Annotated in this window: 62 protein-coding genes (1 of these 62 running past the window's edge); 37 read left to right on the top strand and 25 right to left on the bottom strand. The window is 33.4% G+C overall.

From position 1 onward, the window contains the following. Window positions 1–89, bottom strand: the start of a protein-coding gene (locus QZV68_RS02155) for an arsenic resistance protein (protein ID WP_296878154.1). It extends 877 nt beyond the left edge of the window; the window shows 89 of its 966 coding nt (coding positions 1–89); its start codon is at window positions 87–89; its stop codon lies beyond the left edge, outside the window. Between the two features lie 294 nt (window positions 90–383). Between QZV68_RS02155 and QZV68_RS02150 the strand changes: the two genes are divergently transcribed. The 17 genes from QZV68_RS02150 to QZV68_RS02070 are packed head-to-tail and all read left to right on the top strand — an operon-like array spanning window position 384 to window position 10,238. Further along, window positions 384–698 (top strand): monovalent cation/H+ antiporter subunit E, encoded by a 315-nt coding sequence (locus QZV68_RS02150; protein WP_296878152.1) that lies wholly within the window; start codon window positions 384–386, stop codon window positions 696–698. Window positions 699–734: 36 nt separating this feature from the next. Continuing rightward, on the top strand, window positions 735–1,001 hold the full coding sequence (locus QZV68_RS02145) for a hypothetical protein (RefSeq protein WP_296878150.1): 267 nt from the start codon (window positions 735–737) through the stop codon (window positions 999–1,001). Then, on the top strand, window positions 998–1,420 hold the full coding sequence (locus tag QZV68_RS02140) for a cation:proton antiporter (RefSeq protein WP_296878148.1): 423 nt from the start codon (window positions 998–1,000) through the stop codon (window positions 1,418–1,420). Before QZV68_RS02145 ends, QZV68_RS02140 begins: the two co-directional genes overlap by 4 nt. Beyond that, window positions 1,413–1,655, top strand: coding sequence for a DUF4040 domain-containing protein (locus tag QZV68_RS02135; RefSeq protein ID WP_296878146.1), 243 nt, complete (start codon window positions 1,413–1,415; stop codon window positions 1,653–1,655). The genes QZV68_RS02140 and QZV68_RS02135 overlap by 8 nt, the downstream gene beginning before the upstream one ends. Continuing rightward, window positions 1,655–2,041 carry a cation:proton antiporter subunit C gene (locus tag QZV68_RS02130; RefSeq protein WP_296878144.1) on the top strand — a complete coding sequence of 129 codons (387 nt, stop codon included), beginning with the start codon at window positions 1,655–1,657 and terminating at the stop codon, window positions 2,039–2,041. The genes QZV68_RS02135 and QZV68_RS02130 overlap by 1 nt, the downstream gene beginning before the upstream one ends. Continuing rightward, a complete protein-coding gene (gene ehbF, locus QZV68_RS02125) occupies window positions 2,034–3,488 on the top strand; it encodes an energy conserving hydrogenase EhbF (protein ID WP_296878142.1) in 1,455 nt (484 codons plus the stop codon). Before QZV68_RS02130 ends, ehbF begins: the two co-directional genes overlap by 8 nt. Beyond that, a complete protein-coding gene (locus QZV68_RS02120) occupies window positions 3,485–3,820 on the top strand; it encodes a hydrogenase (RefSeq protein WP_296878140.1) in 336 nt (111 codons plus the stop codon). Before ehbF ends, QZV68_RS02120 begins: the two co-directional genes overlap by 4 nt. Next, a complete protein-coding gene (gene mbhE, locus QZV68_RS02115) occupies window positions 3,813–4,094 on the top strand; it encodes a hydrogen gas-evolving membrane-bound hydrogenase subunit E (protein ID WP_296878138.1) in 282 nt (93 codons plus the stop codon). Before QZV68_RS02120 ends, mbhE begins: the two co-directional genes overlap by 8 nt. After that, the gene (locus QZV68_RS02110; RefSeq protein ID WP_296878136.1) at window positions 4,091–4,567 is read left to right on the top strand and encodes an MnhB domain-containing protein; all 477 of its coding nucleotides are present in this window, start codon (window positions 4,091–4,093) and stop codon (window positions 4,565–4,567) included. Before mbhE ends, QZV68_RS02110 begins: the two co-directional genes overlap by 4 nt. Continuing rightward, window positions 4,567–4,812 (top strand): energy-converting hydrogenase B subunit J, encoded by a 246-nt coding sequence (locus QZV68_RS02105; RefSeq protein WP_296878134.1) that lies wholly within the window; start codon window positions 4,567–4,569, stop codon window positions 4,810–4,812. Before QZV68_RS02110 ends, QZV68_RS02105 begins: the two co-directional genes overlap by 1 nt. Window positions 4,813–4,824: 12 nt before the next feature. Next, window positions 4,825–6,231, top strand: coding sequence for a 4Fe-4S binding protein (locus QZV68_RS02100; RefSeq protein ID WP_296878132.1), 1,407 nt, complete (start codon window positions 4,825–4,827; stop codon window positions 6,229–6,231). Further along, window positions 6,232–6,723: a 4Fe-4S binding protein gene (locus QZV68_RS02095; protein WP_296878130.1), complete on the top strand. Its 492-nt coding sequence runs from the start codon at window positions 6,232–6,234 to the stop codon at window positions 6,721–6,723. It abuts the gene before it with no gap. Beyond that, window positions 6,724–7,170 carry an NADH-quinone oxidoreductase subunit B family protein gene (locus QZV68_RS02090; RefSeq protein ID WP_296878128.1) on the top strand — a complete coding sequence of 149 codons (447 nt, stop codon included), beginning with the start codon at window positions 6,724–6,726 and terminating at the stop codon, window positions 7,168–7,170. A 12-nt stretch (window positions 7,171–7,182) separates the two neighbouring features. Then, window positions 7,183–8,310 carry a nickel-dependent hydrogenase large subunit gene (locus tag QZV68_RS02085; RefSeq protein ID WP_296878126.1) on the top strand — a complete coding sequence of 376 codons (1,128 nt, stop codon included), beginning with the start codon at window positions 7,183–7,185 and terminating at the stop codon, window positions 8,308–8,310. Window positions 8,311–8,313: 3 nt separating this feature from the next. Continuing rightward, window positions 8,314–9,312, top strand: coding sequence for a respiratory chain complex I subunit 1 family protein (locus QZV68_RS02080; protein WP_296878124.1), 999 nt, complete (start codon window positions 8,314–8,316; stop codon window positions 9,310–9,312). Between the two features lie 10 nt (window positions 9,313–9,322). Further along, window positions 9,323–9,586 carry an energy-converting hydrogenase B subunit P gene (locus QZV68_RS02075; protein ID WP_296878122.1) on the top strand — a complete coding sequence of 88 codons (264 nt, stop codon included), beginning with the start codon at window positions 9,323–9,325 and terminating at the stop codon, window positions 9,584–9,586. Further along, window positions 9,579–10,238 (top strand): DUF5612 domain-containing protein, encoded by a 660-nt coding sequence (locus QZV68_RS02070; protein WP_296878120.1) that lies wholly within the window; start codon window positions 9,579–9,581, stop codon window positions 10,236–10,238. Before QZV68_RS02075 ends, QZV68_RS02070 begins: the two co-directional genes overlap by 8 nt. 59 nt (window positions 10,239–10,297) lie before the next feature. Here QZV68_RS02070 and cas4 read toward each other — a convergent pair whose 3' ends face one another. From cas4 to QZV68_RS02055, 3 genes are all read right to left on the bottom strand, one after another. Further along, complete coding sequence (cas4, locus tag QZV68_RS02065) at window positions 10,298–11,089, bottom strand: CRISPR-associated protein Cas4 (RefSeq protein WP_296878118.1); 792 nt, start codon at window positions 11,087–11,089, stop codon at window positions 10,298–10,300. 135 nt (window positions 11,090–11,224) lie between these two features. Continuing rightward, window positions 11,225–12,703 carry a sodium-dependent transporter gene (locus tag QZV68_RS02060; protein WP_296878116.1) on the bottom strand — a complete coding sequence of 493 codons (1,479 nt, stop codon included), beginning with the start codon at window positions 12,701–12,703 and terminating at the stop codon, window positions 11,225–11,227. 298 nt (window positions 12,704–13,001) lie between these two features. Then, window positions 13,002–14,075, bottom strand: coding sequence for a DNA polymerase subunit beta (locus QZV68_RS02055; RefSeq protein WP_296878115.1), 1,074 nt, complete (start codon window positions 14,073–14,075; stop codon window positions 13,002–13,004). 175 nt (window positions 14,076–14,250) lie between these two features. On the opposite strand from QZV68_RS02055, the gene QZV68_RS02050 reads away from it, so the two are divergent. From QZV68_RS02050 to QZV68_RS02005, 10 genes are all read left to right on the top strand, one after another. Next, window positions 14,251–14,844 (top strand): DUF366 family protein, encoded by a 594-nt coding sequence (locus QZV68_RS02050; protein ID WP_296878113.1) that lies wholly within the window; start codon window positions 14,251–14,253, stop codon window positions 14,842–14,844. Beyond that, window positions 14,841–15,359, top strand: coding sequence for a 6-pyruvoyl tetrahydropterin synthase family protein (locus QZV68_RS02045; protein WP_296878111.1), 519 nt, complete (start codon window positions 14,841–14,843; stop codon window positions 15,357–15,359). The genes QZV68_RS02050 and QZV68_RS02045 overlap by 4 nt, the downstream gene beginning before the upstream one ends. Continuing rightward, complete coding sequence (locus QZV68_RS02040) at window positions 15,356–16,054, top strand: 7-carboxy-7-deazaguanine synthase QueE (protein ID WP_296878108.1); 699 nt, start codon at window positions 15,356–15,358, stop codon at window positions 16,052–16,054. The genes QZV68_RS02045 and QZV68_RS02040 overlap by 4 nt, the downstream gene beginning before the upstream one ends. 63 nt (window positions 16,055–16,117) lie before the next feature. Continuing rightward, entirely contained in the window at window positions 16,118–17,053 is a 936-nt protein-coding gene (locus QZV68_RS02035) for a CBS domain-containing protein (RefSeq protein ID WP_296878106.1), read from the top strand. Window positions 17,054–17,075: 22 nt separating this feature from the next. Continuing rightward, on the top strand, window positions 17,076–17,876 hold the full coding sequence (locus tag QZV68_RS02030) for a CBS domain-containing protein (RefSeq protein ID WP_296878104.1): 801 nt from the start codon (window positions 17,076–17,078) through the stop codon (window positions 17,874–17,876). A gap of 34 nt (window positions 17,877–17,910) precedes the next feature. Further along, window positions 17,911–18,714, top strand: a complete 804-nt coding sequence (gene pheA, locus QZV68_RS02025) for a prephenate dehydratase (protein WP_296878158.1) — start codon at window positions 17,911–17,913, stop codon at window positions 18,712–18,714. 62 nt (window positions 18,715–18,776) lie between these two features. Continuing rightward, entirely contained in the window at window positions 18,777–19,502 is a 726-nt protein-coding gene (locus tag QZV68_RS02020; protein ID WP_296878102.1) for an endoglucanase, read from the top strand. Window positions 19,503–19,522: 20 nt separating this feature from the next. After that, the gene (locus QZV68_RS02015; RefSeq protein ID WP_296878100.1) at window positions 19,523–20,062 is read left to right on the top strand and encodes a PsbP-related protein; all 540 of its coding nucleotides are present in this window, start codon (window positions 19,523–19,525) and stop codon (window positions 20,060–20,062) included. A gap of 22 nt (window positions 20,063–20,084) precedes the next feature. Continuing rightward, window positions 20,085–20,597 (top strand): flavoprotein, encoded by a 513-nt coding sequence (locus tag QZV68_RS02010; protein ID WP_296878098.1) that lies wholly within the window; start codon window positions 20,085–20,087, stop codon window positions 20,595–20,597. Between the two features lie 31 nt (window positions 20,598–20,628). Continuing rightward, entirely contained in the window at window positions 20,629–21,243 is a 615-nt protein-coding gene (locus tag QZV68_RS02005) for a phosphopantothenoylcysteine decarboxylase (RefSeq protein WP_296878096.1), read from the top strand. 1,270 nt (window positions 21,244–22,513) lie between these two features. On the opposite strand, the gene QZV68_RS02000 is transcribed toward QZV68_RS02005, so the two are convergent. Both QZV68_RS02000 and QZV68_RS01995 read right to left on the bottom strand, forming a co-directional pair. Beyond that, window positions 22,514–23,155 (bottom strand): fibrillarin-like rRNA/tRNA 2'-O-methyltransferase, encoded by a 642-nt coding sequence (locus tag QZV68_RS02000; RefSeq protein ID WP_296878094.1) that lies wholly within the window; start codon window positions 23,153–23,155, stop codon window positions 22,514–22,516. A 3-nt stretch (window positions 23,156–23,158) separates the two neighbouring features. Continuing rightward, on the bottom strand, window positions 23,159–24,310 hold the full coding sequence (locus tag QZV68_RS01995) for an NOP5/NOP56 family protein (RefSeq protein ID WP_296878092.1): 1,152 nt from the start codon (window positions 24,308–24,310) through the stop codon (window positions 23,159–23,161). Window positions 24,311–24,423: 113 nt separating this feature from the next. Here QZV68_RS01995 and QZV68_RS01990 point away from each other — a divergent pair, with 113 nt between their 5' ends. Genes QZV68_RS01990 through QZV68_RS01970 form a run of 5 tightly spaced genes read left to right on the top strand, consistent with a single transcriptional unit; the run spans window position 24,424 to window position 29,527 of the window. Continuing rightward, on the top strand, window positions 24,424–24,963 hold the full coding sequence (locus QZV68_RS01990) for a glycosyl transferase (RefSeq protein WP_296878090.1): 540 nt from the start codon (window positions 24,424–24,426) through the stop codon (window positions 24,961–24,963). A 24-nt stretch (window positions 24,964–24,987) separates the two neighbouring features. Beyond that, window positions 24,988–25,899 carry a dihydroorotate dehydrogenase gene (locus tag QZV68_RS01985; protein ID WP_296878088.1) on the top strand — a complete coding sequence of 304 codons (912 nt, stop codon included), beginning with the start codon at window positions 24,988–24,990 and terminating at the stop codon, window positions 25,897–25,899. Between the two features lie 2 nt (window positions 25,900–25,901). Then, on the top strand, window positions 25,902–26,702 hold the full coding sequence (locus tag QZV68_RS01980) for a dihydroorotate dehydrogenase electron transfer subunit (RefSeq protein WP_296878086.1): 801 nt from the start codon (window positions 25,902–25,904) through the stop codon (window positions 26,700–26,702). A 14-nt stretch (window positions 26,703–26,716) separates the two neighbouring features. Next, the gene (locus QZV68_RS01975) at window positions 26,717–27,739 is read left to right on the top strand and encodes an AI-2E family transporter (RefSeq protein ID WP_296878084.1); all 1,023 of its coding nucleotides are present in this window, start codon (window positions 26,717–26,719) and stop codon (window positions 27,737–27,739) included. Further along, window positions 27,740–29,527 (top strand): DNA-directed DNA polymerase, encoded by a 1,788-nt coding sequence (locus QZV68_RS01970; protein WP_296878082.1) that lies wholly within the window; start codon window positions 27,740–27,742, stop codon window positions 29,525–29,527. It abuts the gene before it with no gap. Between the two features lie 24 nt (window positions 29,528–29,551). On the opposite strand, the gene QZV68_RS01965 is transcribed toward QZV68_RS01970, so the two are convergent. The 7 genes from QZV68_RS01965 to psmB all read right to left on the bottom strand — a co-directional run bounded on the left by QZV68_RS01965 (window position 29,552) and on the right by psmB (window position 41,933). Further along, on the bottom strand, window positions 29,552–32,338 hold the full coding sequence (locus QZV68_RS01965; protein ID WP_296878080.1) for a hypothetical protein: 2,787 nt from the start codon (window positions 32,336–32,338) through the stop codon (window positions 29,552–29,554). 225 nt (window positions 32,339–32,563) lie between these two features. Then, complete coding sequence (locus QZV68_RS01960; RefSeq protein ID WP_296878077.1) at window positions 32,564–34,600, bottom strand: right-handed parallel beta-helix repeat-containing protein; 2,037 nt, start codon at window positions 34,598–34,600, stop codon at window positions 32,564–32,566. A 42-nt stretch (window positions 34,601–34,642) separates the two neighbouring features. Beyond that, complete coding sequence (locus QZV68_RS01955) at window positions 34,643–36,721, bottom strand: hypothetical protein (RefSeq protein WP_296878075.1); 2,079 nt, start codon at window positions 36,719–36,721, stop codon at window positions 34,643–34,645. Between the two features lie 362 nt (window positions 36,722–37,083). Beyond that, a complete protein-coding gene (gene comC, locus QZV68_RS01950; protein ID WP_296878074.1) occupies window positions 37,084–38,112 on the bottom strand; it encodes an L-sulfolactate dehydrogenase in 1,029 nt (342 codons plus the stop codon). 26 nt (window positions 38,113–38,138) lie between these two features. Further along, complete coding sequence (gene purM, locus QZV68_RS01945; protein ID WP_296878072.1) at window positions 38,139–39,158, bottom strand: phosphoribosylformylglycinamidine cyclo-ligase; 1,020 nt, start codon at window positions 39,156–39,158, stop codon at window positions 38,139–38,141. Between the two features lie 116 nt (window positions 39,159–39,274). Further along, window positions 39,275–41,188 (bottom strand): beta-CASP ribonuclease aCPSF1, encoded by a 1,914-nt coding sequence (locus QZV68_RS01940; RefSeq protein ID WP_296878069.1) that lies wholly within the window; start codon window positions 41,186–41,188, stop codon window positions 39,275–39,277. A gap of 130 nt (window positions 41,189–41,318) precedes the next feature. Beyond that, entirely contained in the window at window positions 41,319–41,933 is a 615-nt protein-coding gene (gene psmB / locus QZV68_RS01935) for an archaeal proteasome endopeptidase complex subunit beta (RefSeq protein WP_296878067.1), read from the bottom strand. Between the two features lie 189 nt (window positions 41,934–42,122). On the opposite strand from psmB, the gene QZV68_RS01930 reads away from it, so the two are divergent. After that, entirely contained in the window at window positions 42,123–42,860 is a 738-nt protein-coding gene (locus tag QZV68_RS01930; protein ID WP_296878065.1) for a class I SAM-dependent methyltransferase family protein, read from the top strand. On the opposite strand, the gene cofG is transcribed toward QZV68_RS01930, so the two are convergent. The 5 genes from cofG to QZV68_RS01905 form a co-directional block, all read right to left on the bottom strand. Further along, window positions 42,847–43,935, bottom strand: coding sequence for a 7,8-didemethyl-8-hydroxy-5-deazariboflavin synthase subunit CofG (cofG, locus tag QZV68_RS01925; RefSeq protein ID WP_296878063.1), 1,089 nt, complete (start codon window positions 43,933–43,935; stop codon window positions 42,847–42,849). The two genes, QZV68_RS01930 and cofG, sit on opposite strands and share 14 nt — an antisense overlap. 2 nt (window positions 43,936–43,937) lie before the next feature. After that, a complete protein-coding gene (locus QZV68_RS01920; RefSeq protein ID WP_296878062.1) occupies window positions 43,938–44,378 on the bottom strand; it encodes a DUF2120 family protein in 441 nt (146 codons plus the stop codon). Between the two features lie 11 nt (window positions 44,379–44,389). After that, window positions 44,390–45,331, bottom strand: a complete 942-nt coding sequence (gene mptA / locus QZV68_RS01915; RefSeq protein ID WP_296878060.1) for a GTP cyclohydrolase MptA — start codon at window positions 45,329–45,331, stop codon at window positions 44,390–44,392. 226 nt (window positions 45,332–45,557) lie between these two features. Then, complete coding sequence (locus tag QZV68_RS01910) at window positions 45,558–46,034, bottom strand: Lrp/AsnC family transcriptional regulator (RefSeq protein WP_296804408.1); 477 nt, start codon at window positions 46,032–46,034, stop codon at window positions 45,558–45,560. A gap of 231 nt (window positions 46,035–46,265) precedes the next feature. Continuing rightward, window positions 46,266–47,429 (bottom strand): tRNA (guanine(10)-N(2))-dimethyltransferase, encoded by a 1,164-nt coding sequence (locus QZV68_RS01905; protein ID WP_296878058.1) that lies wholly within the window; start codon window positions 47,427–47,429, stop codon window positions 46,266–46,268. 107 nt (window positions 47,430–47,536) lie between these two features. On the opposite strand from QZV68_RS01905, the gene QZV68_RS01900 reads away from it, so the two are divergent. Then, on the top strand, window positions 47,537–48,640 hold the full coding sequence (locus QZV68_RS01900) for a DegT/DnrJ/EryC1/StrS aminotransferase family protein (protein ID WP_296878056.1): 1,104 nt from the start codon (window positions 47,537–47,539) through the stop codon (window positions 48,638–48,640). Between the two features lie 20 nt (window positions 48,641–48,660). Here QZV68_RS01900 and QZV68_RS01895 read toward each other — a convergent pair whose 3' ends face one another. Continuing rightward, window positions 48,661–48,966, bottom strand: a complete 306-nt coding sequence (locus QZV68_RS01895) for an MTH1187 family thiamine-binding protein (protein ID WP_296878054.1) — start codon at window positions 48,964–48,966, stop codon at window positions 48,661–48,663. Window positions 48,967–49,017: 51 nt separating this feature from the next. Here QZV68_RS01895 and QZV68_RS01890 point away from each other — a divergent pair, with 51 nt between their 5' ends. Next, on the top strand, window positions 49,018–49,893 hold the full coding sequence (locus QZV68_RS01890) for a TIGR00269 family protein (RefSeq protein ID WP_296878052.1): 876 nt from the start codon (window positions 49,018–49,020) through the stop codon (window positions 49,891–49,893). Here the strand turns inward: QZV68_RS01890 and QZV68_RS01885 are convergent. The 5 genes from QZV68_RS01885 to comB form a co-directional block, all read right to left on the bottom strand. Next, complete coding sequence (locus QZV68_RS01885) at window positions 49,852–50,796, bottom strand: calcium/sodium antiporter (RefSeq protein ID WP_296878050.1); 945 nt, start codon at window positions 50,794–50,796, stop codon at window positions 49,852–49,854. The two genes, QZV68_RS01890 and QZV68_RS01885, sit on opposite strands and share 42 nt — an antisense overlap. Window positions 50,797–50,798: 2 nt before the next feature. Beyond that, window positions 50,799–52,121, bottom strand: a complete 1,323-nt coding sequence (locus QZV68_RS01880; RefSeq protein WP_296878048.1) for a hemolysin family protein — start codon at window positions 52,119–52,121, stop codon at window positions 50,799–50,801. 23 nt (window positions 52,122–52,144) lie between these two features. Continuing rightward, complete coding sequence (locus tag QZV68_RS01875) at window positions 52,145–52,357, bottom strand: DUF1922 domain-containing protein (protein WP_296878046.1); 213 nt, start codon at window positions 52,355–52,357, stop codon at window positions 52,145–52,147. A gap of 63 nt (window positions 52,358–52,420) precedes the next feature. Next, window positions 52,421–53,593: a TraB/GumN family protein gene (locus QZV68_RS01870; RefSeq protein ID WP_296878044.1), complete on the bottom strand. Its 1,173-nt coding sequence runs from the start codon at window positions 53,591–53,593 to the stop codon at window positions 52,421–52,423. A gap of 67 nt (window positions 53,594–53,660) precedes the next feature. Beyond that, the gene (gene comB / locus QZV68_RS01865; RefSeq protein ID WP_296878042.1) at window positions 53,661–54,350 is read right to left on the bottom strand and encodes a 2-phosphosulfolactate phosphatase; all 690 of its coding nucleotides are present in this window, start codon (window positions 54,348–54,350) and stop codon (window positions 53,661–53,663) included. Between the two features lie 37 nt (window positions 54,351–54,387). Here comB and QZV68_RS01860 point away from each other — a divergent pair, with 37 nt between their 5' ends. After that, the gene (locus QZV68_RS01860) at window positions 54,388–54,906 is read left to right on the top strand and encodes a hypothetical protein (protein ID WP_296878040.1); all 519 of its coding nucleotides are present in this window, start codon (window positions 54,388–54,390) and stop codon (window positions 54,904–54,906) included. A gap of 60 nt (window positions 54,907–54,966) precedes the next feature. Then, on the top strand, window positions 54,967–55,890 hold the full coding sequence (locus tag QZV68_RS01855; protein WP_296878037.1) for a methanogenesis marker 7 protein: 924 nt from the start codon (window positions 54,967–54,969) through the stop codon (window positions 55,888–55,890). Between the two features lie 10 nt (window positions 55,891–55,900). On the opposite strand, the gene mmp10 is transcribed toward QZV68_RS01855, so the two are convergent. Then, a complete protein-coding gene (mmp10, locus tag QZV68_RS01850; RefSeq protein WP_296878035.1) occupies window positions 55,901–57,148 on the bottom strand; it encodes a methyl coenzyme M reductase-arginine methyltransferase Mmp10 in 1,248 nt (415 codons plus the stop codon). Between the last annotated feature and the right edge of the window lie 523 nt (window positions 57,149–57,671).

Genomic DNA, 57,671 nt, shown 5'->3' with positions numbered 1-57,671 from the left:
GCTGTGATTGCTTTGAAGTTTGAGAACAGCAGTCCGATAATCACTGCAGAAAATATTATTGCAGGTTCCAATTTTTCTATTAGTTTCATGTCCACACCATTTTTTAGGTATAACTAAATCTATTGTTAATATTATTTAATTATTATTAAAAAAATAGTTGTTCACTATTTTATGGCTATAAATTTTTGATAACAGTATATATTCCGTAAAATGATTATATTCGTTTATCTATTTTTTATATAACTATTGATATAATTAATACAGATTTCAATCTGTTTTTTTAAAAAAGCATACATTTATAATAAATAATCATGATAAATAATAATGTATCAATTGTCAATGTTATTGACTTTTAATCATAATAATGAAATGGAGCTTGTTTAATGTTTTTGACTAGAATTGGTTATGGAATTATTTATTTCTTAGACCTTATTTACGAGATTCTTAAATCAACAATTGATGTTGCGTTTAAGGGAGTATTAGGAAGAAATATTGATCCTGTAATTGTTGATATTGAAACGGTACTTGAAAGGCCGGTTTCACAAACAATTTTGGCTAATAGTATTTCTTTAACTCCAGGTACTTTGTCTGTTGATTTAGACACTGAAAATAACATTATCAAAGTAGCTGCTATTTCTCCAAGAAGTAAAGAGGATATTATTCCTTTTGAAAAGTATATAAAGAAAATGTTGGAATAAGTTTTCTTTTTATTAATTAAAATCGAGTGAGATAGTATGGATATATTGATTATTTCAAAATTTATTGTGGTTATTGCATTAATTATAATGATGCTGGCTGCTTTAAGAGCAAGTGCATATAAATCCACATCAATGGGGCTTTTAGGAAGTTCTATAGTTGTTAATGCTTTCGCTGTTGCTTTGCTCATTTGTGGGGAGATATACAATCTTGCTTTTTATAGAGATATATCATTAGCTTTAATATTCTTTGGTTTTGTAGGTACAATTGCTTTTGCTGTTGTTTTGGGAGGTGATGATGAATGATAGAGTATGTTCAATCAATCCTTCTTATCATATCGGCGGTAATAATTATCATTTCTGCAATTGGACTGGTAAGTTTAGGTAAAAACACAAAGAATAAAGTTTATGCGAGAATCCACATTGTAGGTTTATTTGATGTTGCATGTATCATTGCTATGATTGCTTTAGGTCAGTTTTTACTTGCTGGAATTTACTTTATTTTAGCACCATTCACAGCACATGCAATAGCTAATGCTTATTGGAAAAAAGAAGATAGAGAAAATAATTTGGAATTACAAAATGTTGTAGAAGATGTAGGTGAAGACCATCCGTTTTTACATCCTAAAGAAAAGATGCAAGCTTTGGAAAGTGAAAATTCAGAAAAACTCAAAGCTGACGAAAGGTTTTCAGTAACTACATTGGAAATTGATGAAGGTGAGTAAGATGTTAGAATTAGTATTATGTATTATAATGGTTTTAAGTGCAATTCTTGCTCTTATTCAAAAAGATTTATTGAAAACAGCAATTTTGACTGGATTTTCTGGAGGGGCTATGGCAGTTCTTTTCCAAGTGCTTCTGGCTCCGGATGTTGCTTTAACACAGGCTATTGTTGGCGCAGCAATCATTCCAGTATTCATTGCTTTGGCTGTTAAAAAAACTCAAAGGGAGGATAGCTAATGGCACAGACACAGCTTATTATATTGATGACATCTGCTGCATTGATAATAATTGGATTTTACTCTGCAATTTTTGTCGACAATATTATAAAAAAGATCATTGGTATTAGTTTTATTGAAGAGGGCGTTAATCTGTTCATTGTTGCTATTGGTTATAAGGCAGGAGGTATTGTGCCTATTTTGATGCCGGATATGAACACTACCTGGTTCGCATCAAATGCTGCTTATCCATTGCCTTTTGGACTGGTACTTACCAGTATTGTAATCGGAGCAAGTACTTTGGCAGTCATGCTAGCTTTAGTAATGGTCATCTATAAAAAATACGGTACTTTATCAACTAAGGTAATGTTAGCCGACACATCAAAACAGGAGGAATACAATGAATGAATTAATTCCACTTATGGTTATTGTTCCATTGATGGCTGCATTGCTTATTAGTGCATTTTCAAGGTTTAATACTGTAACTAAGATTTTTGCATTGGTCGTTGCAATATGTCTTCCAATCATACCATTGGCATCTAATTATGGCCTTCATTACTTTGGGGGTTATGAGCCGATTTTGGACAATGTGACAAATGCGGTTTACCATCCTGCGATTACCTATTCATTTACATTCTTGCAGCAGGTATTCATCGCTATGGTTGGCCTTTTAACATTCCTTGTAGTATTTATTTATTTAACCAAATACAGGAAAGTTTCAGGACCTTATTTATTCCTGCTGTTCTTAGGTACAGCCGCAGTAACTGCAATGCTTTTGACTGATGATATTTTCCACATGTTTGTGTTCTTTGAAATCTTGGCTCTTGCACAGGTTGGTATTGTCGCAGCTTCATCAATTAATTACAGTTATGAAATGGCTTTAAAATATATGATTTTGGGGTCCATAGGATCTCCTATGATGCTTTTAGGAATTGGATTCCTATTGGCTATGACAGGTACTGTAAATGTCACAGATATTGCCGCTGCTGTTCACAATGGTTTAATTAATGTTACTTCTCCAGTATTCTTGATGTCACTCGCATTAATATTCTTTGGTTGGTTATACGCTTCAGGTTTACCACCGTTCCATACCATCAAGTCTGGAATCTATTCAAAAGCGGAACCTCACGGTGCAGCATTACTTCAATCATTTACAGTCATTTCAATGATTTCAATCGTCTTGATTATGTTTAGAATTTATTCAACACTTCCAATATTTGAAGTTCTCATAGTATTCTTCTCTATCTTGGCTATGATATTGGGCGTATCCATGGCACTCACCCAAACAGACTTCAGAAGGATGATTGGATTTTTAGCTGTTGGAGAGTTAGGTTTTATTGGTTTAGGTATTGGTCTTGGAACTCAGTTTTCAATAACTGCTGGTCTTTTCCAGGCATTAAATGAAATAATGATTACTGCATTGCTGTTCATAGGATTTGGCGCTATAGTCAATGCAACTAATGAAGTGGATACAAGAAAACTCGGAGGGCTTTTGGCATACCATCCGAAAGTAAGTCTGATGCTTTTAATAGGCGGTCTGGCAATGGCTGGAGTTCCTCCATTAAGCGGATTCCAATCAAAATTAATGCTTGTTCAGGCATCTTTAAGTTGCGGATTCCCTGAAATATCCATTTTGGCGATTATGGTGAGTATAGCTACATTTGTGGTATTTGTAAAAACATATTACTCAATGTTCTTAAAGCCAAAACCTAATGATTTGGAAGTAGAAAACAAGGAAGTTCCACGTGCAATGATTTTTGCAATGGGAATATTGTTAATAATAATTATCTTACTCGGTATATTCCCAGATATTGTTATAAACGGAATTTCTAACTTTGTAGGAGGAATATTATGAAACTGTATGATCAAATTTTCAATGTTGTAAAGCAATTCAGAAAATTGTTTTCACCTGGTCCTGTAACTAATGCAGACGTTTCAGGTAGCATAACTGCAGAAATTTTCCTTATCGTTTCATTAGTGCTATCTGCAATATTGTTAAGGCATGTAAATATGTTGCTTGCAGGAATAGTTACATTTATTTTGGCCATTGTGTTGATTTCAAATATTCCGCTCATTCCTAAATTCAAATTAGAACAGGAAGACTCACTTGAAAAAATGTTGTTCTATGCTATTATAACAATTTCAATTCTTGTAGCATTCTTATACTGGGGTGGTAATCTTGTCTGATAAGACTACAGTTCGTAATTTACTTGCAGCCGTATTGACTGCAATATTTTCAGTAACATTGGCTGATGCCATATTTCATATAAGTAACATCATTAATCCTGGTGTAAGTAATATTTACAATGCATTGGGAACTCAAATCGCTCCAAACATGGTCACTGTTGTGATTTTTGATTTCAGGGCATATGATACATTAGGTGAATCAATTATATTATTAACTGCCGGTTTGGTGGTATTGCTTATATTCGGTAGAGGATTATTGGGGGATAAACGATGAGTCAAGGTAGCGTAATTTTAAAACTTATATCTTTACCAATTTCAATCTTATTGATTTGTTTAGGTATTATGACTATCCTTGGAGGACATATAACTCCTGGTGGAGGTTTCCAGGGAGGTGCAATGATAGCCAGTGGAATCATATTGTCTATACTTGTTTATGGATTGGGTAATTCTCCATTGGAATTGTCCCATACCTATATTGAAGTTCTTGAATCTGTCGGAGCATTGGGCTTTGTCATATTCGGTTTAATCGGTTTGTTCGTTGGCGGATTTTATCTTTACAATGTAGGTACTGATGTGCTCAACATAGTTCCTGCAGCTATCCAAAATGTTTTCCACTATCCTGATGTTACTAATGCAGGTATCATTCCGTACCTCAATATATTCGTTGGTTTAAAAGTATTTGTAGGATTATCCTCAATTGTCATAGCATTTGCAGGATTTAAGAAGATTGCGGAGGAGAGTGAATAATGTTAAGTCTTGGACCAATTATATTCGGATTGATATTGGGTGTCATTATCGGTTCTCAAATTAAGATTATTGATGATACTCATTTCACTCTTGGCGCATTTGTAGTAATTATTATTGCAGGTATTATTGTAGCTTGGCAAGTTGGCAATTTTCCGTTTTACACAGACTTGCCCTTGTCAACAGGATTTTTATCTGCTTTAATTGGGATTTTTGTAGGCAAACTACTATTTGCAAGGAGTAAATAAGGGGTTTTTATAATGTTTTTGTCAACTAATACATGTGATGGAAAAAGAGATTGTATTAAGAAATGCCCTACAAAAGCCATTAAATATGTCAATGGAAAAGCATTCAGCTGTCTTACCTGCGGAATATGTCATAAAAACTGTCCGAACGGAGCAATATTCCAGAATATCTATGGTGGATATGTTGTAGATAGGGCTAAATGTAACGGCTGTGGAATGTGCATGTACAACTGCCCTACAAATAACATCACTATTGAAGATGGAATCGTTTATGGTATCTGCTCACGTTGTGGAGTTTGTAGCGAAGTTTGTCCAAATCGTGTCGATGGATTTGAAGTTGAAAAGGACAAACAAATTAATTTGATTAAATCATTTAATATTTTAAATCCTCCATGGGATGATATTCCTCACAAGCAGTCAAATAAGGCTGCTGAAGTTTCAAGGACATATGTTGGAACTGATGTGGATAAGTGTATCCTGTGTGGCAGATGTCGGGAATACTGTCCGACAAGTGCAATTAGAGTATCCATTGATAGAGATGAAGGAATTTGTAGTGAATGTAGGCTTTGTGCTGATGTATGTCCAAACGGATCAATGAATAAGTTGCAGATGGTTAATAGGGGATCATGTACACTTTGTCTGAACTGTATGAAGGCATGTCCTCATGGTGCAATTTCTGTCGATAACTTTAAAATCATTGTAAATAAACTTAATCAAAAACCATCAGGTTCTATCGTGTCATGTCTTAACTGCGGTTTATGTGCAGATTTATGTGAAAACGGATCATTGGTAAAGGATAATGGCAAATTAAGATATGATCCAACTTCAGATACTGAAGATGTGGCTCATGAGATGGCTATCAGGTCATGCCCTATCAACACATTGCATGAGGATGAGGAGATGTTCATCTATGATGAGTATGATGATAAGGAATTGCCTGCCTTATCCGGTTTCTGCGTATCCTGTGGAAAATGTGTCCAGGTTTGTGATGAAACTAACGCTCGTCAATTCATGACTCATACATGGGATGGTAAAGTGTCTGATGATTGTATTTCATGTGGAATATGCTGTGAAGTATGTCAGGAAGATGCGATTACCTTAAACAGAGGGTCAATTTCTGTTGATTTGGACAAATGTATTTTATGCGAAAACTGTGCTGTCCATTGTCCTGTTGATGCCATTCCTAAAACTACATTGTATAAGAATGAGATTAAGGACGGATTCAATTTCATTGAACAGCAATTATGCATGCATTGCGGGCTATGTCATAAAATCTGTTCATATGATGCTATTGATGAGATTGATGGTCAATTTGTTGTTAATGAAGATAACTGTACATATTGTGGAGCATGTAAGAATTCATGTCCTGCAAAGGCATTTTTATTTGAAAGAAATTTTAAAGATTCAATAGAGGGTATTTAAATGAGCAATTTACTTAAAATAGCTTTAGAAGGAGCTTTTACTAACTTTAAAAGAATCTTTTTTGCAGCCGATAGGGTTACTGATATGGAATTGAGAAGACAGATATCCACCCTTTCAGTCGAAGTTGATGACAGAGTCGATGAATCAGCTTGTATTGGGTGCGGTGGTTGTGCTAATGTCTGCCCAACAGGCGCAATTGAGATGAAAGGATTGGCAAGTCCTAAAAAATTAACTGATAACTGGATTAAAAGTGAAGTACCTGAAATTAATCTTGAAAAATGTGTTGTATGTTACTATTGTCATGATTTTTGCCCAATATTCTCACTTTACGGTCAGAAAGGAACAATACATCCAAGCTGTGTTGGTGACCAGAAAGTGGACCTTGACGATTGTCTAAATCAACCGTTTAAAATTTCAGATGATAAACTCAAAGTTATTTCACAATATTTATCAGATAATACTGTATTAAGAAATAGGGAGGAAGGTGATTAGATGGGAATTAAATCATTTTCAAGAGCAAGAGCAATACACGTCATGTTGGTTTATACTGGCGGATGTAATGGATGCGACATTGAAATTGTTAATTCAATTTTATCACCAAGATTTGATGCTGAACAATACAATGTGTATTTAACATGGAATCCTCGTGAAGCTGATGTTCTGGTTGTCACAGGACCTGTTACATATCATAACAGAAAACCATTGGAGGCAATATATGAAGCTATTCCTAATCCTAAATTGGTTGTGGCTGCAGGAAGTTGCGCTTTGATGGGGGGAGTGTATAAAAATTGTTCTGCTGACATCCCGTCAGAGGAAATCGAAGGACCTGTTGAAAATATCATACCGGTCAATGCAAAAATTCCGGGTTGTGCCGTAAGGCCTCAAGATGTTTTGGCAGGAGTTGTATCATTATTACCTATATTATTAGATGCGGATTAGAGAGGGGATCAAATGGATGAAAAAGTACCGAGAAGCAAAATAATTGAAACTGAAATTCCAATGGGTACAGTTCACCCTGCTGCATTGGAGCCATATAGGGTAAGGTTTTTTGTAGAGGATGAGATAGTTCAAGAAGCTGAAATCACTATTGGTGTTAATCATAGGGGAATAGAAAGAATCATGGAAGGACTTCCTGTTGAAAAAGCCAATTCACTTACTGAAAAAATTTGTGGGATCTGTTCAAATTCACATATATGGAATTCATGCAGAACTGCTGAAATAGGATTAGGCATTGAAATTCCTGAAAGAGCTATGTACATTCGTGTTATTATGGGTGAACTTGAACGTTTGCATTCACACTTCTTGTATTTGGCGCATGGTTGTGAAGTATTGTCTCATGAAACATTTTCAATGAGAGTATTCTATTTAAGGGAAATCGTAATGGAACTGCTTGCCATGATTGGGGGAAACAGAGTTCAGTACGGTTGTTCCGTTTTAGGTGGAGTAAGGCCTAGATGTGATTTGGATGAAGCCAAGCTGTTAAGACTTAAAGAGGATATGGATAAAGTAGAAGAGGGTTTGACAGATTTTGCAAATAGATTCACTTCCGATTCTATTGTAATGTCAAGGATTTCTGGCATAGGTGTTCTTCCTCAAAAACAGGCCATAAAATTGGCAGTAACTGGACCAACTTTAAGGGCAACCGGCGTTGCAAGGGATTTGAGAACAACAATGTTTGAATATGATGACTTTGACTATAATGTCGTAACCCAACCTGATGGGGACGTCAAGTCTAATCTGCTGATGAGGGCTCTTGAATCATTTGAATCCATCAAGATTATTCGTCAGGCAATTGCCAATATTCCTGAAGGAAAAGTAATCAACAGGGATTGGGAAATGTTTGACACAGATATTATTGAAAGTTATATTGAAGTTCCAAGAGGAACATTGTATCATTCTTATGCTCTCGAAAGTGGTAGAGTAAGGCACTCTATTATCAGAACACCTTCAATGTCTAACATTGGTGCTATGCAGTATGCATGCATCGGAGACCAGCTTACTGATGCACAACTCTGTATTGTACAATGCGACCCATGTTTCACATGTTCTGACAGGGCAATTGAGGTTATTAGGAGATAGATTATGTTTGAAAATACTGTTATTTATTCAATTCTTGCAGTAATTATTACAGTGCTTGTTTGTTTTGTAATTTCAACATTGCTTCCGGGAATTGAAAGAAAATATATTCATGCAAGAATTCAACAAAGAATCGGGCCGATAGTAATTTCTCCGGGAATAATGGCTCCAATCAAATTCATGTTTAAAGAAAATGTTGAAGTTTCATCTCCTGTTTCAGGATTGTATAAATCATTACCGATAATCTGTTTTATTGTAGTTTTATGCATTCTTGTTGCATTAACTCCTCAGGCATACCAGATTCCTGCTCTTTCAAGCCTGGTGGCTATTGTTGGATTTTTAAAAGTCGAAGAGATATGTTACGTATTGATGGGGGCATTGTCTAAATCTGTAATGTCTGTCAATATGCCGTTTCCGGATTTAATAAAAGGTGCGACCCACTTGAATGCCAACAGATCATTTATTGAAGATATAAGTGCCAGAAGATCATTAAGAATGATTACTTATGGTTCTTTTCCATTATACTTGGCTTTGTTTGCTCCGATAACTGCGGCAGGCAGTATTTTCCTGTCTGATATTGTGGCATACCAACAGGCAAACGGACCATTTTTATTTACATTATCCGGAGCAATTGCAGCTATTGTATTCTTCATAGGATATATGATAATATTGAATGAATATCCGTTCTCAATCATTAAGGCAAAAAGCGATGTTATTGAAGGACCTTACATGGAATATGCATCTAAATACAGGGCTGTTGTTTATTTAACTAGAGGATTTTTCATGTTTGTCCTTGGTGCAATATTTTCAGTATTGTTTATTGGAGTGCCTCCGACAATTCTTTCATGGGGAATTCTAATTAATGTTGCTGTGGCATTGATATTTGTATTCATGATGGGAATCTTTTCTGCATTCAGCCCAGTATTTACAAACAGGCAATTATTGCCTACAATTTTGGGAGCAACATTGCTTGGAATATTGGCTATTGTGCTTGGATTATTATGAGGTGATTATTTTGAAGTTTGTTATGAGACCATATCATATGGTAAGTCTTGGAGGATACATCGTTGAATGGGATTTTCCATATAGGAATGTCATCGTTGTAAATAAAACCTCTGAATCAATCAAGATTGAAATACCGGTTTTTCATGAGGAATGGATTGCTGAACATAAGAATTTGGGTCTTGATGTTATTCCGGTAACTGATAAAGACAATTTTTTAAGCTTATGGAAAAGAGCGCATGCTGAATTAGATAAAATTAGGCCAAAAAATGAATGATTATACATTAACAATTCAATCATACGAAAAAAAAGGAGTTTTGGATGATATTACTGATGTTATCACTTCTCATGGTGCTAATATTAGTTATGTTCATCTTTTTGTTGAAAAAAATAATATGGGTTCCATTAATTTGGAATTGGAGCATGTTGAAGATATTGATTATTTGCTTAATGATTTGAATAAGATTCGTGAAATCAAGTCTGTAGAATTGCATGGTTCCCAGTTGGATATCTATGGTAAGCGTATAATTATTGTTGGTGGTGGAGCGCAGGTATCTCAAGTGGCAAATGGTGCAATCACAGAGGCAGATAGGCACAATATACGTGGAGAGCGTATCAGTATAGATACCATTCCTTTAGTCGGTGAAAAAAACTTGGCAGAAGCTATTGAAGCTATTTCAAGGTTGCCTCGTGTTAATGCATTGGTCTTGGCAGGTTCACTTATGGGTGGCGAAATTACTGAAGCGGTTAAAAATGTTAAAGAAAAAAGTAATTTGATTGTAATTTCCCTTAACATGCCGGGCAGCGTTACTGAACATGCCGATTTAATCATTACAGACCCTATTCAAGCAGGTGTACTTGCAGTAATGGCAGTTGCCGACACTGCAGTGTTTGACATTAAAAGACTAGGGGCCAATATAAAATTTTAATTTTTCATGCTTATGGACATATAGGGGAGTTTTTTTTTTTAAACTCCCTCTTTTTTAGATTATTTGATGCAATAATTTTCATATTGGCATTTGTTACATTTTTTAGGATTTATCTTAACGTTTGGAAGCTTTTTATTTTCAATTATCTCTTTTATTTCTCTTATCACTTCAAATAATCCCTTTCTTAGATTGACATCCATCACTACAGGTCTTCTTTCATTGATTTTTTCATAATCGACGAATCCCACGAAAACTTCAGTATCAAATTCATCTTCAAGAAGTATTGCATATGATACCAGTTCGATAGCATCCTGGTCCCAAACCCCTTTTAATGGTGGATTGGTGCTTTTTATTGTAACTGGATAATATTTTCCATCAACGATCTCTATTTTGTCACATACTCCAATAAGTTCCAGTTGGGGATCCTTTAATAGATATGAATACATACAGTTGGGAAAAAACATGTCGATTATTGCGAATGCATCCTTTTTATAGATGGTCATGGCCTGTTGTATTCTCAATGCGGTTATTTTTATATTGAAATATGTGCTGTCTATTATTTCATTGATTTGTTCTGGATCTATTGGTAAATCCATTGAAATTATTGCATTGGTATTGCTTTTGATAAATGAATCAATGTTTTCGGATAGTTCGCTTTCAATTTCTGCAATACTCATTTCTTTTTTTACTTTGCGCATATTCTTTTGAATCAAATCTTGAATGTCAATTTTAAGCTTTTTTATCTCAATGGCCAGTTGGTATTCATTGCTTTTTTCGCTATCGTTGAATGTTTGAATATATAGGCTCATTGGACAGAACATATGTGCTTTTATTGAAGAAATATTTATCATATTATAACCTCTTAAATTTTGTAATATTACTTTAAACTTAATAATATAAATAATTAGAAGTTATAAATGCGTTAAATTAGTTAAAATAAAATAAAAAAAGTAAATAGCTAGTAATTTAGCTATTTAAAGTTAATTTCACACGTTGTAGTAATCTTTGTTGATTGCTGGCAGTTTTGTAAAGATGATTGGAACAACAATTAATACTATGGTTAATATTATCATTATTGTTGTACTGAGGCTATCGGCAGTTGTTAATGTTGAATAAATTCCTTGAATCCAAAGGCCTCCAATACAAATTGGCAATATGTATTTAATAACGATTTTCCAGGTTTTTCCTACTTTGATTGTTGAGTTGTTGTTTAATGTTTCAATCAGGTTATCGAATTTGTAAATCCAACCGAAGATTATGCATTCAATAAGTACTGCAAGTAATAATGCGAAATTGTTTAAAAATCCATCGAATATTCCTAAAATTGTACTTCCTATGCCGGTTGCAAATAGGGTTGAAATAAGAAATCCTATAATGCAGACAACTGTGGCGGTTTTTTTACGATCAATGAGGAATTTTTCAGAAATTGAATAACAAACTCCTTCAAGAAGTGCAATAACGGATGTAATTCCAGCGAATAATATGCACAGGAAGAATAATGGTCCAATTATATATGCTGCAGGTCCCATTATATTGAATACTTGTGGGAAAACAACAAATGCAAGTCCGGTTCCTGATGTTACAAGTTCATTAAATGGAATTCCGCTGGTTAATGTCATAAATCCTAAGATGGAGAAAATTCCGATTGAATTAAATACTTCAAATCCTGAATTTGAAAATGCTACCAGAACTGCATTGTCCACTAATTTTGAGCCTTCAGGAAGGTAGCTTGCATATGTCATAGCGATTGCCATACCTAAACTTAGTGAAAATACGATCTGTCCAAATGCGGCTAGCCACACGTCTAAATTGGTTAGTGCAGACCAGTCAGGTGTAAATATCTGCGTATAACCTACGGATGCACCAGGTAATGTTAGGGAAAATGCAACAATAACTACGACGATTATACATAGCAGTGGGAGCAATATTTTACTTACTTTACCAATTCCTTCGTTCAAATCTCTTTTAAGAATCAACCATGCTAAAAACCAGATGGCGAATACTGATGCAAGCACTGTTGGAACGATTGTAAATATTCCAGATATTGAATCTGTTGAATGTAAAACACTATTTGTAAAGTATAAATCAGGATTTGATCCCCATGCTTTTGTAAAACTTAGGAAAATGTAAATTAAATCCCATCCAACAACACAAACATAATAAGTTGTTATTAAAAATACGACTAATAGTATAAACCATGCTATGGGTTCTAATTTTTTACTAACTGAAAATAATATTCTTGCAAGTGACTTTTTGAATCTGAATCCCACAGCATATTCTACAAGAACAAATGAAATTCCAAGTAAAAATAGGGAAACAATATATGGAATCATGAATGATCCTCCACCATTGGAGTACAAAACATTTGGGAAACGCCAAATGTTTCCAAGACCAACAGCAGAACCAATCATTGCCATCATAAATGCAAGATTACTATTCCACTCTTGTTTTTTTGTCTCTGTCATTTTATCACATTAAAGTTAATATTATTATTTAGGTTTTTGAAGTTTATATATTGATGTATTATTTTTGATAAAAATCTCTGAATAAATCCAAAAGATTATTTGGTCAATTTAAATAGTGTTTGTTTTCAAATCAACAATTATAATATGATTAATATGATTTTTGTTCAATTTTAGAAAAAATAGTGATATTAAGGGATAGTTCATTCAATGTTTTTTAAATAGGGTGGTGATGTTGCAATATGTTAAAAGATTAGATGAAAGGAGTTATCAAATTCTCCATTTCATATTTTGAGCTGTCTTAGACTGGGCTCTCTTTAAGCTTGAGATATTCATCGATGGCTTCACGGGTGGTTCCGACAACTATTCTGTAGTGTGAAAACTCGCCATTGATGATGACTTTTTCAACTTTGCCCTTGGCAATCACATGTTCGCCGTCAACAACTTCGCCGGCATAGGTATGTGTAAATGAAACAATTTCTGTTAACGGAAATTCCACGCCATCTAAAACCTTAACGTTATTAATTGTATAAAGTGAAGGATTGTCAAATGCTCCAAGTGCACTTACGATGTCACATTCAATTTTTGATATTCCTTGAGGCTCATAAACTGTATCTCCCCATGTTCCTTCAATTTCATCATAATCTTTTGTAGCTAATATGTCAAATAATGTTCCATTGATTGTTCCTCTGTTTGCTTTCCTATTCTCGTACCATCTGAATTCTTCTTTGGTGAGGCTTTCATCGAACATTCTTTTATCGTATACGAAATCCCAGTAATCATTGGTAATTCCTTCAACGGTAATGTGCTTGTCAACTTCTTCGATGTAGACCTCTTTTCCTCTATTTTCTTTAAAAGCAGCAATTGCTCTTCTGTGATTGTCCAAACCATAGACAACAAAGTCAAGGTCGGATACGTCACTTTTTTGAAGGCCGGGCAGGATTGAACCTGAAATTCCCAAGTGGTCATATGGAATGTCTGCCATGAAATGGAAAAAGTCCGCAACATCCATTAATTTTGAAATCAATTCCGGATTTTTGACTTCCCCTCCTTCATCAAAAGTCTTTTTAAGGCCTAAAAGCCTTTCTTCAGGTTTTATTATTTTTTCAACTTTATCCAATGGAACACCCATCATTTCAACATTGGTAACTTCTGAAAAATACAAATAATCGGGATAGTTTTCACGTAAATATGAGTATGCCTCTTCAGATCCTACTTTTCTATAATGTTTTCCGTCTTTTTCACGGTCTCCTTCAGGGTCTGGTATATACCTTAAGAATGAGATTACCCTATTTTCCGGGTGGATGTAATTGGTGGATGCGAAATACAAATCATCGCTTGTGTAGACAAAGTCTCTTGTTCTTACTTGCTTCATAATTTTTACTCCTAGTTTTAATTTTTAATTTTAATTAATTAAAATTTTACTAATGATGCCGTGTTAGTTCGGGTCGTGATGAAAGTTATCAATTCAATTAATTTAGGTTATATTTAGATTTTTTTTTTTGTTTTAATCTCAATATTTAAATAAAAATAAATAGTAATAATAAGTTATGACTATTACTCATAAGCATGTTGATGAAATATTTGAATATGATGGAAGTCAAATCAATCCGTCATGGGCTTTTCAGGAGTTTGGAATTTATGGATCGTCTATAATTACATGGATCGGCCCAGTTAACATCGCTCCGGATAATCTAAAGGATTTTGCCGATGTTGGTTTGGAAATCAAATCAAATTATATGGTTAATTTCATATGTGAGTTTTTTGACCAACAGCCTACAAATATGCGGGTTTCCTATTTAAGGCAAAGACTTTTGGTCATGATATTTAGGGAAATACTGACAGAATATGGCATTTCAACCAAAAGAGAGGGAGATGATATCTTTGTTGAAAATAGAAAATTGTCCATTTCCATTGCTAGTGTTTCTTTAAGCTCTGCTAAAATACACTTTGCACTTAATCTGGAAGATAAGGGAACTCCGGATGATGTGGAAACCATTGGATTATTTGATATTAAAGTCAATGGCGAATATGTATTCAACAATGACAATTTGTTAAATTTAATTAATGAAACTGTTTCTAGGTTTATTGATGAGTTGGAAACTATTGAAAATGATATAAGTAAAACTAAGGTGTTAGGATGAAAATTTTAGTAAATGGTATTCAATCAAATTTAAGATTTTCTTCTGCCCATGTAATTCCAGGTCATGAATCATGTGGATTTATTCATGGCCATTCCTATTTTGTTGATATTGAAATTGAAGGTGAAAGGGCAGGCAAATTCGAATTTGTAGTTGATTTTAAAGATATTAAAGCTTATACTAAAGCAATCTGCGATGAACTAGATCACAGATTGTTAATTCCTGTTTACAATGATTTGATAGAATTTAAAGAATTTGATAAGAACAAAGATTCAATTTTTGATTTGAAAAAAGAAAATTCTGTTAGATTTAAAATTGATGGTAAAGGTTATTCTGTTCCTGCAGTTGACTGTGTATTTTTACCATTGCCATATACTTCAGCTGAAGAATTGTCCAAATTTTTCGCAGAAACATTGGCTAAAAAATTATCTGAAACTTATGACAATTTGGAATACGTTTCAGTATGTGTAAATGAAGGAATTGGTCAGGGAGCAATGTATAGGAAAGATATAGAATGAAAGCTCCAATTATTGAGATATTTTCCTCTTTTCAGGGGGAAGGTCTTTTAATAGGTCAAAGACAGATTTTTGTTAGATTCGCAGGTTGCAATTTGAATTGTAATTATTGCGACACCAATGATAGTAAATCTGAAAAATCAGGCAAGTTAATGACACCTCAGCAAGTAACTGATGAAATAAATAAATTATTAACTCCTGATTGCAGAACTATTTCATTTACTGGAGGTGAACCTAGTCTGTATCCAGACTTCATTAATGAAGTTTCAAAATTAACTGAATTAAATATTATGCTGGAAACAAATGGGACTCTGCCGGATAACATTGATTTGATTGATAGATTGGATATGGTTTCTTTGGATATTAAATTGCCCGAACATTTTGACGGTGATTTTGATGTTGAAATTTTTTCCAATGAAATTAAATCACTAAATTTATTAATGGCGAAGTCTATAAATGTATATTGTAAAGTAGTTATATTGCCTTCAACAAAAATAAAGTCATTTAAAGAGGTAATCAAAAAATTATCAGATAATATTTCAAGCAAAAGTAACCTTCAAATAATTATCCAACCTTCTAGTCCATTAACTGAATGGAAGGACCTTAATTTTAAATTATTTGAGTTTTCAGAAATTGTTGGGCAATATTTTGAAGTTTCCACCATTCCTCAAATTCACAAAATTTTGGATATTGAGTAATATTTTTGTTTTTGATATAGTGATTTTATTTTTATAGGTAGTATGATTAGTAGAGGTGTGAAAATGAAAGATAAAACATCCATTAACAGAAAATCAAACACAGGCGCAATTGAACGTGAAACTAAAGTTCATGATAAAGAAGGAGACATCATGGCTATTGCATCAAGAGATGTAATTTCAATTCCTCCTTCAAAAAGTATCAAAGATACTGCTAAAGTAATGATGGAACATGAATTTAGAAGATTACCAATTACCGACCCTGGTTCTGGTAAGGTGTTAGGTATTGTTACAGTAATGGATATATTGGACTTCTTTGGTGGAGGAAGCAAATTTAACATTATTGAAAAAAAATATGAAGACAACTTCTTGGCAGCTATCAATGAACCGGTTAGAGAAATCATGACTCGTGATGTAGTTTCATTGTCCAATAAGGCTTCAATTGCAGAAACTATTGAAACAATGTTGTCAAATCAATTAGGTGCTATTCCTCTTGTTGATGGTGATGAAAAACTTGTCGGTATCGTAACTGAAAGGGATATTGCATTATCTTTAGCAGGTATTGCTTCTAAAGAAACTGTACAAGATTATATGAGTGCTAAAGTATTCACTACAACCCCTGGAACTCCTCTTGAAGGAGCATGTAAAATCATGGTAAGAAATGGTTTAAGAAGAATTCCTATTGTTGGTGGTGAAGCTGATATCTCCAAAGCAGCTAAAAAATTATTAGGTATTGTTACTTCTACCGATATTATTAGATTCTTAAATGCAAAGGAATTATTCGATAATTTAAATTCCAATTTGGCCACTGATGTCTTAAAAACAGTAATTTCCGAAATCATGGTTAAAGAACCTGTTACAATTCCTCCAACTATGACTATCGGTGAGTTATGCGAATTATTTGCTGAGAAGAATATTGGTGGTGTTCCTGTAGTTAAAGATGATAAAATAATGGGAATTATTACTGAAAGAGATATTTTAAGAGCAGTAAAAAGATATTAAACATTTAATGGGAGATGATAATATGCAAATTAAGAATTTGATGTCTGAAGATTTAATTACTATAGATAAAGACCAAAATCTTTCTGATGCATTGAAATTGTTACGTAAACATAATGTATCTCGTTTACCGGTAACCAACAATAAAGAATTAGTGGGAATTATCTCTGAAAGAGATATCGCTAATAAGCTTGGTTCATCAAAATATGAAAGCATGCCTGCATCAAGACTTCATATTTCATCTGTAATGGTTAAAGATGTAATTACAGTTCCTCAATCAATGCAATTGGATGAGGTGGCAAAAATAATGTTGGATAAAGGAATTGGATCCGTTCCAGTTATGGATGAAGATAAAATGGTTGGAATTGTATCCAAAGCTGACTTTGTTACTCTCGCAGTAGGAATTGCATTCGATAAGATTACTGTAAAAGAAATAATGTCTAAAGATTTAACAGTTGTATCTCCAACTGAAAGAATTGTCCATGCTAGAAGACAAATGATTGAAGCTAGAATCGGAAGAGTGCCTGTTGTAGATGATGATAAACTTGTTGGAATGATTACTTCTAAAGATTTGATGAGAGCTTTCATTGACTTTAGAAAAAAAGTTCCGGAAAAATATCAGAAATCTCAAATTAAGGAGCTTCTGGTTGAAGACATAATGTCTTTAAATCCGACATCTGTCTCAAAGGACATGTCAATAACCGAAGTGTCAAACATTATCATGGAAACCGGTTTTAATGGGTTACCGGTTGTCGAAGATAATCAGGTTGTTGGTATCATAACCCAAACCGATATTTTAAGACTAATTCAAAAATTAGAATCTTAAATATCCTTTTTTTTATTTTTTTGGAGGGGTTCGCATTTATTCAATCTCTTTTTTAGGGCCTAAAGGAACATTCAGTCATGAAGCTGCAAGCATTGTTGGCGAGAATCTTGTTCCGTATTGTACCATTCCTGCTGTAATGGAAAGCATAGATAATGATGAATGCTTATATGGTGTTGTTCCAATTGAAAATTCAATAGAAGGGCCGGTTGGCATTACTTTGGATCAATTGGCACATAAATACGATTTGAAAATATTCGGAGAAGTCATCATTCCTATCAATCAAAATCTGATTGTCAATCCTGGAACTAAAATGGAGGATATTGAAGATGTGTATTCCCATGCTCAGGCTATTGCCCAGTGTCAGGAGTATATTCGAAATCATAAAATTCAGCCTCACTATTCAATAAGTACTGCAAAAGCGGCTAAAAGTATCATCGGTGAAAAATCAAAGGCTGCCATCTGCAATAAGAAGGTTGTTGAATTGTATGGTTTGGAAATTCTGGAATCAAATATTCAGGACATGGACAATAATGAAACAAGATTTGTCGTACTTTCAAAAGAGTCTCATGAAATGACAGGCAAGGATAAGACATCAATTATCTTTTCTATTTATGAAGATCGCCCGGGCAGTTTGTATCATATTTTGGGAATTTTTGAAAAAAATAACATTAACTTAACTAAAATTGAATCCCGACCATCTAAAGAGGGTTTGGGCAAATATCTGTTTTTTGTTGATTTCAATGGTCATATTGATGATGCATTAGTTAAAAATATTTTGAATGAAATTGAAGAGAATACTTATTTTTTTAAAGTTTTAGGTTCCTACCCTGAATTTTAGGTAAACTTATAAATTAATATTGATATATATTATAATGTTATAAAAGTTCGAGGAGGTAGGGAATGACAGACGATAGAGAAAGACTTCTTAAAATCATGAGCAGTTTGGAACATGATTACAGGTCCGGAAAAATTTCTGCCGAGAAATATAGTTATTTTCGTTCTAAATATGAAGATAAGTTAAATACTATTGATGCTAGGGCAGCATCTAATAGAATCCGGTCTATGCAAGGCAAATCTGCCGATCATTCTAAAAAGAAAAAGAGAAGTAGAAAACCTACCAAAAATAGAAAGAAAGAAGAACAAGATTTGGTTCAAAAATATATTATTAACCCTAAAAAGGGTGACGCAAAGTATAATCGTAAAGAAAAATCTTCTATGGATAGCGGCACTTTTAAATTGTTATTGCTATTGATATTGGTAGTTGGCTTCACTGCAGGTGTAGCTTATGGTATTTTTAATATGGATTTTGATACCGTGTCTCAGGCTAATTCCATAGCGGTTGTTCAAGATACAGCATTCCTCGAGCTTAATCAAACTTCCACTCCAACCACTTCAACTGCAACTTCATATACCAACTATAGCTCTTCTGATAGTAGTTACACTCCAACATCCAGTTCTGTCGAAACTACGTCCTATTCTTCAAGTAATTCGAATAGCTATGATTCGGGATCAGATTCATCTTCAAGTAGTTCAAGTAGTCAGGATAGTGGTTCTTCAGACCAAGGTTCTTCCTCTACAGATTCCGGTGGCGGTTCAAATCAGCAATCTGGAGGTAATGGGAATTAATTCCTATTGAGGTGATTTTAATGAATGACAGTTTATTAAAAGGAAGTATTGTATTTTTAGCATTGATGATTGTATTTGTATCTATGGCATGTGTTAGTGCAGAGTCAAACGATACATCTGTTTTAACTTTATCTAAATCAGGTATTACAATTAAATATCCTTCTAATTGGGGTTATTCAGATTCTCTTTCATCATACTCTATAATGGCTATTTCAAAAGCGGACTCTGTTGACTCTTTCGGTGTAGGTCAAGTAAATATAAATATAGAGAAGAAACCTTTTGACGGTGATTTTGGGACATTTGTAAATAGCACCTATGAACCTATGAAAAATAATAATAATTATGATCTGGTTTCTTCAGGTCCATCCATGATTGCGGGACATGAGGCTTTGGAGTATATTTATACTTCCAATCAGAATAATGTTGTAAAAGAACATAAAGCGGTTTGGTTTGAAAAAGGTGGACAGGCTTATGTTTTGCTTTATAGTGCACCGGTAGATAAATTTGATTCTAATTTGTATGTATTTGATTATATTTTATCAGACATTCAAATTACATAATTTCTTTTTTTTGGTGTTTTAAATGATTATTTTATGTGTTACTGGTAGTATTGCTGCTACCGAATCTATTAAGTTAGCTCGTGAACTTCGAAGAAATGATGTTGAAGTAAAATGTTTTATGAGTGAGGCAGCTTGTGAAATTATTCATCCGAATTCTATGGAATTTGCTACAGGAAATAGCGTAGTGACTAAATTGACAGGGGATATAGAGCATGTCAAGTATTCTCAGGAAGATTTGATTTTGGTTGCTCCGGCTACCGCAAACACAATATCGAAATTTGCCAATAGAATAGCCGACAATCCTATTTCAACCTTATTGATTACTGCTTATGGTCACGATACACCAATTATTTTTGTTCCATCAATGCATGATTCCATGTATAGGGCTATTGAAGAGAATATAAAAAAGATTGAACAAGAAGGGTCTGCTATTTTCATTAATCCTAGGATGGATGAGGGAAAAGCCAAATTTCCGTCAAAAGAGGATATCGTTCTTGAATCATTAAGGGCTATAAACTTGAATAAAAAGGACTGATACTATTAAAGGCAAAAATATTTTAATAAGTATGGGCGGAACATATGAGCCTATTGATTCAGTTAGAGGTATAACCAACAAATCCTCTGGAAAAATGGGTTTAGAATTGGCTAAGGAGGCTTATATTCGCGGTGCTAATTTAACTTTGGTTGTAGCTAATGTTACTGTGGAAATTCCTTCTGTTTTTAATGTTATCAATGTTGAAACCGGAGTTGAAATGAATAATGCCATTTTGAGTTTGGTTCCTGATAATGACATTTTTATTTCTGCGGCTGCAGTATCTGATTTTCAATTTAGAAAGAAATCAGATAAAAAAATTGATTCAAGCAAATCATTATATCTTGATTTGAAGCCTACTACAAAAATCATACGTCAAATTAAAAAGATTAATCCTGATATATTTTTGGTTGGCTTTAAAGCGGAATTCAATATCTCCCATGAGCAAATGGTGAAATGCGCCAGAAAGCAGATTTCAGATGCTGGGACTGATTTAGTCGTTGCCAATGATATTTCAAAGCAAGGATGTCAGTTCGGATCTGATAACAATGAGGTATTGCTTGTTGATGATAATGTTTTATCTGTTCCATATGCTTCAAAAAAGCAGATTGCAAAAATAATTTTCGATGAAATTTCAAAAAGATTATAATTGCATGTAGATGTATCCATTAATAAAACTATTTTTCAAAATATCTTTCTAAATTTTTAAAATATTAATCAATTATTTAATTAGTTATATTGTAAATCATCATTTATTTTAATCATTATTTTAATATAATTGATTGCAATCTACAAGCAGATTCTTGAAATTGATGAAATGTTAATCTGTTCCATATTTCTTTTTTTACAGTTTTGAGTTAGAATTAATTTTGTTTTTGTCATGAATTTTGTGTAATTGATGTGATATTAATTTTAATTTAAAAAGCTATTTGATTTGATTTTTTGATAAAAAATATAATATTCTAAGCTGATTAGGGCATTGATAAGTAATACTTTTTCAAATAAAATAAGCAAATTAATCTTTGATAAAAAGTTTTTTTAAAATTAGTATTTTAATAAAATAAGTTCATGCCTTTAGGCGTTAGTTAAATGGAGTGATTAATAGAGTGAATCAACCTAAAGGACGTTTCAATGAACTTTTATTTTATTTGCATTAGCATATATAATATTTAATTTTATAGTATAAAAAGGTAACTGAGTAATACTTTCTGGCGGTTTTTGTAGTAATATTTTATTTTTCTTAGAGCTATTTTTTAGTTGATAATCACTCAAAAATTGGGTGATTTTTTTCAAGGATTTTTACTTGATTGTCAATGCGTTATTGTCTTTTTTGTGGGGGTGTTGTTTAGGTTTTGGTTATTTTTAAAAAATTTTTCGTGTATTCTCTTTTAATATCTCCTTAATTTTTATTTGGAATTTCATACGTTTCTGATTTGGATAATTTTTATTTTAAAATTATTATTTTAGCATTTTATTCAATAATTTTTTGGAATATTTTTAATTAAATAATTTATAATCTTATAATAGTCATTGGCAAGTTAGTTGGATATATTTTTAGGTAATGGGATATATTATTTCTTTTTGGTAATGGCGTGAAAAATTAAATCAATATGACTGTCCTGATTTTTATTTAATATTGAAAAATTTAATAGTTTCTTGTTAGATTTAATGTATGTAGCTGATTTTGATTTTGATAGTTTTTTTGAGGTTATCCAATTTTAGTATTGATCAATTATAAACTTGGCATACTCTCTTCGATATGTGTGGAGTTAATTGTTGATTTATATCATTTTTTTATCTTAATTACTTTGAAAATGAAATATTGCTTTTAATTTCTAATTTGGGGAATGAAAATATTAATAAATCATGAAATAATATCTAATTGTATCAATTTTTAATTTTTTTAGAGTTATTTTTTTTTAAAAATTTCTTTCCACTAAAAATGCAATATGGTCCTTTTCGTAAGGTTCCAGTTTTACCTTTTCAATAATCTTAAACCCTTTTTCCTTTAATTTTTTCTCTTGTTCCTTGAAAATCTTTTTAGGTTTTTGCACAACGTCAATACTTCTGGCCTTTATCATTAAAAGACCCATTCCATCATCCTTTGAAAACAGATTCATGTTTCTCATAAACAATTCGCTTTGTGTTGGCTGAGCTACATCACAGTATACGAGGTCTGTTTTTTCAACAATGTTGAGATATCCTTTAGGTTTGGTTGCATCACCTAAAATCGGAGCAATATTAAACCTCTGACGTGAAAGTTGAACTAGCTTTTTGGCTGTTGTCGGTGAAAATTCAACAGCATATATCTTTCCGTTGGTTACAATATCTGAAATGTGGGACACGGTTGTTCCGGTTGATGCGCCAAGGTATAGTACTTTTGAAGTGTCCTCGATCTCCAGATTTTCCAATCCATTTAAAAGGGCAGCTGCTAATTTGGAACGTCTTGGATTCCATATTCTATACTCATCATCTTCATTAATTAATTCTTCACCATAAACGGAAATTCCAGGATTTAAATTTTTGGTTGCAACATTCCCGTCCTTATAATAAACTTTCATGGCCTATCTCCTTTTCTTTTTCTTTCTTCTTTTTTTGCTTTTTCTTTTTGATTGGGACTTTTCTTCTTTTCTTTTTTTGGTAGTTTTTGTAGGGAATGGATTGTTCTTTTCTATTTCTTCTGCTTTTTCTTTAAACTCTTCTGAAACATTTTCATCTATGGTTTTGGTAAAAACATCCCTTCTGACTGCCAGGGATATTTTTCCTGCAAGCATTCTGGCAATTTTTCCACGATTCCACCATTTGGCTCCTCTGACTTGAGGGTGTTGGTAAATCAAACCGTATTTCGGAGGTCGGTCTCCACTTTTCAAATGTCTGAATAATGCTTTTTCAGCACCCATTATTTGAACTGTACTTGAAGGATACATTGCAAGTCTTTTAATTCCTCCTGCATGCGAAATTAATTTTGCACCTAATGTTGGACCTACTAAAAGCCTTAAATTAGGGGCAATGTCTTCCATTTTGTGATCTATGTATTCTTCAATGTTTTTTCTTGATTTTTGAAGTTCGAAAATTGATTTGGCATAATTGTTCATTATTTCCAAATCCTCCGGGTTGATGTCATCTTCAATATCGATTATATTATTTGGAAATGCATCTGGTTTTTCCTTTATAATTTCATCTTTGGTTTTATTTTGAGAAATCAGCTTGATATATGTTTCATTATTCTTAATTATGTCCATTTCGGGGAAGTATAATGCATACCATTCTCTTATCCTTTCTATTAATTTTGATATTGTTTCGTCTATTTCATCAATGGAATTAATAGCCTGAATTAGGTGTTTATCCTCTGTGGCAGATTCTTTTTTAATTTTATAAATTGCCAAATCCTGATAGATTTCAGAAATTTCATCAGAATTCAGGCCAAACTTATCATAATTGTTTCTTAAGTATTCTCCAGCCTGATTTGGGGTCTGGATTTTTACTTTTTCATTATTGTAATCAGATAGTCTTTTGTTAGTTTCTATGATTACTTCATCATATTCCTTCAAAACTTCTTCAATAATCTCGGCTTCTTCCTTGACAATTTTTTTATCATCAATTTCGGCTAATCTTTGAATTATTTCATCTTCCGGAAATAATTTCTCGGATATTAATTCATCATCACTATTGAAAGCTAGAAATCCCTTGATGCAGTAGGTTATATAACATTGCATGAATTAAAATATTTTTTTCATTTTTAATAAGTATTTTTATGGGAATATTTAATTTATTTGAAAACCAAACTATTCCTATAAGATTTTAATTGCTATTTTTCGGATTTGTAATCATGTCAAAACAAAGTTTTAGAGATTTAAAAAATGAAATTGAATTAAAAAATGCTGAAATTGACGAGCTTAATATGGACCTTGAACAAAAAAAGGAAAAGATTAACAAGCTGAAGCTGTATTCAACCAAATTAAAATATGAAAACAAAAATTTGGAAGATAAGCTGGATACTAAAATAGATTATGACAAGGCAAGAATGAAGGAATTGGATGATTTGCAGGAAAAAATCAATGAAAAAGAAGAAATAATTGAAGATAAGCATGATCAGGTGAAATATTTGAGGTCTTTGATAGATGATTATAAGCAGCAGATAAGGTCAAATACTGAAAACCTGGAGCTCCAACTGAAAAAAATTTCTAAAACTTATGAAGAATTGCTGAAACAGAAGGATGTTATAATTGAAAAACAGGATGAGCATATTGATAATTTAATTAAATCAAAAGAAGAAATTATCAAATCTAATAAAACTAATGTTATTAGTCTTAAATTACAAAATGAAAAATATCAGGAAATCATTGATAAATTTACAAAAACTAATTAAATAATTAATTACAAAGTTGGTATTATGTTAAAAACAAATATTTGTGGTGTGGAATTTAGAAATCCATTGATGTTGGCTGCAGGAATCATGGGAAGTAATGCCTCATCAATGAATTGGATTTTAAAATCTGGTGCGGGAGGAGTAGTTTCCAAATCTTTTTCCATAAATCCGCATCCGGGTTATGTAAACCCTACAACAGTCGCTGTTGATGGGGGAATTATTAATGCTATCGGGCTTTCAAACCCTGGTGTTGAAAACTTTAAGGAAGAGTTAAAAAAGATAGATCATGACAATAATGTTGTAATCGCATCAATTTACGGTGCAACACCTGATGAATTTTCTACATTGGTCGAGGAAGTTCAGGAATATGTGGACATGATTGAATTGAATATTTCCTGTCCTCATGCGATGGATGGATATGGTGCATCCATTGGTCAGGACTGTAACCTGTCACATACAATCGTTTCAGCTTCAAAAGATGCTTCTGAAGTTCCGATTATTGCCAAATTAACACCTAATGTAACTGACATTACTGAAATAGCAAAAACCTGCGAGGATGCGGGTGCAGATGCATTGTCATTGATAAATACATTGGGTCCTGGAATGAAGATTAATATTGATGTCGCTCGTCCTGTATTGTCAAATAAATTTGGCGGAATGAGTGGTAAGGCCATTAAGCCAATTGCAATCAGCAATGTTTATTCAGTTTATGAAGCGGTTGACATTCCGTTGATTGGTGTTGGCGGAATATATACTTATGAGGATGTTGTGGAATTTATTTATGCAGGCGCAAGGGCAGTACAGATAGGCACTGCTATCATGGATGAAGGTGTTGAAGTATTCAGTAATATTAATGTGGGACTTGAAAAATTCATGAGTGAAAAGGGATTCTCATCCATTGATGAGATGGTCGGACTTGCACATGGGGAGTTGTAAAAATGATTAACGAACCGAAAATTGTAGAAATCAAGGAAATTATTGATGAAACTCCTACTATAAAAACCTTCAAATTCGATTGGGACATGGAAACATTGGGTCGTCCAAATCCAGGTGAATTTGTAATGGTTTGGAATTTTAAAAATGAAAAGCCAATGTCAATCTCACAAATCAATGATGATGAAATGGCCATCAGTGTCAAGAATATTGGTGAATTCACTTCCCATCTTCATGATTTGGCTGTTGGTGACAAAATTGGAATTAGGGGAAGCTATGGTACAGGATTTAATAATTCATTTGAGGGCAAAAATATAGTAGCTATTGGTGGTGGGGTCGGAATGGCTCCAATTAATGCAATAGCAAGTGATTTAATCGAAAAAGGAAATGATGTTGATGTTATTGCTGCAGCGGTTACAAAGGATGAATTGCTGTTTGCTGATTCTCTTGAAAAATCAGGTGCAAAAGTTCACTTTTGTACTGATGATGGAAGTTTCGGATTCAAGGGATTTGCCACAGATTGCCTAAGTGATTTGCTCGAAGATACAACTTACGATTATGCATTTGTTTGCGGTCCTGAAATAATGATGAAAGGAATATTTGATATTCTTGAAGAGGCATCCATACCTGCACAATATTCTCTTGAAAGATATATGAAATGTGCTCTTGGAGTATGTGGACAATGTTGTGTTGACGGTGAAGGCTGGAGAATCTGTGTGGAAGGACCGGTTTTCGAAAATGAGAAAATTTATAAAATCGAAGAATTTGCAAAATACAGAAGAGATGCTTCAGGCGTCAAATACTAAATTATGGTGATTATATGGGAGTGGACATTAAGGATTACATGAGCCCACCAGTACTTTTGGTAATATTTCTGGTTGTAGTTTCTTTAATGTTTGTATTTCCTGTTTTGAACATGGTAATTTTGGGAGCCATTTTGGCTTATGGAATCAAGCCTGTTGCAAACAGAATTCAATCCAAATTAAAATATTCCTCCATTTCCATATTGCTTGCAATGGTTGTAGTTTTAATACCTCTGATACTGCTGTTATTCTATATAATTTTTGAAATATCGATTTTTGCCAGTTGGGTTTTAGCAAACAATTACAATACTGACGTGACTAGCGCAATATCTCAGATATCAGCGTATCTGCCATCTGGAGTTGATGTTAATTCTCTTAATTCATTTATAGACTCAACAATTAAAAATGTAGGGAGCTATGTTCTAAATTATTCAGTTAAATTCGTAAGTAAATTTGCAAATCTTACTTTGGATTTATTTATTTTAGTTTGTTCTGTGTTTTATTTTGTGCGTGACGGCAGTAAGTGTCTTGAATTTATCAGATCATTTGTCCCTGATGATTCCAAGGAATTTTTTGACAATACTGTAGTTGCGGTTGAAGACGTTTTGAAAAGCATTTTTTATGGTCACTTTTTAACTTCAGTTATCATAGGAATTTTCGGCTGTATAGGATATAGTATTTTGGGATATCCGTTCGGTATCTTCTTGGGTGTGCTTACAGGTATACTTCAATTGATTCCTGTATTTGGCCCATGGCCGATATATTGGGCATTATTTTTCATCGATTTGGCATCAGGAAATTATGTCAGAGCGATTATCGTATTGCTGTTTGGATTCTTCCTGAGCACTGTTGATATGTATATACGGCCTGCACTGTCAAGTCATTATGCCGATATACATCCGCTGATTTTATTAATTGGATTTTTGGCAGGTCCGTTGGTGTATGGAATTGTAGGATTCATTGTCGGTCCTTTAATATTGGGAATTACTTACACTGTGCTGGACAATTATAGAAAGGAGTATCTTCTAGGTGATGATTAAATGGAAAAAAATGTTGTAATTTTGGATATTGACTACGTTACATATGAAGATAAACCTGTCATTCGTTTATTTTCAAAAAATGGCGATGAAAACGTAATCCTTTTGGATGATACATTTGAACCGTATTTGTATGTGGTTTGTGATAATATTGAGGAGGGTATTGTCGAAATTCAGGATAATCTGGATGTCCGTGTAGAAAAGGTCACTAAAAAAGATTTTCAAATAGAAAAGGAATTTCTCAAGGTCATATTCAAACATCCTCAGGAACTTGCTAAAAATAGGGACAAATTAAGAGACCTTGAAAGTGTGGTTCAGATTAGAGAATTTGACATTCCGTTTTACAGAAGATATCTGATGGATAGGGATGTTATTCCGATGACTGAGGTAACAGCTATCGGGGAAGAGATTGATTCATTTTTGAACCTGGATTCTAAAAAGCAAGATATTCAAATTATCAGGCTAACTGAAGAACTGAAAAGAGTTCCTGATTATCCTCAAAAATTCAGAATTTTAAGTTTCGATTTGGAAGTGAGGAATCCTCATGGAATGCCCAATTCAGAAGAGGATGAAATCATCATGATTGGTGTGGCCAGTAATTTTGGCATTAATCAGGTTATTTCTACAAAAACAAATTCAAAAAATCGTGATGATTTTGTAAATCAGGTTTCTTCCGAAAAGGAAATGATTGAAGAATTTGTTCAAATCATCAAACAGAATAATGTTGACATTATCGTTGGTTATAACTCGGATAATTTTGATTTCCCATATATCAAGGATAGGGCAAAGATATTGGGTGTTGATTTGGATATTGGAATGGATGAATCTGAGGTCAAGTATATTAGAAGAGGTTATGCCAATGCAGCTTCTCTTAAAGGATTGATTCATGTAGATTTGTATCTTGTAATGAGAAGATACATGTCACTTGAGAGATACACTCTAGAGAGGGTTTACTATGAACTGTTCGGTGAAGAAAAAATCGATGTTCCCGGCGAAAAGATTTGGGAATTTTGGGATAATGGCGGTGAAGAATTGGACAATCTGTTCGATTATTCACTTGATGATGTAATATCCACTTTAAAAATTGCAGAACAAACATTGCCACTTAATTTAGAACTTACCCGTATTATTGGACAGCCTTTATTTGACGTAAGTCGTATGGCTACTGGCCAGCAGGCAGAATGGTTTTTAGTAAAACAGGCTTATTTTGACAATGAAGTTGTTCCGAATAAGCAGGGATCCAACTTCGCAGACCGTGCAAATGCGGAGGATAATGAAGGTGGATATGTAAGGGAACCTGAAACAGGTCTTCATGAAAATCTGGTTCAATTCGATTTCAGAAGTCTGTATCCGAGCATTATTATTTCAAAGAACATATCTCCTGATGTAATGGTTTTGGGAGATGTTGAAAACGAGAAGGATTATAATATTTCTCCGGAACATGGTTTGAAGTTTAAAAAGAGTCCGCAGGGTTTTATTCCCTCAGTCATTGATAAGATTTTACAGGAAAGATTCAAAATCAAGCGTGAAATGAAAGAATCAGATGATCCTCAACAGAAAAAGGCTTTGGATGTACAGCAGCAGGCTATTAAAAGATTAGCCAATACTATGTATGGTATTTATGGTTTTCCTAGATTCAGATGGTATTCTTTTGAATGTGCAAAGGCAATCACTTCATGGGGAAGACAATACATTAAGTCATCAATCAAAAAAGCAGAAGAATACGGATTTTATGCAATATATGCAGATACTGATGGTTTTTATGCTAAATATAAAAAAGAAAAAAAGTAAGAGAAATTTAATTCTCTTTTAATTTTATTTTGTTATTTTAATTGTAGATGAAACAGTTTTTGCAATACAATATCTGTCACCTGAACTTACAACAACTTTATGGGTTCCAACACTTAATGATTTTAAATTTAAGTTTCCTATTCCTTTTGAATTAGTTTTAACCTTGTAAGTCTTATAAGTCTTACCTGTATAAACTTTTAATTTCAATGGAAGTCCTATAATTGCCTTTTTAGTTTTTGTGTTTTTGGCAACCACTTGGAAATATTTTTTTGCTCCTTTTTTAGCAGTTGTAGCTTTTGGAGTTAATTTTGTTGGAGTTTTCTTAATCACGACTTTTGTTGTAACTGTTTTGGCTGTGAAATTTTTAGATTCTCCTCTTGAAACAACAACCTTATATGTTCCTGGTTTTAAATTGTCAAGAGAGAGTTTAATTTGACCATTTCCACCGGTAGCTCCCTTATAACTGTAATACCTATTTTTGGAAACATAAAGCTTAATATTTATTTTTGCATCATAAATTGGCTTTTTGTTTTTCGCATTGGTTAAAGTTACAGTAAAGTACTTGTCCCTATGGTATGTATTCAATCTTGGAGCTTTTATTGTAGCGCTAGCTTTTTTAACTGTAATGTATTTGGTAACGGATACAGCTCTATATCTGCTTTCTCCATTTTGAATAACCATTTTATGTTTTCCAACTGATAATGGTGCGGAAAATTGCACAATACCTTTTGAATTTGATTGGGCAAGGTATGCTTTATACTTTTTACCGGTGTATAATTTCACAAATAGGAATGCACCAGATACAGGTTTGCCGGTTTTTTTATCAGTTACTTTGAATTTTGTTGTAATTCCTGTATTATACCACATGACTGAATTTTTAGCTGTAATGACAATGACTGGAGGAATAATGGTAATTTTTCCACTTGTTTTTACATTATTGATATTTTTAGTATCATTATTACTTACAGTAATGTCGTAAACTCCACCAATTAAGTTTGTAACAGATATTTTACTTTGTCCATTTGCGTCAGTTTGGAAATAGTAATTTTTACCACTGGTCTGTGGCATGTATAAATTAAGAATAATTCCAGGGACTGGAGTCTTATAGTTTTTACTGGTAACAGTAATTGTTACGTTTTTCTTAGTTCCATATGGTTCTTTAAATGGTTCGATTTTAATATTAATGGTTGCTTTTGTAATTGTTAAATCAACATTAATTTTTGTAGATTTAATATTGTCACTGGTAGATAATTCAACACGATGCTTTCCAACTTCCAATTTTCTCATTTCAAATGTGTTGTTTTCATTGTCGAATTCATACAAGTTTGCTGTTTTAAATGAAACGATGTTATTGTCATCTGCTGTTGCGGAAAATCCTGCTCTGAGATTTCCGGTTGTGTATAAACTTAAAGTTTTACCTTTTAGGGATGTGGTTGCATCGTCAAGATCAACTAACTTAAATTTGAACTCGCCACTTTGGTATTCATTTTTGAGTGCAACAGTTTCAATTTTAACATTGTAAATTCTGTTGAGTGTAATAGTTTTTGAAGCTCCGTTCTTCTTATAGGTAATTGTTAAGTTTGCTGAAGAGAAATCTCCTTTTTCAAGTTCGAAATTGATTACTCCATTGTTCACTTTATAGGTTTTAACATTAATTGTGGTTGTGCTGTTTCCAATTTTGGTAACAACATTTAATGTAATGTCATCAGCAGTAAATGCGGTGTTGTTAACTCCATTGGTAACATTAGCTTTAAATTCTCCTTTTTTAGTGGAGTTGATGTCCAGTTTAGTTGTATTCACTTCAACAGTAAGATTACCATAAACAGAAAAGGCTATGTTCTTGGAAGATTCATTGAGTGTGTCGTTACCGATATATTTTATTATTAAATTATGTTTTCCTCTTGGAATGGTATCTGTAAAAGTAACAGTATCATTAGCATAGTTAAATTTGAGTTCTTTAGTACCTTCGATTACTTTTAAATCTTTTTGGGTAACATTCAATTTTTTGCCGTTGCTAAAGACAGTCACTGTAATCTTTTTAGTTTCTTCTTCTCGAACAATGACGTCACTTGCTTTTATTTCAGTTGCATATTTTATGATCACGTTTTTAGAATCTTTTGCTTCAGTATAATTAATATTGAGAGTTGCACCAATATACTTAAGATTTTCCAGTGCAAATTTGATGGTATGGTCAGAAATACTGAAATCTTCGATTATTTTTGATGTCTTATTCCCACTGTCATCATAAAGTATGTTTAATGTCATTTTATCCTTATTCAGAGCGTATTCGGTTACTCCATCAGTAAAGACTACTGGTATTTCAACTGTTGAACCATCGCTACCAACACTTGACGGAACTTTTAATGTTTTGTCTCCAAAAATGGATAATGTAATATTTTTTGTAGAATTTTTATAAATAGCATTTCCTAAATAAGTAATACTTAAACTATGATTGCCAACAGTTAATTTATCGACAATATTGACTTTTGAATTATTATAATTGAAATTAATTGCTTTAGTTCCCTCTTTAACTGTAATGTTTTCTTTTGAAATAGTAATTGATTTACTTTCCTTATCTTTTACAGTCACTGGGATGTCTACAGAGTCATTCTCACTAATTTTTACATTTTCAGACTCTACTGTAGTATCTATTTTCTCAGCGGTATCTCCAACGGGAGTCACGGAAGTGCTATCATCCGTTAAAATACCTGTGTCTGATGTGCCAGTGTCTGCTGCACATGCAGATCCAATGCTTACTAATAGGAATAATGCCATCACTATTAATAAGATACAAGAGTTTTTAAGTTTCATAACTTTTTATCCTCCTTTTTTAAGAAAATCATATTTTTTAAAAAAAGTGTATAGATTTTCAGTACTATTAATGTTAGTATGAATTAACATTTATACTTATGCTTTGGCTATATATAATCATTTTAGTTTTAATGATTATACAATTGCAATTTTCATAAAAAAAGTTCTGTTGATGCAAATCTTGGATGATATTAAAAAAAATAAAAGGGGGTGAATAATAATTATTCACACGACACGGAAAAATTTTGTTCTTTTTGTGGCACTTTTCTGAATCACTATGTAAGATGATGTGGATCCATCATATTTCAATGCATAAGGCATTATTTTAACAACATGTTTTCCTGCAGAGAAATCATTTGTAGAAAAACCAAAAGCTCCGTCATATATTTTTGAGCTACCTTTAATAGATTTGGTGGTCAAAGAATAAGTTTTATATTTTTTGCCGGTGTAAATTAAGACTTTTAATTTAACTCCATTAATTCCCTTGTTTGTATTTTTATTTGAAACGGTGTAGGAAAGTATTGCGCCGGCCTTGTCAGAGCTTCTTGCCATAAGTGTAAATTTCAAAGGTGTTTGTTTGATAACGGTGATTTGTGATGTCAGTGTATTGAAGTTATATCCTTTGTGTGTTCCGCTTACTATGATTTTATGTGTTCCTGCAGTCAAATCTCTGGTTTTATATGATGCAATGCCTCTTGAATTTGTAATTACATGTACTATTTTATAATTTTTGCCTGTGTAAACTTTTAATGTGAGTTTCATATTGCTGATAGGCTTTTTAGTTTTTGAATTGATGATTTTTATAGACCAAATTGCAGAACTTTTAAGTGCAACTGTCATTTTGGATGCTGAGATAACTGCAGTTGCTTTTCTAACGGTTATTCTCAAATCCTTGTCGACAGCAGTGTGGTTTTCATCAGGTGTTGTGGTAACTCTAAGAATATACTTTCCAACATTAAGTCCTGAAATTGTCAATATATTCTTTTTAAAGACAATTTTGGCTTTTGGTTGTTTTAAAACTTTAATATTTTCTTTTTTAACAATTCCACCATCAACAATTACGCGAATGGAACCTGATGCACCATAGTCAAATATCATGCTGGCGCTGAAATCGACGCTTGATGATGCTTTGGTTCTGTTGAAGATATTGTCTGCTGTAAATGCATTTTTAGTTATGTTGAGCGCATCTTCTTCACTTTCATTATATTTGATGACAAAATAGTTTGATGTAATGAATGATGATGAATTGCTGTATATTGCCTTTCCGAACAATGCTGTGTTATCTTTAAAGAAAGAGTTTTTTATGATGTCCTTATCGCATGAAGCGATAGCTCCACCATAGGCTCCACGTGCATCATTTTCAGTGAAGGTACAGTTGTCTACAGTCATTCCATTGCTGGAATCAGCACTATAAATTGCAGCTCCTCCGGTTATGAAACTTTCTTTAACGGAATTAAGATAATTTCTGTTAAATTTGCTCTTTGAAATAGTATTTTCTTCTCCTTTAACAGCGATTGCACCACCGCTTTGGGATGCAAAATTGCCACTGAATGTGCAGTCTGTTATACGACAGTCATTGCCTTGCATTAATATTGCACCGGCATATGAGTTCGCGGAATTTTCGTTAAATGTACAATTGGTAATTTGACAATCGTTACTTACTATGGCTATTGCACCGCCTGCACCCTGTTTAGCTATATTGCTTGTAAAGGTACAATCGGTTATTTTACAGTTGTTTCCTTTTAATAAAATTGCTCCTCCAGAGCTTTCACCAGCCATGTTATGACCAAATTCGCAATTGGTTATGATGCCGTCATTACCTTCCCAAAGAACACTTCCTCCAAATTTACCGTTTCCTCCGATTAATTTCACATTACTTAAAACTACATTGGATGCGGTAGTTCCAATATTGAAAAATCGTATAACGTTAAAATTATTTTCATTAGGTTTTATTGTTGCACCATCACCTTCGCCTGTGATTGTAATTGTTTTATCAATATTGATTGCCTTTTTTAGCTCGAAAGTACCTTTGAGCACAATTGTATCCCCTGCATCTGCCTGATCAATTGCATCCTGAATATTAGTGCTAGGGTCAATATGATGGGTATTGGATTCACTGACTTCTGGTGATTCATCAATTGGTTGTGTTTCAATGTTTGTTGAGTTGTCCAGTGCAAAGGTATCTGAGTCATATGATGATGCACTTACGGCTGAAATCGTACAAATGCCTATCAATATTATCAATAATAGTTTTTTATTCATTAGTCACATCCCCTAAATTAAGAATAAAGTAAAAGTCATTATTTATATTGTACGGAAGTATTTTATACCTTTTGTAGCCGCTTTCTGGATTGTTAATCTAGTTGTTATTGACCCTTTATATTTAAGGGCTACTGGCTTAATTATGACATTGTGAGTTCCTGCTGAAAAATCATTGGTTGTAAAACCGATTGCTCCGTTATATGTTTTTTTACCTTTAATTTTTTTAGTGGTTAAAGTATACTCTTTATATTTTTTGCCGGTATAAATTAATACTTTAAGTTTAACTCCATTAATTGCCTTTTTTGTATTCTTATTGTATACAATATAGGAAAGTCCTGACCCTTTTTTGTTGGATTCTTTACTCTGCAGTTTAAATGTCAATTGAGTTTGTTTGACAACTGCAATTTGTGATGTCAGTGTATTGAAGTTATATCCATTGTGTTTTCCACTTACTATGATTGTATGTGTTCCTGCAGTCAAAGCATTGGTTTTATATGATGCAATGCCCTTTGCATTTGTAGTCACTTGCACGGTTTTATATTTGGATCCGGTGTATACTTTTAAATTGAGTTTCATGCCTGAAATAGGTTTTTTGTTTCTGGCATCGATAAGGGTAATTTTCCAAACACTGGGACTGTTAAGTGCAACAATTAATTTGGATGCAGAAATAACTGCAGTTGCTTTTTTAACGGTAAAATTCATATATCCATCGACAGCAGTGTGGTTTTCATCAGGAGTGGTAGTAACGCGAAGAACATAATTTCCAACATTCAAATTTGAAATTGTTATTTCGTTATTTGTATAAGTAATCTTGGCTTTATCCTGATTTAAAACCTTGATATTTTTAAGTTCTATAATTCCTCCTTCAACGCTCACTCCAACATGTCCTGCGTCACCATATTCAAAAATCAATCCTGGTGAAAAGATAACGTTGGAATCGACTTTTATTTTTTCAAATTTGTTTTTTGAGGATATTTCATCTGAATATATAAAAATGGCATCTCTAGGGGTTTCATTGTAGTCAATTACAAAATGATTTGATATTATATTTTTACAATCATATAAGATTAAATCATTTCCTAAAGAAGCATAGTTTCCTTCAAAGAATGATTTGTTCACTGTATCGTTTTCACATAGACTTATGGCTCCACCCTCTGTTTCACGTGCATGATTTCCAATGAAAGTACAATTGTCTACAGTTAAACCATGGGAATTGACACTCATAATTGCTCCTCCTCCCTGACGTTTGCTTTCATCATTTTTATTTGAAACATAGTTGTTGGTGAATTGGCAGTTTATTATGGCTATATTTTCTTCAAGTGCTGCAATTGCTCCTCCATAATCCATACAGTGATTGTTGTTGAAAATACAATTGCGTACAGTACTGCCGGCGGACCTCAATAGTATAGCACCACCATAGCTGCCTTCACCACTTGCAACGTTGTCACTGAATTCACAGTCGCTTATTATGGTTCCTGTTCCATTAGAAAAGATGGCACCACCATATAAAACTGCATGGTTGTTAATAAATGTGCATCCATCTACTTTACAATTTTTACCTATGATTAGGAGTGCACCACCAATTCCGTAGTCTGTGCTTCTTGCATTATTGTCTATGAAATCACAATCTTTTATGGTACCGTTGTCACCCTGCCAGGTTATTGCACCTCCGTATAAAAAAACACTTCCAACAAATTTTATATTGCTTAAAACAACATTGGAAGCATTTTCACCGATATTGAAGAATGGGGTATTGTATTCGGATGAACCATTGTATTTTATTACTGCTCCATCACCAGCCCCTACAATTTTAAGGGTTTTATCAACGTTAATCAGATAATCGCATGTATAATTTCCTTCAATAGTTATTGTGTCTCCTTCTTTTGCATTGTCAATTTTATATTGAAGATTTCTGTAATTATTATTTCCAGACTTCAGATTATTTGCATTGTCCTGACTGTCTACCAAATAATCTTCAGTTGGAGATTCGTCTGTTGTTTTTGTCTCAATGTCTGTTGTGTTGTCGGATGCAAGGATGTTAGCGTCATCTGCTGCACTTACATTAGAAACTGCACAAACACTTATTAAAATGAGCAAAAACAATATTAATGATTTTTTCATATCATTTCCACCTTTTTAATATGTATTAATGTAATATTTGCTATTTGATGAAGAATACCTCAGTTAATCATATGATTCACCACTATTATTGATTTTAGCCCCAATGTGTTGTTTTTATATTCAACACAGTATGATTAGGCATTAATGTAATGTACATATTATTACTTTTTTCATCTACTAGCAATATTCAACAATTCTATAAATTATTAAATATAATTTAATTTATTTAATTGAAGTTATTTATAATTTTCATATAAAGTAATATATTTCATTTGTTGTGATAGAAAAATTATTATGTAAAAAGAGTAATGATTTGTTATAAAAAAAGAGATAATGTGAAGAATATATTCTATTGAGAATAATTATTCTTCGATATAGGAATCTATATTGATATCCAAATCGTCGCAGATTCCTTTTAATTGTTCGTATAATTTTTCATCTATTGCAACACCGTTTGCTTCAGCATCGGCAATTCTTTTAACTTCCAAATCTCCTGGTATTGCCACATTTTCTCCTGTAGCTCTTACTTGAGATACGAAGTCTTCAGTATTTGCGACAAATTCTCCGAAGTCTCCAAATTTGGATGGGTCAATTACGACATATAAATCTCCTTTGGTACAGTCTTTGGTTGGTGAAGCGGTACCGCTAACTCCAAGTCCATATCCTGCTTGTACTAGTGGTCCGGTAAGGATTTCAATTAATAAGGACAATGCATATCCTTTGAATCCACCAAACGGTAAAATTGATCCTTCAAGTGCTGCTTCAGGGTCGTTTGTTGGTTTTCCGTCTTTATCTAATGCCCATCCATCAGGTAAGTCTAAGCCTTTTCTTTTTGATTCGATGATTTTTCCACGGGCGGTAACGGAAGTTGCCATATCTACAGTAATGTAGGTTTCTGAAGGAATACCTAATGCAAGCGGGTTGGTACCGATTAAAGATTGACTACCTCCTAATGGAGCAATAGCAGGATCGGTATTTGCAATAACGAGTCCGATGCAGTTTTCTCTTAATGCTAAATCAGAATAAAATCCGGTTACTCCGAAGTGATTTGAATTGTGAACACCTACACATCCAATTCCTACATCTTTAGCTTTTTTAATAGCTAATTGCATTGCTTTGTATGATACAGCTTGTCCAAATCCACTATTACCATTAATTAAAGCAATTGCAGGTGTTTCCTTTTCTATAACAATATCATCTTTTAGGTTTATGGTTCCTGATTCGATACTAATTAAGTATTGTGGGAATCTTCCCAATCCATGTGATGTGAAACCTTTTAAGTCAGCATCAATTGTTGCTTCAGCTACAAATTCGCTGTCTTCTTCGCTAGCCCCTAATTTTTTCAGTATTTCTTTTACAAGAGCTATCTCATTATCTTTCATTATCTTCATTTATACACCTCTCAATTTTTATCAAATCAGTATTCGATTTCGGATCCTTCAAAAGCCTTAACGGTTATCTTTTCGTCATCTGTTACTTTACCAATAATTTGGCAATTGCAGTACTCTTTTAAAGTATCCATTATTTTTTCAGCTTCATTCTCTTCAGCAATCACGACAAAACCGACACCCATATTAAATACTTTATACATTTCTTTGATGTCTACATTTTGTTCGTAAATTAGTTTAAATATTTCTGGAACTTCGGGAAGGTCGTTAATGTCATATCCAACGCCTTTTTTCAAACGTCTGAGATTTGTAAATCCTCCTCCTGTGATATGTGCAAGTCCATTAATATTGTATTCTTTTTCAAATAATGCCACTATAGGTTTGACATATAATTCAGTTGGTCTGATTAATTCTTCACCAATAGTTGTCTCGCCGTTTGGCATTTTGTCATCAACGTTAAATCCTGCATCATCAAACAATGCTTTTCTTGCAAGACTGTATCCATTGGAGTGGATACCGTTACTTTCAATACCTATCAGTACGTTTCCCGGTTTTATATTTTCTCCGGTAATGATTTTATCAATATCTACAAAACCAATTCCGGTACCTGCCAAATCGAAGTCTTTGATGATTCCTGGAAGTGAAGCAGTTTCACCACCGATAATTGCGATTTTTGATTCTTCAGCACCTTTTACAAGACCTTCAGCAATTTCACTAGCTCTTTCAGGGTCTGGTTTTTCAACAGCAAGATAATCTACTAATGCTATTGGTTCTGCTCCTACACATAGAATATCGTTGACAACCATAGCAATGCAGTCTATACCTACTGTATCGTATTTATTCATCATTTCTGCAATTAAAATTTTACTTCCAACACCGTCAGTACTCATTGCAATAGCTTTATCGCCTAATTTAACTAAAGCAGCATAATGACCACTGTCGGTGATGATGTCTCTACAACTTAATGTTGATTTAAGTTTATCTGCTAATTTTGAAACAGTAACAGCTTCAAGATCAATATCAACACCAGATTCTGAATAAGTAACCATTTTTACACCTATAAGCTTTATTTGTTATTTTCTTTAAAAATAAATAAAAAAATATTGTGTTTAACAATATTACATCAATTAATACTTTGTTTTATTAAGTATTTAATTGTTTTTTATTATTGTATCCTAACACAATCTAAATTAATTGGGGTTTTAGTTTCAATTTTATAACTTCTATGAATAGAAGATGCTAAATCAACCGCTTTATATGGGTCTCCATGACATGTGATAACTTTATCTGGTCTTGGATTAAGTCTTTTCACATATTCCATCAATTGTCTTCTGTTGGAGTGTCCACTAAATCCGTTAATAGTTTTGACATGCATTTTTACGCAGAATTGTCTGGTTCTGCCGTCATCATCTTCAAGAGGAATTTCTTTCCATCCTTTTTGTACTCTTCTACCCATGGAACCTTCTGATTGATATCCTACGAAGATTAATGTGTTTTTCTCATCTTCACATAACCATTTGAAGTATTCTACAGAGTTTCCACCGGTTAACATACCTGAAGTGGATAATATGATTGCAGGTTGTCTGCTTTCGACAATTTCTTTTCTTTGATCGTGATTTTGAACTTTTTTAAACATGTCTGAGACAAATGGGTTTCTTCCCATATGGAAAATTTGATCTCTCAAATCTTTACTTAAGTATTCAGGTCTTGCGGTATGGATTGCGGTTGCTTCCCAAATCATACCGTCAATGTAGATAGGTACTTCTTCAATTAATCCATGTCTCATGTATTCTTCCAGAACAACCATAAGTTCTTGTGCTCTTCCCACTGCAAATACTGGAACCAATACTTTTCCTCCACGTTTTAGTGTTTTGTAGATGGTTTTCATCATTTCTTTTTCAGCATTGTTTCTGGAAGGTTGCACATCTTCTTTTCCACCATAGGTACTTTCCATAATAACGGTTTCAGCACGTGGGAATCTAATTGTTGCAGGTTCAAGTAATCTGGAAGGTTCATATTTGAAATCTCCTGTGTATACAAGATTGTGAGCCCCATCTCCAATGTGCATATGGGATATTGCTGAACCTAAAATGTGTCCTGCATTATGTAATGTTAATCTTATGTCTGGAGAAATGTCGGTTACTTCTCCGTAATCTAAAGTAATTGTATTTTTAATAGCTTGTTTTACATGTTTTGATGTAAATGGGAGAGGATTTCCTTCCCTATGGGCTATATCCAAGTGATCGAATTGTAAAAGTGTAGTTAAATCTCTGGTTGGGGTTGTACAGTAAACAGGTCCTTCATATCCATAATGGTAAAGGTAAGGTACAAATCCGCAGTGATCCAAGTGAGCGTGAGAAATAATAACTGCATCCAATTCTTCAATTGAAAATTCAGGAGCATTCAAATAAGGGAATGCGTTTTTATTATCTGATGCTGCAACATTAACACCACAATCTAATAAAACACGACTGTTTGGTGTTTGCAATAACATTGAAGAACGTCCTACTTCTTTAAATCCTCCCATGGAAGTAACTCTTGCCCAATCATTCGGATGTTTGCTTCCTTGGTGAATTTGACGTCCGAGACGTTGCAACATTTTCTTTCTTTCTTTACTACTATTCTTTTGTATTGTTCTGATCTTTCCAATTATGTCTGAACTAATTGGTGGGGTTCTTAAGATTTTAGGTGCCCATCCAGTATTTTTAACGATATTTCTGGATGTTACTCCATACTTCCCAATAACCAATCCAGGTTTTTTTGCAGTAATTACTACTTCGCCAGTTACAGTATCAAAGTAAATGTCAGTAATTTCAGCTCCGTCAGGCACAATTTCATGAACTTTATTAATGGTTTCTTCAGGTTCTAGCAATGCACATTTGTCGGATCTGATGATAATTCTTTTTCTAAGTTCTTTTGCAAGTGATCTTATAAGATCTCCGTTTTCAGTTATTATTTCTGGATTTTTAGTATAAACTACTACTTCTGGGCCTTCAAATTCCACTTTTGAAACTTGAATTTCATTTGGTAGTTTTTCTAAAATCTCTTTTTTAATATCTTCTAAAATGTCTGAAGTCATATAATCCCTTCAAAAAAAGTTGGTGTAGTATAATAGTTTATGAAAAGCTTTAAGCCATAAATAGTTAAATTTCATAAACTATCTACACTATTTATATAAAAAAATAGTTAGTTATGAAAAATTAGCTTACTTATATTTCTTTTAGAATTTCATTAATTTTTTCATTATCTAACATTTCAAAGCCGTTTTTATCTACTTTCGCAACTAAATATCCGTTACCGGAGTATGTATCACGCTCAGCAGCGGCTCTAATAGCTCTTATGGCTATTTCAATTCCTTCGTCAGTTGTTAAGTCATCTCTAAATCTGTCTTCAAGAACTCCGTATGCAACGATAGAACCTGATCCAGTTGAGATATAAGTGTCTTCTATCATTCCACCAGCTGGATCCAAGGAATAAAGAGATGGTTTGTCTCCGTCCATTCCTCCAAGTAATGTCTGAACATACATTGGACCTGAACGTAAGATATTTGCAGTTAATGATGCGGCAGCTTTTACGCTAATGGTATCGTTGTTTCTCATTTGGTAAAGAGAAACTTCTGCTTCAATAACTTTCATTAAACTTTGTGCATCTCCCACTGAACCAGCAATGGTTGTTACAATATGATCGTCAATTTTAAATATTTTTTCTGCGACTTTATGAGCTACTAAGTTTCCCATACTAGCTCTTCTTTCGCTTGCAAATACAACCCCGTCTTTACAAGTGATTCCAACGGTTGTTGTACCTTCCAATATTTTATCATCCATTTAAATACACCTCTATAGTATTTAAAATATCTTATTTCAACTACTTAATTAGGTTGAATATAATTAAATCAATTAAATGTATATCACATATTAATTTTATTTAAAATCAGAATCAATAATTAGTATAAACTAACAATATTAATATTATATATTTGCATATATAAACTTTTCTTATCATAGGTGAATAAATTGAAATGGAAACGTATAGGCGATATCCTAATTTTAGACAGTAAGTTTGATTATGAATCTTATGATGATTTGGAAAATCTCTCAAGGAAGCATAATGTAAAAACCATAATGAAAATAGACCATATTCAGGGGACAAAAAGGGAACCTGTCTACACTGTGCTTTATGGTGATGAGACTGAAACAGTAAATAAAGAAAACGGCTGTCTTTTTAAATTGGATTTGGCAAAAGTTATGTGGTCCAAGGGAAACAATAATGAGAGGCTGCGTATTGCAAAGTTGGTTGGGGATGATGAGACTGTAATGGATATGTTTGCTGGAATAGGTTATTTTTCAATTCCCATAGGTGTTCATTCAAATGCAAAACACGTTTATTCAATTGAGATAAATCCCAATTCTTACTTTTACTTAAAGGAAAATATAAAATTAAATAAATTAACTAATGTGACTCCGATTTTGGGAGATTGCATGGAGCAGGCTCCAAAATACAATGCAGATCGTATTGTAATGGGATATGTAAAAACAACACATCACTATTTGAAAGTTGCCATCGATAGTTTGAATGAAGGTGGAATCCTGCATTATCATGAAACAGTTCCTGAAAAACTAATGAAAACAAGGCCTATTGAAAGAGTTATTTCACAGGCGGGCAGTCGGGATGTTGAATTGCTGAAACTAAACAAAATAAAAAAATATGCTCCCGGCGTTGAGCATGTTGTTCTGGATGTTAGGATAACTTAGATATTTTTTCCAATAAATGGTCATTCAGCCATTCGCCGTTAATGTATTTATCGTAAACACATAATCTTTCGGTTAACTCAAATCCTGCATCAATTGTCAAATCTTCAAGTTCATCAATTTCTGGCCAGGGGGATGTGATGTTGACAAAATCAGGACTTATTGGTGAAACTCCTCCCCAGTCGTCTGCACCGCAAAGCAGGAATATCTGTGCAGTGTCCCTATTTAAATTAGGGGGAACTTGTATGCTGACGTCACTGTCCTTGAATAATAATGCTCCTGCAAGGACGGTTCTAATCATATCTAAAAAGCTTGGTTTTGGCCAATTTTCCATTTCGATTCCAGGAATAGGTGTGAAATTTTGAATAATTACTTCCTGAATATGTCCGTATGTATCATAGAGATCTTTAATTGCAATTAATGACTCTGCAATTTCTTCTTTTGTTTCTCCAATGCCTATTAGGATGCCTGTTGTATATGGTATTTTTAGTTTCCCTGCATTGGAAATAGTTTCTAATCTTAGCTTAGGATTTTTTCCGGGGCTTTTGTTGTGGGCTGGCAGCTCCATTAACCTTGATGATGAATTTTCAAGCATCAAACCCATTGACACATTAACTTCTTTAAGCCTTTTCAAATCATCATAACTAAAATTACCACCGTTTGTGTGGGGCAGCAGAGAAGTTTCATCTAATGTCATTTGGCAAATGTCGACAACATAATCAATCATTTTTTCATAGCCAAATTCTTTTAGTCTTAGCTGAACAATTTCCTCTTCATCTGCATCTTCTCCGAAAGTGAAGAGAGCTTCTTTACACCCTTGTTTTTCAGCTTCTTTCAATTCTGATAAAATTTCTTTTTTTGTCTTGAGGATGATTGCTTTTGGGTCATCCGGGTTCTTTTTAAAATTGCAATATCCGCAGTCATTTCTGCAAATTTCAGTTAAGGGTATGAATATGTTTTTAGAATAAGTGATGAGATTATTCTCCCTATATTGTGCAACTTCCAACAGATATTTTGCAATGTCGGCTTCTGTTGCGGTTAATATGGTGAGAATATCCTCTTTAGTTAAATTTGACATATTTAATCTTCGCGTTGGGAAACGGTTACTTCAACATAGAGCGGAGGAATTTCGTTTTTGTCTTCCCAGATTGCTATAATCACATCAAAACTTGGGAGTTCAAACACTTTGTAAGCCACTACAAGCCCCATTGATTCTAACTCTTCTTGCATTCTGATGAATCCTTTACTGTCAATGGTTCCTGTGTTTTTTTCACTTTCTTTAATGTGTTTATCCCCTGATTTGAGAATTTCTTCTATCTTGTCTGATGATGCATCTATTTCTGTTCCTCCGAGTATTTCTCCGATTTCTGAAAGTTTTGAATCAAATGAATCCAATGGTAAAACTTTTCTGGATTTTCCCCTTACAATTAAAATTCTGCTGTTGTCGATTGCAGGTCTGGATCCTTTGAATGAATCGAAAAAACCCATTACTTCTCCCGCAATTTCATATGTTTTTTTCATTAAATCAGATCCTATTGAATATTCAATTCTTCTTTCAATTCGCCCATTGTAGTTACTTTTTCGGCAAATGCATTGTGTCTGTGAATACTTTCCTGATTTTCCTGGCGGGATGTGATTAAAGTATCGTCAGGGAAATCTGAGTATTTCATTGCAATCTTTTCCATCATGTTTCTGACACAGTCCTCAACAAACACAGGTTTTCTGTGAGCATTCATGACGGTAGCATTTTCATCAGGCCTTTTTAACAATTCACACACTGGGGAACTCATTGAAGCTTCAATAATTTCAATAATGTCTTCCGCTTTCACAACTTTATCTTCAGGAACTTCAATCAATAATGTTCCAACTCCTCGTTGATTATGTGATGCAAAAGTGACTGTATCTAGAACTTTTTGGGTAGTTTCTTCATCTAAAAATTCCAATAGCTTATTTTTATCTGATTCCCTTACGGATTCCTGAGCACATGGACAAACAGTCATTCCAATAAGTTCTGCTCCGATACTTTTTTTAATGGTAACTTCACCTTTGTCATTTCTGTAACCGATGGCTTTCGCTTTTAATTCGGCCATCTCCTGAGTCTTATTTTTAGTCACTGGTGACTCTTTCATAAACATAAAATCAGTAGTCATTGATATTTCAACACGTTTAGCATATTCGTGTTTGGTCATCATTTTATCTACAATTTTTGCACATAATGATTCAACAGCAACCCCTTTGTCATTAGCAACTTCTTCAAGAACTTCACTAATTGCTTCAGGATTTCTAGACATATGCACGCCTTTTTGATCATTTGGTAAATCTACAAATGCGTCAAATGTAGGTAATAAGATTATAGGTCTTTTATTTATTCTATCTAATTGTATTAATTTTTTTACTCCTGTTACACCTACTCTTGTAAGTTTAATAGGTATGCTTGGAGTGTCATCTTGGGTGTCGGGTAAGCATACTGCCAATTTAATAACCTCTAAAATATTTAATTAAATATTATATATTAAGTATGTTTTCATATTTATATATTTAAACGATTTTTGATTTAGGGATGTATTTTTCGCCGGTTTGATGGAATTTTAATTTTACATATAGATTTTAAAAAATAGTTAATTAAATGAAGATATGTGATATTAATAAAAAAAATAGTAAATTAAGCAGTTGCCAATAGTTCAACTGCTTGCAGGGTATTTATAAAATATTTGAAGAACCCATGTCTTCTTTGATAACATCTAAAACGGTTTGTGTGTATGTTCTTTCTATAATTGGATCTTTTAATAATTCCTTAATAAATGAATTTAGTTCATTTGTATTTCTGAATTTAGCAATTAAGAATGCATCATATTCTCCAGTAACATCGTATATTCCAACAACATTTTTGTTGAAAAATGTTTTTTCTTCCCAATTTTTAAGTTTTCCGCCTTTAACTCTTACCCCAATAATTGTAGTTAAAACGAATCCTAATTTTTCATGGTCGATTACTGGTGAGAACTTTTTGATAACTCCAGATTTCACCATTTTGTCTATACGATTGTGTACAGTACCTACTGAAACATCTAAACTACGGGATATTTGTCTATATGATGTTCTAACATCCTCATTAATAATTTTTAGAATGTTTACATCGGTATCATCAAGTTTCACAACATTGTCTTTAGTTTTTACCATTATAATCACTTCAATTAATATTAAACTAATTATATTGTTAAATTAATTAGTTGATATATACATTTAATTAATTGTTTATTATATTTAAAAGTATTTGTATTTTTAATTATTTTTTGATAATATGTACCAGTATTTTTAAGGATAATATGGGTATTTCCTTGGGTGTTTATAAATATTTTGGATAATATTTACTTATATTTTTTCAAAAATTTATTTTGTTTAATTATATAACTAGTCTTTTGAAAATTCAAGGAGTATTTTTTTTATGTCATCTATGTTTGCATCTGTTTTTATGCCTAATGGATTGTAATGGGTTTTGACGGCACTAAATCCTTTATTTTTAATTTTTTCAAAAATTAAATCAAGCTTTGGTGCACTTACTTTTAATGATTTGCATATGCTGTGAACGTCAAAAAATGTTGCTGGAGCATCTGCCTCTAAAAGACAACTGTTAAGTAATTTTAGGGCTTGTTTTTCAGTATTGATTTTTTTGTAATTTGTCTCATCAATCATCTCTTCGATGAACTCCTTATTTTGAATAGGGCCTAACCATAATGGGCCTGCATGGATTAATTTTTCACCGCAAACAGGGCATGTTTCTTCGATTGCGCTGGCCAGTCCTTTTGTTGTCTGTCTGTGCAAACAGCTTTTGCAGTGGCTGATGTAACCTATATTTTTCAATGATTCATCACTCTTTTTTGAACCTTTTTTAACTTTTATGTACAATCTCATATAATGTTCAGTGCTGTGGGACATTTGTATTTCAATGTATTTTGCATATTTTGAAAGGGTCAGAGCCACAAAACCTGCTAAGATTCTGATGCCGTTTTCATGGCAATATTCGCTTTTGTAGGGTTTTGCATTGTATTTTCGAATGCAGGGTTCCTTGTATGTTCCGCATAGTGCAGATGTATCAGTTGCAGTAACGCATAGTAGTGAATTTCTGCGGGCACAATATCCTGCAGAATCCAAAAATGGGGATGGTGTTCCGAATGGATCTATGTCAATCACATCAAATTCTCCCCGTTTCATTCTTAAAAACATGCTGGCGTCATGCTGATGAACTTCAATATCCTTAAGATTATTTAATTGAATATTATGTCGTTCAAATTCATTGGCTAACTCGCTGATATCATTAATACATACATTTCCGACGCCATCTATCTCATTCTTATAACGAATTCCTCTAATTCCGCTACCGCCAAACAAATCACAAATGTTTATTTCTCTTTCTTCTTGTTTTTGGAATACTTGTATGGCAAGAATTGATAAATCTCTATTCAATTCCATATGGGGATTATAAAAAACAGGAGCGTCAGATGAAACTTTGTCAAATTCGGGAAATTCGATTTTTGTCAACCCTTCTTCAATTTGTTTAATCTTATGTTCATCCATTAATTCACACTCATATTGATATTGTTGTCTATGTAATGTTTTAAATATTATTAAATTTAAATATTTAGTATGATTATTAATCTAACTTTTATAATTTGGTGATAAATGTGTCAGAGATTAAAGTTCCTATTGCAAAACCTATTATTGGCGATGAAGAAATAGAAAATGTAGTTGAAGTTTTAAAATCTGGAATGATTGCTCAAGGACCTAAAGTAGAAGAATTTGAACAAAAATTCGCAGAGTGGGTCGGATCAGATTACGGTATTGCTGTTAATTCCGGTACTGCTGCGTTGCATGTTGCTTTATTGTCATGTGGTATTGGCAAAGGGGATGAAGTGATTACAACTCCATTCACATTTATTGCAAGTGGAAATTCAATTGTATATACAGGTGCAAAACCTGTTTTTGCAGACATTGATTTAAAAACTTATACAATCAATCCTGATTCAATTGAACCTTTAATAAATGAAAATACTCAGGCGATTTTACCGGTTCAATTATATGGTCAGTCTTCCAATATGGATAGAATTAATGAAATTGCCGAAAAGCATGGATTGGCAGTTATTGAAGATGCTGCTCAGGCACATGGTGCAACCTGCAATGGTGAAAAGGTCGGCAGTTTAGGAGATATGTCCTGCTTTAGTTTTTATCCTACTAAAAATATGACAACTTCCGAAGGAGGAATTATCACCACTGATGATGACGATTTGGCAGACAATGCCAGAGCATTCAGGGCACATGGTGCTAGTGTAAGATATCATCATGATGATATAGGATATAACTTCAGAATGACAGATATTGCAGCAGCAATAGGTTTGGCACAATTAAATAAAATCGATGGATTCAATGAAAAAAGAATTGAAAATGCGGCATATTTAAACGAAGGTTTGAAAGATATTGACGGTGTCGTTACTCCTTATTGCGCATATGGATCCAAACATGTATATCACCAATATACTATTCGTGTTGAAAAAGGAGACCGTGATGATTGGGTTGACATAATCAATGATTGCGGTGTAGGTACTGGCATTCATTATCCAATTCCATTATATAATCAACCTGCTTATAGAAAATTAGGTTTGGAAGGGGATTGTCCAAATGCAGAACTTGCAGCGAACAATGTAATTTCACTTCCTGTCCATCCTTCACTTACAAAAGAAGATTTGGATTTGGTAATTGAAGCTGTTGAAAAAGCATCTAAAGAATTATAGTTTTTTCAACCAACTTTTTTTTATTTTAACATTTTTTCGACTGTTTCAACTTTAGCATCTAAAGTTCTATTTTCTAAATCTCTTCTGTCATCTACTTTTATGACAGTATAGACTCTACCGATACCTAGCTTGAAAATGGCTTCTTGGGCATTGGCAATCGCTTCATAAAGTTCGGATAAATTTTCCGCTTCAATTTGTGTTCCCATGCCTGTCAATTGGTAATCGAGGCCGGAATCTTTAATTGATTGGACTGCTGCTGTTACGTAGTCTTTACATTCTGTGGTTTCAGTTCCCACAGGCAATATTGCAAAATCACATGTTATCATATTTTCACCTGGTAAAATTATTTATTTATCTTTCTATAAATTAATTTAGTAATGGTCAAATTAAACAAAGATGAATTCAATGAAAAGATTTTTGCAAGAATAAACAATCTGATTAAAGATTATAATTTAATCAAGGAAAATGAATTAATTGCAGTTGCACTGTCTGGAGGCAAAGACAGTGTACTTACTTTACATGCCCTTAAAAATTATCAAAACTATTTGGATTTTGATTTGGTTGCTGTCAGTGTTGATGAAGGTATTGAAGGATACAGGCAACACGGAATCGATTCAGCTATTAAAAATGCTCGGGACCTTGATATTGAACTTGTTCAAAAATCATTTAAGGATGAGGAAGGATTTGCCCTGGATGATGTATATCGGGATTTTAAAAGTGCTTGCATTCCCTGCGGTGTTTTCAGAAGAAATATATTAAATAAAACAGCTTATGAATTGGGAGCATGTAAAATTGCCACAGGCCATAATCTTGATGATGAAATACAATCATTTTTAATGAGTTTCGCACGTGGCGATACTATCAAATTCTCCAAGTTCGGACCCGAACTTGATGTGATTCATCCGAAACTGGTTCCAAGAATCAAACCGTTGTGGAACACTCCTGAAAAAGAAGTTGGAATGTGGGCGGTTTTAAATGATATTGATATTCATCTGGATGAATGTCCCTACTCTCATTTGTCTTTGAGAGCTAAAATAAAAGAATTTTTAAATGTCAATGAAGATAAATATCCTGGAATTAAAAGTAATGTGATGGAATCATTTCAAAAGATATTGACTTTTGAAAATGATATTTCCACAAGCCTAAATGAATGTGAAGTTTGCGGTGAACCGACTTCATCAAATGTCTGCAAGGCTTGTGAGTTAAAAAAACTAATTTCTGATAATTGCGAAGGCCATATACCCTATGAATAATGCAACTAGTATTGCACCCTCTTTTTTATCATATTTTTCTTGTGTTTTGCCGAAGATGTAACACAATACTGTAACTGCAATCATGAATAGCACATCTATAAGCATGCTGGAGTCAAGCGGTATTGATTTTATTGCACTGCTTGCACCTAATACAAACAGGATATTGAAAATGTTTGAACCTATTACATTTCCTATAACTAACTCATTTTCCCCTTTCTTTAAAGCGGTCAATGATGTTACAAGTTCTGGTAATGAAGTACCTATGGCTACAATAGTTAAACCGACTAAAGTTTCACTCATACCAAACGCAATTGCTATATCTGATGCGCTGTTAACAACCATATTTCCTCCAAGAACAATTCCAGCAATACCTATGAGTATGAAAATGATACTTTTTGGAAGGGTCAATTTCGGTTTTTCCACATAATTCATTGCACCGGAACCTTTTGTGGAACGAATTAAATAAAATATGTATCCTACCATAATAACAAGCAGGATTATTCCTTCAATTTGTGTAACGTTCCATCCGATTACTATGAATGCGGCTAATAATAATGTAATTCCAACAAGGAACGGTAAATCTTTATCAAGAACGCTTTTTTCCATTAACAAATCGCTGAGCAATGCCGCTACACCTATTACCATCAATAAATTGAATAAATTACTACCAATAACGTTACTGACGGCCAGTGCATTATTTCCGGCAATTGACGAAGTAATGGAAACTGCAGCTTCAGGGGCGCTTGTTCCGAGTGCAACAATGGTCAATCCGACAATTATTGTAGGTATCTTTAAAATTGAAGCGATACTGCTTGCACCATCAACAAAAAGGTCGGATCCCTTTATTAAAAATACAAATCCTACAATCAGTAAAACAAATTGCAATAATATTGATGCATCCATTTTTATTCCTCTGTATTAATTGGCTCTTGAGGCCCTAAATCGGTCACTAGAACCTTATCTATTTGATGCCCGTCAAGGTCTATGATTTCAAAAATGAATCTTCCACATTCGTACTTGTCTTTTTCATTAGGTATAGTTCCGCTTAAGCTCAATATAAAACCTGCAAGTGTTGTGTAACCATCTTCTTCCTCATCAGGCAGTGATTCATTAAAGTCAAATAATTCCTTGAATCTGTCAATGGGATATCTTCCATCAATCAGCCAGGTTCCGTCATCTCTTTGGGTAGCTTGAGGTTCATCTTCCTCATCAATTCCTGGAATGTCTCCAACAATACCTTCAAGCAAATCGTTTAATGTAATCAAACCTTCAACACTTCCGAATTCATCGACAACAAGACACATGTGTACATATCCTTGGTTTTCTTTGAACTCTTTTAACAATTCAAGTGTTTCCAGGTGTTCGGAAACTACCAAAGGTTCTTTCACGATTTTGTGAACATCAAATTTTTCTCCGCTGAACATGGCTGAAAGTATGTCTTTTGCCTGAACAACACCTATGAAGTCATCCAGTTCTCCAGTGGCGATTGGGAAAATTGACCTTTTACTTTCGATGATTTTAACCTTGTTGATGTCCCTATCATCTTCCAAATCAATCCATATGATTTCATTGCGGGGAGTCATTATGCTTTCAACCTTTTGGTCATCAAGCTTGAAAACTCTTTTGATAATTGCTTCTTCCTCTTGTTCAATTGTTCCGTCTTCTCTTCCTTCTTTAATCATCAATTCTATTTCTTCTTCGGTAACAACATCATCATTTTTGTTTTCAATTCTCATTACCCATAATAGAAAACTGCTTGATTTTGCAAGAATAAAACTCACAGGCTTTGAGACCTTTTCAAGAATAACCATGCTTTTTGCAACTTTCAGGGATATTCTTTCAGGGTCGTTTAATGCAATTACCTTAGGAACAATTTCTCCAACGACCAATGTCAAGTATGTTGTGATAATAACAACGATTGCTACACTTATAGGCTCGCTATATGGTATGAATGAAATCAGCTTGGCAAGAGGTTCGGCTAATGTTACTCCACCGAATGCACCTGTCAAAACGCCGATAAGGGAAATTCCAATTTGCACTGTTGATAAAAATTCGTTTGGATCTTCCAGTAGTTCCATTACTATTTCGGCGTTTTTGTTTCCTTCTTCTATATATTTTTGCATTTTTGCTTTTCTTACGGATACAACAGCCAATTCAGCCATTGACAGATAACCTGTTAGTATTATTAAAATTAATATTATAATTATCTCGAGTGTCGTTCCAATCATTTTTAACAGACCATTAAAACTAGTTATAATTCACTAGCTCTTTTGAAGCCAGTGTTGCCATATATCTTATCTTGCATTTCTTGAACGGCCAGGGATGCATCTTCACGTGTAGCTGCCTTTTTAAATATTCTCCTTGATTTTACTTTCAGTGTTTTGCCGCATACACATTTGCGTGTAGCTACACCTTCTTTTGCATATAATGCACGACCGCAGTCGCAACGAAATATAAGATACATTGTGATTTTTCCCATAAATTAAGTAATTATATTATAACTATAATATATTATATAAAATTTTCACTATCCTCCAAAGATTTTCATGAACAGTGGTATGAAAACTTTGGATGGAAGAATAACTAAAGTTGCTATGCTGACTCCCAAATTGGTTCCAACAACAACAAGCAATATTCTAAAGATATTGTTGTGCCACAAATCCTTAAAGTTTTCTATATGTGCTAGATTTTGAATATCTCTTTTCCTGACTTTTCTGAATTTCGCTTCGGTCAATCCTGAAAACCATCCGGCAGCAAGCAAGGGGTGTATAATGGTTAATGGTGCCACTAAGCCTCCAACAACTGCGGATTGGATTTTTGATCCTGAAAGAATGGATCCTATAAATCCCATTATCATACTTATTATAATGAATTCGTAGATGTTTCCGGTAATGTTTATCCCGCTAATATATGCCAGAAAAAATATCACCACAAATAAAATAGGAATCATGGCGAGTATTATTTTGACCCATGGGATTCCGCCTTTGTTTTCAATGTCCTCTAATTCGTGAAGGGGAGGCAATGTCTCTGGGTTGTCAAGGTATTTTATAATTCCTGGCTTATGTCCTGCTCCTACAACTGCAATTACATGATCTTGGGGTATTTGAAGTATTTTTCCGGCAAGATATGCGTCTCTTTCACGAACTAAAACTTCATATACGCTAGGAGCTTCATCTTTAAACATTTCCATTAATTCATCAATGTTTTCAGGATTTTTCAAGTCTTCAATATCTATTTCATCCTCTTCATCATCTCCGCCAAATGCAGATGTGAGAAGGCCAAATAAAAATTTGGCTTTTTCCATAAAGCCCATTTTGTTTAAAGCCCGTTGAAGGGTGGTATTGATTTCTCTGTCGATTAATGCAATAGGTATTCCTAAATCTTCGCATGCTTCAATTGCTCCGACCATTTCAGATCCGGGTTTCACATCAACATCGGCACCAATTTTTGACTGAAAATATCCAAGAAGTGTTGTTGTTAAAAATAATCCTACTTTGTTCTCTTTGATTATTTTGGAAACGGAGATGGTGTCATCCTCTTCGATGCCCATCATTGATTTTTTTAGTCTTATGTACCTGCCCCTATCAAGTTCAATGGCCACTACTTCAGGATGTTGTTCATAAATGGCATCCTTTACTTCATCAACACTTTCTGAAGATACATGTGCGGTACCTATTATAGTTAAACATTCTCTTTTCATTGATAAAACACTTCTTTATATTAATTGTATATCATCTAATAATATTATGAAAATAAGGTATATAAAGTTAATCTTTGATTAGTGTCAATTCATTATTTTCATATACCGCAACATTGTCGCTTACGTTTTTTTCAAAACAACATTCAATATCCTTTTCATAATTGAGTTTTCTTAAACGTTTACCTGAAGTGCTATTTAAAAATCCATCTTTTAAGGCTTCATAGTCTCTGCTCGCCATTATTGCTGCTTTGGCGTAGTCATCCGGTTCACAGTCATTTAAGTTTTGACAAATCTGGTAGAGTATTTCTCCGGAAGCTAAAAAATCTTCCAGTGCAAAACGGCCCTTAACCCCTGCCATGACTACATCTATGTGGCTTTCAGCCATTTTAACACTTGCATCTGCAACAGCTTTTGCATTCACCATGCATCCCACAAGCACTGTTGAGGTCATGTTTTCAAGTATTCTGGTTCCATTGCTGGTGGTTAATATGAGTGTGTCCTTGTCGCTTTTGTAACCTTCTGCTGTTTGAGGAGAATTTCCAATATCAAATCCCTCAATCATTTTCCCTCCACGCTCTCCGGCAAGAACTCCGTCATGTTTTTCTTTTAATTTTAAAGCTTCTTCGGGTGTAAAACAAGGTATTATTTTTTTAAAATTGTTTAAAGCCAGTGTTATTGTTGTGCTTGCCCTTAGTGCATCCACCATTATGGATATGTCATCGCTTGCTGTTTTCTCAAAACTCAATGTCACTTTCATGAAGTAATTTATATTAAATAATTATATAATAATATTTATGAAAATTATCACAACACCTATGTGTGAAGAAATTGTAAAATTGGCAGGCATTTCCGATTATGTTGTAAACAAATATCCTGATGAAGAGGAGGGGGATTTGGCTATTTTATTGTCTGAAAGCAAAGTTGAAATGGATAGTTTGCCCATTAAGCTCAATACCTCTCGCCAGATTTTTGAAAGCATTAGAAAAGTTTCCGAAGTTGCCCAGAATGACCTGGCCGATGAGGATATAAGATCATTTTTCAGAGGTTATGACCTTTCATGCAAATATTTGAATTCAGATTTTGAAAGGGATATTGACGTTAAGGTATATTCTAAATTTTTAAAGGATATTGTTTTGGACATGGGATTCAATATAGTGGAGGATAATCCTGATTTCACTGTTTATCCTGATTATTTAAAGGTAAATGTTATCGAAAAAGATAATTTGGTTGAAATTCCGTCCCACAGTTCTGTTTCAAGCAATCCATTTGAAAGAATTGAAGCCCGTTATTCCATTTTGGAAACTTTAATATAGTTAGAAATTAAAGATTTATATAATATATAATAGTAATTGCATTTTTTGAGAGTTGGTAAAATGTATGAATCATTGATATTTACTGGTGGAGTTCACAAAAGTGAAGAAATTAAAGAATTAATTGAAGATTTGGGAGGATTCATTCTTCAAGAAAGTATTCAGCAGATGGAATTGGTTTTAAATCTGGCAGTTCCTATCGAAGATGTTGATAAAATTGAAGAAAAATCAGGCGAATTATTAGGCAAATTGGCTGTTGCTCCTATGGCAGGTTCTGAAATAGCAATCATTTCACCAACTTTAGCAAGACATCACCTACCTCATGCAGCCTGTGATATCTCAGAATATTTAAGGGAATTCGGTGCAAAAGACAATATGATTGGTCTTGCAAGAGGGGATGGAAAAGGAACATCTGGCATTACTGAAGAAGAGAAAAGTTTAATTGAAGAACATGACATTGCTGTTTTTGCTTTAGGAAGTTTTGAAAACTGTATTAAGGAAAAAGCTTTTTTATATGATGATATTGATATCCCTGTAATTGTGACTGGAGCTCCTGAAATTCCTGTTGAAGAGCTTCCAGGTGCCGATGCATATGTAGGAGGTTTGGGCAGGATTCCTCGAAGGCTTAGAAGGGGTCCGGATATACGTGCTCTTGAAAAATTGGTCGAAACAATTGAACAAATTTTAAGTGATAAAAAACGTGAAATGGCTCTTGATGCTCCATTGGTTCCGGCTATTGTAGTAAAAAATGCAATTGAAAATCAGGTTGATGAAATAAAAGATGTAATTTCTCCAACTCCAGTAACTTCACAACTTGATGGTGTTCGCGTAAAATTGAATTATGATAAATATGCGGATACAATTGCAGATGTAATCATTGACGGTAGGAAACTATCTGAAATTGCCGAAATTAAAAAATCAAAAATGTATGATTATATCTTGGTAAAAATAAATAGTGAGAGTTCTCTTGTTGAGGATTCCAACTAATTCTTTTTTTTTAAATTCTTCTCATTCCGAAGAAATTAACGGCATCAACCAAATCGTTAAAACTCTCTAATTCTCTTTCAATGACATTTTCATCAGTCATGTCTATGCTTAACTCGCCATCCACTGTTAAGGTGTCAGGCCCACGACCTATTAGTCTGTCAACGCCATCGTTACTCAATATTCTTTCGGCATCAAGCTGGTGAACAAAAGATCTTCCAGGAATTATTACCGCATCTTTAATTTCACTTAAATCAAGATTTTCCAAATCCTCTTTTGTAATTAGGCAAGCTATTTCTTTTTCAACGCCAACAACATTAACATTTTCTCCAGTTTCTAATTTTGAAAATATTTTGGTTAGGTATGGTTCAGCAATTTTTGATGTAATGATTGTAGCTTCACCTGTGATAGGTTTGATGAATTGCAGGAATACTTCATTTTCATCTTTGGCTATTGCAAATGGGCCTCCGGTTTCAGGGTCGCATATTGGTGTTCCGCTGACTCTAAAGTTATATTCGGAATTAATTTGTTTAACGAGTTCGCCAAATTCTTCAACAGGCTGTGACTCAATGCCTTTTATGATTGGTTCATTGCCCAATATTAATCCTTCATTAAATGTATTTGCAAATCTCATCAAAAGCATTCCTTTTGCACCCCATTCCTCCAGGGAATTGCAGGTTTGCCTTAATACATCGCCATCATTAACACCTGGAATTATTACTGCAGCACCTGTCAGGTCAATGTTTTCACAAAATATTTGACATGCTTTCAGTGCTTCTTCAGGATTTGGGTCTTTAACCCATTCTTTTCGAAGTTTAGGGTCTGATGAAAAAATAGTAAATGAAACTTCATTCACTCCATTGTTTATTAGTCTTGTAGCCATTTCGCTGTCGGATATTCCCTTTCCGCATGTATAACCCAAAACGGATGAGATTGAAAATTGATTCAGATTAGCTGTTAGGCTTTCAAGATGAGGATAACAGCTTATGTCTCCACCACCGCTGATGTATGCGCTCATTTCTCCCTGAGGCATTCCCATCATCATTGCAGTTTGAACTGCGTTTATAACTTCAAAAGGGGATTTAAAATCTCCTTGCGTTTCAGAAACGCCTTTACTACATCTTTCACAACCTATCTTGTTAGGTAAACAATGTGCACAGCCAAAACTTTTAATATCCTTTACCTTTCTAAAGTAACAGTATTTGCAAAAACCGTTACAATCTCTTCCAGGTATTCCTCCAACATCTGCTACAACTTGCATGATATTGTTTTTTTTATTTCATTTTATTTATAAATTACATGATTTTTTTTCAGGTCCAAATCATTATTACTTTTAGTATTATTTATTACTATAAATCATGAAAGTAATAATTTTTTATTTTATTTTATTTTTAAAAATAAAGATTTATTATTTGTATTTAATGTTAAAAATTTAATATTTTCAGTTAAATTTTAATTTATAAAATTATATCATTTATTATTTAAAAAAACTAATTATTATTAAAAATAAAAAGTATTACTTTTAATCCTATTTTTCTTAAAGTAAAAATCTTTTATTATGCTTTATAAAGTTTTCTAAAATATTTCATAGGTAATCTTTATATTATATCTTTTATAAAATAAAATTTGTATACCATATAGCTGGCTATTGCAAAAACTTGCTTTGTAGCTCAACTCAATTTGGTAAAAATTTTACCATTGAGAGTGGTATATTAGTTAAACTCTATTTATTTAGGAGGGAAAAAATGGCAAAGTTTGATGATAAAATCGATTTATTCGATGAT

The organism is uncultured Methanobrevibacter sp. (assembly GCF_902801725.1).
Lineage (GTDB): Archaea > Methanobacteriota > Methanobacteria > Methanobacteriales > Methanobacteriaceae > Methanocatella.
Note: the sequence above shows the minus strand (reverse complement) of the source record. Positions and strands in the feature narration are given on the sequence as shown.

What these genes read in the sequence shown, in the direction of transcription:
- QZV68_RS02080 (WP_296878124.1), top strand. Translation starts at nt 8,314, where the DNA reads ATGTTTGAAAATACTGTTATTTATTCAATTCTTGCAGTAATTATTACA.
- QZV68_RS02055 (WP_296878115.1), bottom strand. Translation starts at nt 14,075, where the DNA reads ATGAAGCAAGTAAGAACAAGAGACTTTGTCTACACAAGCGATGATTTG.
- cofG (WP_296878063.1), bottom strand. Translation starts at nt 43,935, where the DNA reads ATGTCAAATTTAACTAAAGAGGATATTCTCACCATATTAACCGCAACA.
- QZV68_RS01855 (WP_296878037.1), top strand. Translation starts at nt 54,967, where the DNA reads ATGTATGAATCATTGATATTTACTGGTGGAGTTCACAAAAGTGAAGAA.
- cas4 (WP_296878118.1), bottom strand. Translation starts at nt 11,089, where the DNA reads ATGATAAATATTTCTTCAATAAAAGCACATATGTTCTGTCCAATGAGC.
- QZV68_RS02105 (WP_296878134.1), top strand. Translation starts at nt 4,567, where the DNA reads ATGTTAAGTCTTGGACCAATTATATTCGGATTGATATTGGGTGTCATT.
- QZV68_RS02000 (WP_296878094.1), bottom strand. Translation starts at nt 23,155, where the DNA reads ATGAAAGTTTATTATAAGGACGGGAATGTTGCAACCAAAAATTTAAAT.
- QZV68_RS02050 (WP_296878113.1), top strand. Translation starts at nt 14,251, where the DNA reads ATGACTATTACTCATAAGCATGTTGATGAAATATTTGAATATGATGGA.
- QZV68_RS01880 (WP_296878048.1), bottom strand. Translation starts at nt 52,121, where the DNA reads ATGATTGGAACGACACTCGAGATAATTATAATATTAATTTTAATAATA.
- comB (WP_296878042.1), bottom strand. Translation starts at nt 54,350, where the DNA reads ATGAAAGTGACATTGAGTTTTGAGAAAACAGCAAGCGATGACATATCC.
- QZV68_RS01885 (WP_296878050.1), bottom strand. Translation starts at nt 50,796, where the DNA reads ATGGATGCATCAATATTATTGCAATTTGTTTTACTGATTGTAGGATTT.
- QZV68_RS01890 (WP_296878052.1), top strand. Translation starts at nt 49,018, where the DNA reads ATGGTCAAATTAAACAAAGATGAATTCAATGAAAAGATTTTTGCAAGA.
- QZV68_RS02095 (WP_296878130.1), top strand. Translation starts at nt 6,232, where the DNA reads ATGAGCAATTTACTTAAAATAGCTTTAGAAGGAGCTTTTACTAACTTT.
- QZV68_RS01995 (WP_296878092.1), bottom strand. Translation starts at nt 24,310, where the DNA reads ATGCAATGTTATATAACCTACTGCATCAAGGGATTTCTAGCTTTCAAT.
- QZV68_RS02120 (WP_296878140.1), top strand. Translation starts at nt 3,485, where the DNA reads ATGAAACTGTATGATCAAATTTTCAATGTTGTAAAGCAATTCAGAAAA.
- QZV68_RS02110 (WP_296878136.1), top strand. Translation starts at nt 4,091, where the DNA reads ATGAGTCAAGGTAGCGTAATTTTAAAACTTATATCTTTACCAATTTCA.
- QZV68_RS01870 (WP_296878044.1), bottom strand. Translation starts at nt 53,593, where the DNA reads ATGAAAAGAGAATGTTTAACTATAATAGGTACCGCACATGTATCTTCA.
- purM (WP_296878072.1), bottom strand. Translation starts at nt 39,158, where the DNA reads ATGGTTACTTATTCAGAATCTGGTGTTGATATTGATCTTGAAGCTGTT.
- QZV68_RS01985 (WP_296878088.1), top strand. Translation starts at nt 24,988, where the DNA reads ATGTTAAAAACAAATATTTGTGGTGTGGAATTTAGAAATCCATTGATG.
- QZV68_RS02030 (WP_296878104.1), top strand. Translation starts at nt 17,076, where the DNA reads ATGCAAATTAAGAATTTGATGTCTGAAGATTTAATTACTATAGATAAA.
- QZV68_RS02005 (WP_296878096.1), top strand. Translation starts at nt 20,629, where the DNA reads ATGGGCGGAACATATGAGCCTATTGATTCAGTTAGAGGTATAACCAAC.
- QZV68_RS01940 (WP_296878069.1), bottom strand. Translation starts at nt 41,188, where the DNA reads ATGACTTCAGACATTTTAGAAGATATTAAAAAAGAGATTTTAGAAAAA.
- QZV68_RS02145 (WP_296878150.1), top strand. Translation starts at nt 735, where the DNA reads ATGGATATATTGATTATTTCAAAATTTATTGTGGTTATTGCATTAATT.
- mmp10 (WP_296878035.1), bottom strand. Translation starts at nt 57,148, where the DNA reads ATGCAAGTTGTAGCAGATGTTGGAGGAATACCTGGAAGAGATTGTAAC.
- QZV68_RS01955 (WP_296878075.1), bottom strand. Translation starts at nt 36,721, where the DNA reads ATGAAAAAATCATTAATATTGTTTTTGCTCATTTTAATAAGTGTTTGT.
- comC (WP_296878074.1), bottom strand. Translation starts at nt 38,112, where the DNA reads ATGAAGATAATGAAAGATAATGAGATAGCTCTTGTAAAAGAAATACTG.
- QZV68_RS01895 (WP_296878054.1), bottom strand. Translation starts at nt 48,966, where the DNA reads ATGATAACATGTGATTTTGCAATATTGCCTGTGGGAACTGAAACCACA.
- QZV68_RS02040 (WP_296878108.1), top strand. Translation starts at nt 15,356, where the DNA reads ATGAAAGCTCCAATTATTGAGATATTTTCCTCTTTTCAGGGGGAAGGT.
- QZV68_RS02060 (WP_296878116.1), bottom strand. Translation starts at nt 12,703, where the DNA reads ATGACAGAGACAAAAAAACAAGAGTGGAATAGTAATCTTGCATTTATG.
- QZV68_RS01875 (WP_296878046.1), bottom strand. Translation starts at nt 52,357, where the DNA reads ATGTATCTTATATTTCGTTGCGACTGCGGTCGTGCATTATATGCAAAA.
- QZV68_RS01920 (WP_296878062.1), bottom strand. Translation starts at nt 44,378, where the DNA reads ATGAAAAAAACATATGAAATTGCGGGAGAAGTAATGGGTTTTTTCGAT.
- QZV68_RS01975 (WP_296878084.1), top strand. Translation starts at nt 26,717, where the DNA reads ATGGGAGTGGACATTAAGGATTACATGAGCCCACCAGTACTTTTGGTA.
- QZV68_RS02015 (WP_296878100.1), top strand. Translation starts at nt 19,523, where the DNA reads ATGAATGACAGTTTATTAAAAGGAAGTATTGTATTTTTAGCATTGATG.
- QZV68_RS02140 (WP_296878148.1), top strand. Translation starts at nt 998, where the DNA reads ATGATAGAGTATGTTCAATCAATCCTTCTTATCATATCGGCGGTAATA.
- QZV68_RS02130 (WP_296878144.1), top strand. Translation starts at nt 1,655, where the DNA reads ATGGCACAGACACAGCTTATTATATTGATGACATCTGCTGCATTGATA.
- psmB (WP_296878067.1), bottom strand. Translation starts at nt 41,933, where the DNA reads ATGGATGATAAAATATTGGAAGGTACAACAACCGTTGGAATCACTTGT.
- QZV68_RS01910 (WP_296804408.1), bottom strand. Translation starts at nt 46,034, where the DNA reads ATGGTAAAAACTAAAGACAATGTTGTGAAACTTGATGATACCGATGTA.
- QZV68_RS01860 (WP_296878040.1), top strand. Translation starts at nt 54,388, where the DNA reads ATGAAAATTATCACAACACCTATGTGTGAAGAAATTGTAAAATTGGCA.
- QZV68_RS02090 (WP_296878128.1), top strand. Translation starts at nt 6,724, where the DNA reads ATGGGAATTAAATCATTTTCAAGAGCAAGAGCAATACACGTCATGTTG.
- QZV68_RS01965 (WP_296878080.1), bottom strand. Translation starts at nt 32,338, where the DNA reads ATGAAACTTAAAAACTCTTGTATCTTATTAATAGTGATGGCATTATTC.
- QZV68_RS02070 (WP_296878120.1), top strand. Translation starts at nt 9,579, where the DNA reads ATGAATGATTATACATTAACAATTCAATCATACGAAAAAAAAGGAGTT.
- QZV68_RS01990 (WP_296878090.1), top strand. Translation starts at nt 24,424, where the DNA reads ATGTCAAAACAAAGTTTTAGAGATTTAAAAAATGAAATTGAATTAAAA.
- QZV68_RS01960 (WP_296878077.1), bottom strand. Translation starts at nt 34,600, where the DNA reads ATGAATAAAAAACTATTATTGATAATATTGATAGGCATTTGTACGATT.
- QZV68_RS02150 (WP_296878152.1), top strand. Translation starts at nt 384, where the DNA reads ATGTTTTTGACTAGAATTGGTTATGGAATTATTTATTTCTTAGACCTT.
- QZV68_RS02100 (WP_296878132.1), top strand. Translation starts at nt 4,825, where the DNA reads ATGTTTTTGTCAACTAATACATGTGATGGAAAAAGAGATTGTATTAAG.
- QZV68_RS01980 (WP_296878086.1), top strand. Translation starts at nt 25,902, where the DNA reads ATGATTAACGAACCGAAAATTGTAGAAATCAAGGAAATTATTGATGAA.
- QZV68_RS02045 (WP_296878111.1), top strand. Translation starts at nt 14,841, where the DNA reads ATGAAAATTTTAGTAAATGGTATTCAATCAAATTTAAGATTTTCTTCT.
- QZV68_RS01970 (WP_296878082.1), top strand. Translation starts at nt 27,740, where the DNA reads ATGGAAAAAAATGTTGTAATTTTGGATATTGACTACGTTACATATGAA.
- QZV68_RS02085 (WP_296878126.1), top strand. Translation starts at nt 7,183, where the DNA reads ATGGATGAAAAAGTACCGAGAAGCAAAATAATTGAAACTGAAATTCCA.
- QZV68_RS02010 (WP_296878098.1), top strand. Translation starts at nt 20,085, where the DNA reads ATGATTATTTTATGTGTTACTGGTAGTATTGCTGCTACCGAATCTATT.
- QZV68_RS02035 (WP_296878106.1), top strand. Translation starts at nt 16,118, where the DNA reads ATGAAAGATAAAACATCCATTAACAGAAAATCAAACACAGGCGCAATT.
- QZV68_RS02020 (WP_296878102.1), top strand. Translation starts at nt 18,777, where the DNA reads ATGACAGACGATAGAGAAAGACTTCTTAAAATCATGAGCAGTTTGGAA.
- ehbF (WP_296878142.1), top strand. Translation starts at nt 2,034, where the DNA reads ATGAATGAATTAATTCCACTTATGGTTATTGTTCCATTGATGGCTGCA.
- QZV68_RS01905 (WP_296878058.1), bottom strand. Translation starts at nt 47,429, where the DNA reads ATGGATGAACATAAGATTAAACAAATTGAAGAAGGGTTGACAAAAATC.